This is a genomic window from Flavobacterium movens, assembly GCF_039581425.1.
Lineage (GTDB): Bacteria > Bacteroidota > Bacteroidia > Flavobacteriales > Flavobacteriaceae > Flavobacterium > Flavobacterium luteolum.
The window spans coordinates 346,027-403,697 of the sequence record NZ_JBCPXY010000004.1; the positions used below are offsets into that span (position 1 = coordinate 346,027).

60 protein-coding genes (2 of these 60 only partly in view) are annotated in these 57,671 nt (G+C 33.4%); 21 read left to right on the top strand and 39 right to left on the bottom strand.

What is annotated here, in order from left to right:
* A protein-coding gene (locus AAYQ05_RS10065; RefSeq protein ID WP_343543068.1) for a DUF2797 domain-containing protein crosses the window boundary here: on the bottom strand, window positions 1-157 show its beginning. It extends 638 nt beyond the left edge of the window; the window shows 157 of its 795 coding nt (coding positions 1-157); the start codon lies at window positions 155-157; its stop codon lies beyond the left edge, outside the window.
* A 241-nt stretch (window positions 158-398) separates the two neighbouring features.
* On the opposite strand from AAYQ05_RS10065, the gene AAYQ05_RS10070 reads away from it, so the two are divergent.
* Together AAYQ05_RS10070 and AAYQ05_RS10075 are read left to right on the top strand one after the other, a co-directional pair.
* Window positions 399-1,910, top strand: coding sequence for a GH3 auxin-responsive promoter family protein (locus AAYQ05_RS10070; protein WP_281631194.1), 1,512 nt, complete (start codon window positions 399-401; stop codon window positions 1,908-1,910).
* Window positions 1,911-1,925: 15 nt separating this feature from the next.
* Window positions 1,926-2,171, top strand: coding sequence for a redox-active disulfide protein 2 (locus AAYQ05_RS10075; protein WP_343543069.1), 246 nt, complete (start codon window positions 1,926-1,928; stop codon window positions 2,169-2,171).
* A 419-nt stretch (window positions 2,172-2,590) separates the two neighbouring features.
* On the opposite strand, the gene serB is transcribed toward AAYQ05_RS10075, so the two are convergent.
* The 6 genes from serB to AAYQ05_RS10105 form a co-directional block, all read right to left on the bottom strand.
* Window positions 2,591-3,820 (bottom strand): phosphoserine phosphatase SerB, encoded by a 1,230-nt coding sequence (gene serB, locus AAYQ05_RS10080; protein WP_343543071.1) that lies wholly within the window; start codon window positions 3,818-3,820, stop codon window positions 2,591-2,593.
* A gap of 156 nt (window positions 3,821-3,976) precedes the next feature.
* Window positions 3,977-4,414 (bottom strand): VOC family protein, encoded by a 438-nt coding sequence (locus AAYQ05_RS10085; protein ID WP_343543072.1) that lies wholly within the window; start codon window positions 4,412-4,414, stop codon window positions 3,977-3,979.
* Window positions 4,415-4,471: 57 nt separating this feature from the next.
* Window positions 4,472-4,912: an SRPBCC domain-containing protein gene (locus tag AAYQ05_RS10090; protein WP_343543073.1), complete on the bottom strand. Its 441-nt coding sequence runs from the start codon at window positions 4,910-4,912 to the stop codon at window positions 4,472-4,474.
* Window position 4,913: 1 nt separating this feature from the next.
* Window positions 4,914-5,324, bottom strand: a complete 411-nt coding sequence (locus tag AAYQ05_RS10095; RefSeq protein WP_177210886.1) for a VOC family protein — start codon at window positions 5,322-5,324, stop codon at window positions 4,914-4,916.
* Window positions 5,325-5,444: 120 nt separating this feature from the next.
* The gene (locus tag AAYQ05_RS10100) at window positions 5,445-5,849 is read right to left on the bottom strand and encodes an SRPBCC family protein (protein WP_343543075.1); all 405 of its coding nucleotides are present in this window, start codon (window positions 5,847-5,849) and stop codon (window positions 5,445-5,447) included.
* A 36-nt stretch (window positions 5,850-5,885) separates the two neighbouring features.
* On the bottom strand, window positions 5,886-6,296 hold the full coding sequence (locus AAYQ05_RS10105) for a VOC family protein (RefSeq protein ID WP_343543076.1): 411 nt from the start codon (window positions 6,294-6,296) through the stop codon (window positions 5,886-5,888).
* 141 nt (window positions 6,297-6,437) lie between these two features.
* Between AAYQ05_RS10105 and AAYQ05_RS10110 the strand changes: the two genes are divergently transcribed.
* The gene (locus AAYQ05_RS10110; protein WP_343543078.1) at window positions 6,438-7,403 is read left to right on the top strand and encodes a GlxA family transcriptional regulator; all 966 of its coding nucleotides are present in this window, start codon (window positions 6,438-6,440) and stop codon (window positions 7,401-7,403) included.
* 161 nt (window positions 7,404-7,564) lie between these two features.
* Here the strand turns inward: AAYQ05_RS10110 and AAYQ05_RS10115 are convergent, their stop codons facing one another.
* The 7 genes from AAYQ05_RS10115 to AAYQ05_RS10145 all read right to left on the bottom strand — a co-directional run bounded on the left by AAYQ05_RS10115 (window position 7,565) and on the right by AAYQ05_RS10145 (window position 14,087).
* On the bottom strand, window positions 7,565-8,215 hold the full coding sequence (locus AAYQ05_RS10115; protein ID WP_343543079.1) for a murein L,D-transpeptidase catalytic domain-containing protein: 651 nt from the start codon (window positions 8,213-8,215) through the stop codon (window positions 7,565-7,567).
* A gap of 134 nt (window positions 8,216-8,349) precedes the next feature.
* The gene (gene clpX / locus AAYQ05_RS10120) at window positions 8,350-9,582 is read right to left on the bottom strand and encodes an ATP-dependent Clp protease ATP-binding subunit ClpX (protein WP_343543080.1); all 1,233 of its coding nucleotides are present in this window, start codon (window positions 9,580-9,582) and stop codon (window positions 8,350-8,352) included.
* A 168-nt stretch (window positions 9,583-9,750) separates the two neighbouring features.
* The gene (gene clpP, locus AAYQ05_RS10125) at window positions 9,751-10,425 is read right to left on the bottom strand and encodes an ATP-dependent Clp endopeptidase proteolytic subunit ClpP (RefSeq protein ID WP_201998525.1); all 675 of its coding nucleotides are present in this window, start codon (window positions 10,423-10,425) and stop codon (window positions 9,751-9,753) included.
* 322 nt (window positions 10,426-10,747) lie between these two features.
* Entirely contained in the window at window positions 10,748-12,070 is a 1,323-nt protein-coding gene (locus tag AAYQ05_RS10130; RefSeq protein WP_343543083.1) for a trigger factor, read from the bottom strand.
* Between the two features lie 113 nt (window positions 12,071-12,183).
* A complete protein-coding gene (locus AAYQ05_RS10135) occupies window positions 12,184-12,528 on the bottom strand; it encodes a phage holin family protein (RefSeq protein WP_177210895.1) in 345 nt (114 codons plus the stop codon).
* A 54-nt stretch (window positions 12,529-12,582) separates the two neighbouring features.
* Window positions 12,583-13,347: an alpha/beta fold hydrolase gene (locus tag AAYQ05_RS10140; protein WP_343543084.1), complete on the bottom strand. Its 765-nt coding sequence runs from the start codon at window positions 13,345-13,347 to the stop codon at window positions 12,583-12,585.
* A gap of 26 nt (window positions 13,348-13,373) precedes the next feature.
* Window positions 13,374-14,087 carry a pyridoxine 5'-phosphate synthase gene (locus tag AAYQ05_RS10145; protein ID WP_343543086.1) on the bottom strand — a complete coding sequence of 238 codons (714 nt, stop codon included), beginning with the start codon at window positions 14,085-14,087 and terminating at the stop codon, window positions 13,374-13,376.
* Window positions 14,088-14,202: 115 nt separating this feature from the next.
* Here AAYQ05_RS10145 and AAYQ05_RS10150 point away from each other — a divergent pair, with 115 nt between their 5' ends.
* The 8 genes from AAYQ05_RS10150 to murI all read left to right on the top strand — a co-directional run bounded on the left by AAYQ05_RS10150 (window position 14,203) and on the right by murI (window position 22,657).
* On the top strand, window positions 14,203-14,862 hold the full coding sequence (locus tag AAYQ05_RS10150) for a CBS domain-containing protein (protein WP_281631183.1): 660 nt from the start codon (window positions 14,203-14,205) through the stop codon (window positions 14,860-14,862).
* 98 nt (window positions 14,863-14,960) lie between these two features.
* Complete coding sequence (locus AAYQ05_RS10155) at window positions 14,961-15,845, top strand: NAD kinase (RefSeq protein ID WP_281631182.1); 885 nt, start codon at window positions 14,961-14,963, stop codon at window positions 15,843-15,845.
* A 173-nt stretch (window positions 15,846-16,018) separates the two neighbouring features.
* Window positions 16,019-16,711: a type IX secretion system protein PorG gene (porG, locus tag AAYQ05_RS10160; RefSeq protein ID WP_343543090.1), complete on the top strand. Its 693-nt coding sequence runs from the start codon at window positions 16,019-16,021 to the stop codon at window positions 16,709-16,711.
* A 1-nt stretch (window position 16,712) separates the two neighbouring features.
* Entirely contained in the window at window positions 16,713-17,453 is a 741-nt protein-coding gene (gene uppS / locus AAYQ05_RS10165) for an undecaprenyl pyrophosphate synthase (protein WP_343543142.1), read from the top strand.
* Window positions 17,386-20,133 (top strand): BamA/OMP85 family outer membrane protein, encoded by a 2,748-nt coding sequence (locus tag AAYQ05_RS10170; RefSeq protein ID WP_343543091.1) that lies wholly within the window; start codon window positions 17,386-17,388, stop codon window positions 20,131-20,133. The genes uppS and AAYQ05_RS10170 overlap by 68 nt, the downstream gene beginning before the upstream one ends.
* A 42-nt stretch (window positions 20,134-20,175) precedes the next feature.
* Window positions 20,176-21,213 (top strand): OmpH/Skp family outer membrane protein, encoded by a 1,038-nt coding sequence (locus tag AAYQ05_RS10175; protein WP_343543092.1) that lies wholly within the window; start codon window positions 20,176-20,178, stop codon window positions 21,211-21,213.
* A 14-nt stretch (window positions 21,214-21,227) separates the two neighbouring features.
* Complete coding sequence (locus tag AAYQ05_RS10180; protein ID WP_170830271.1) at window positions 21,228-21,731, top strand: OmpH/Skp family outer membrane protein; 504 nt, start codon at window positions 21,228-21,230, stop codon at window positions 21,729-21,731.
* A gap of 149 nt (window positions 21,732-21,880) precedes the next feature.
* Window positions 21,881-22,657, top strand: coding sequence for a glutamate racemase (gene murI / locus AAYQ05_RS10185; RefSeq protein WP_177210904.1), 777 nt, complete (start codon window positions 21,881-21,883; stop codon window positions 22,655-22,657).
* Window positions 22,658-22,661: 4 nt separating this feature from the next.
* Here murI and bamG read toward each other — a convergent pair whose 3' ends face one another.
* Together bamG and AAYQ05_RS10195 are read right to left on the bottom strand one after the other, a co-directional pair.
* Window positions 22,662-23,897 carry a BamG family beta-barrel-assembly machinery protein gene (gene bamG / locus AAYQ05_RS10190; RefSeq protein ID WP_343543094.1) on the bottom strand — a complete coding sequence of 412 codons (1,236 nt, stop codon included), beginning with the start codon at window positions 23,895-23,897 and terminating at the stop codon, window positions 22,662-22,664.
* Window positions 23,898-25,223, bottom strand: coding sequence for a DUF4270 family protein (locus tag AAYQ05_RS10195; protein WP_343543096.1), 1,326 nt, complete (start codon window positions 25,221-25,223; stop codon window positions 23,898-23,900).
* 231 nt (window positions 25,224-25,454) lie between these two features.
* Here AAYQ05_RS10195 and AAYQ05_RS10200 point away from each other — a divergent pair, with 231 nt between their 5' ends.
* From AAYQ05_RS10200 to AAYQ05_RS10225, 6 genes are all read left to right on the top strand, one after another.
* Window positions 25,455-26,297, top strand: coding sequence for a DUF6268 family outer membrane beta-barrel protein (locus AAYQ05_RS10200; RefSeq protein ID WP_343543097.1), 843 nt, complete (start codon window positions 25,455-25,457; stop codon window positions 26,295-26,297).
* A 14-nt stretch (window positions 26,298-26,311) separates the two neighbouring features.
* The gene (locus AAYQ05_RS10205) at window positions 26,312-27,319 is read left to right on the top strand and encodes a Kelch repeat-containing protein (RefSeq protein WP_343543098.1); all 1,008 of its coding nucleotides are present in this window, start codon (window positions 26,312-26,314) and stop codon (window positions 27,317-27,319) included.
* Window positions 27,309-27,638: a DUF4907 domain-containing protein gene (locus AAYQ05_RS10210; protein ID WP_343543099.1), complete on the top strand. Its 330-nt coding sequence runs from the start codon at window positions 27,309-27,311 to the stop codon at window positions 27,636-27,638. The genes AAYQ05_RS10205 and AAYQ05_RS10210 overlap by 11 nt, the downstream gene beginning before the upstream one ends.
* A complete protein-coding gene (locus AAYQ05_RS10215) occupies window positions 27,639-28,754 on the top strand; it encodes a sensor histidine kinase (RefSeq protein ID WP_343543101.1) in 1,116 nt (371 codons plus the stop codon). It abuts the gene before it with no gap.
* A gap of 11 nt (window positions 28,755-28,765) precedes the next feature.
* Window positions 28,766-29,476 carry a dioxygenase family protein gene (locus tag AAYQ05_RS10220; RefSeq protein ID WP_343543103.1) on the top strand — a complete coding sequence of 237 codons (711 nt, stop codon included), beginning with the start codon at window positions 28,766-28,768 and terminating at the stop codon, window positions 29,474-29,476.
* A gap of 107 nt (window positions 29,477-29,583) precedes the next feature.
* Window positions 29,584-30,297 carry a LytR/AlgR family response regulator transcription factor gene (locus AAYQ05_RS10225; RefSeq protein WP_343543104.1) on the top strand — a complete coding sequence of 238 codons (714 nt, stop codon included), beginning with the start codon at window positions 29,584-29,586 and terminating at the stop codon, window positions 30,295-30,297.
* Between the two features lie 114 nt (window positions 30,298-30,411).
* On the opposite strand, the gene AAYQ05_RS10230 is transcribed toward AAYQ05_RS10225, so the two are convergent.
* A complete protein-coding gene (locus tag AAYQ05_RS10230; RefSeq protein ID WP_111422435.1) occupies window positions 30,412-30,930 on the bottom strand; it encodes a gamma carbonic anhydrase family protein in 519 nt (172 codons plus the stop codon).
* 11 nt (window positions 30,931-30,941) lie between these two features.
* A complete protein-coding gene (locus AAYQ05_RS10235; RefSeq protein WP_343543105.1) occupies window positions 30,942-31,931 on the bottom strand; it encodes a PorP/SprF family type IX secretion system membrane protein in 990 nt (329 codons plus the stop codon).
* A gap of 143 nt (window positions 31,932-32,074) precedes the next feature.
* Here AAYQ05_RS10235 and AAYQ05_RS10240 point away from each other — a divergent pair, with 143 nt between their 5' ends.
* From AAYQ05_RS10240 to AAYQ05_RS10250, 3 genes are all read left to right on the top strand, one after another.
* Window positions 32,075-32,974, top strand: a complete 900-nt coding sequence (locus AAYQ05_RS10240; protein WP_343543107.1) for a NifU family protein — start codon at window positions 32,075-32,077, stop codon at window positions 32,972-32,974.
* 144 nt (window positions 32,975-33,118) lie between these two features.
* Window positions 33,119-33,529: a YtxH domain-containing protein gene (locus AAYQ05_RS10245; protein ID WP_343543108.1), complete on the top strand. Its 411-nt coding sequence runs from the start codon at window positions 33,119-33,121 to the stop codon at window positions 33,527-33,529.
* An 87-nt stretch (window positions 33,530-33,616) separates the two neighbouring features.
* Window positions 33,617-34,429 (top strand): mechanosensitive ion channel family protein, encoded by an 813-nt coding sequence (locus AAYQ05_RS10250; RefSeq protein WP_343543110.1) that lies wholly within the window; start codon window positions 33,617-33,619, stop codon window positions 34,427-34,429.
* Window positions 34,430-34,435: 6 nt separating this feature from the next.
* On the opposite strand, the gene tsaB is transcribed toward AAYQ05_RS10250, so the two are convergent.
* The 8 genes from tsaB to AAYQ05_RS10290 form a co-directional block, all read right to left on the bottom strand.
* The gene (gene tsaB, locus AAYQ05_RS10255) at window positions 34,436-35,110 is read right to left on the bottom strand and encodes a tRNA (adenosine(37)-N6)-threonylcarbamoyltransferase complex dimerization subunit type 1 TsaB (protein WP_343543111.1); all 675 of its coding nucleotides are present in this window, start codon (window positions 35,108-35,110) and stop codon (window positions 34,436-34,438) included.
* A 22-nt stretch (window positions 35,111-35,132) separates the two neighbouring features.
* Complete coding sequence (locus AAYQ05_RS10260; protein ID WP_343543112.1) at window positions 35,133-35,402, bottom strand: hypothetical protein; 270 nt, start codon at window positions 35,400-35,402, stop codon at window positions 35,133-35,135.
* Between the two features lie 13 nt (window positions 35,403-35,415).
* Complete coding sequence (locus AAYQ05_RS10265) at window positions 35,416-36,708, bottom strand: efflux RND transporter periplasmic adaptor subunit (protein ID WP_343543113.1); 1,293 nt, start codon at window positions 36,706-36,708, stop codon at window positions 35,416-35,418.
* A 6-nt stretch (window positions 36,709-36,714) separates the two neighbouring features.
* Window positions 36,715-38,166 (bottom strand): TolC family protein, encoded by a 1,452-nt coding sequence (locus AAYQ05_RS10270; RefSeq protein WP_343543115.1) that lies wholly within the window; start codon window positions 38,164-38,166, stop codon window positions 36,715-36,717.
* 84 nt (window positions 38,167-38,250) lie between these two features.
* On the bottom strand, window positions 38,251-39,372 hold the full coding sequence (locus AAYQ05_RS10275) for an efflux RND transporter periplasmic adaptor subunit (RefSeq protein WP_343543117.1): 1,122 nt from the start codon (window positions 39,370-39,372) through the stop codon (window positions 38,251-38,253).
* A 37-nt stretch (window positions 39,373-39,409) separates the two neighbouring features.
* On the bottom strand, window positions 39,410-40,675 hold the full coding sequence (locus AAYQ05_RS10280; protein WP_177210925.1) for an ABC transporter permease: 1,266 nt from the start codon (window positions 40,673-40,675) through the stop codon (window positions 39,410-39,412).
* A gap of 2 nt (window positions 40,676-40,677) precedes the next feature.
* A complete protein-coding gene (locus AAYQ05_RS10285; RefSeq protein WP_281631164.1) occupies window positions 40,678-41,922 on the bottom strand; it encodes an ABC transporter permease in 1,245 nt (414 codons plus the stop codon).
* Window positions 41,915-42,616, bottom strand: coding sequence for an ABC transporter ATP-binding protein (locus AAYQ05_RS10290; RefSeq protein WP_177210927.1), 702 nt, complete (start codon window positions 42,614-42,616; stop codon window positions 41,915-41,917). The genes AAYQ05_RS10285 and AAYQ05_RS10290 overlap by 8 nt, the downstream gene beginning before the upstream one ends.
* A gap of 177 nt (window positions 42,617-42,793) precedes the next feature.
* On the opposite strand from AAYQ05_RS10290, the gene AAYQ05_RS10295 reads away from it, so the two are divergent.
* Window positions 42,794-44,200 carry a DUF4403 family protein gene (locus AAYQ05_RS10295; protein WP_343543119.1) on the top strand — a complete coding sequence of 469 codons (1,407 nt, stop codon included), beginning with the start codon at window positions 42,794-42,796 and terminating at the stop codon, window positions 44,198-44,200.
* A gap of 18 nt (window positions 44,201-44,218) precedes the next feature.
* On the opposite strand, the gene AAYQ05_RS10300 is transcribed toward AAYQ05_RS10295, so the two are convergent.
* The 13 genes from AAYQ05_RS10300 to sov all read right to left on the bottom strand — a co-directional run.
* A complete protein-coding gene (locus tag AAYQ05_RS10300) occupies window positions 44,219-44,482 on the bottom strand; it encodes a CAMCR motif-containing small membrane protein (RefSeq protein ID WP_343543120.1) in 264 nt (87 codons plus the stop codon).
* Entirely contained in the window at window positions 44,472-45,014 is a 543-nt protein-coding gene (locus AAYQ05_RS10305; protein ID WP_343543122.1) for a DUF420 domain-containing protein, read from the bottom strand. Before AAYQ05_RS10305 ends, AAYQ05_RS10300 begins: the two co-directional genes overlap by 11 nt.
* Window positions 45,015-45,016: 2 nt before the next feature.
* Window positions 45,017-45,703, bottom strand: coding sequence for an SCO family protein (locus tag AAYQ05_RS10310; protein WP_343543123.1), 687 nt, complete (start codon window positions 45,701-45,703; stop codon window positions 45,017-45,019).
* Window positions 45,704-45,714: 11 nt separating this feature from the next.
* Entirely contained in the window at window positions 45,715-46,356 is a 642-nt protein-coding gene (locus tag AAYQ05_RS10315; protein ID WP_281631160.1) for a hypothetical protein, read from the bottom strand.
* Between the two features lie 79 nt (window positions 46,357-46,435).
* Entirely contained in the window at window positions 46,436-46,786 is a 351-nt protein-coding gene (locus AAYQ05_RS10320) for a cytochrome C oxidase subunit IV family protein (protein WP_177210933.1), read from the bottom strand.
* A 19-nt stretch (window positions 46,787-46,805) separates the two neighbouring features.
* The gene (locus tag AAYQ05_RS10325) at window positions 46,806-47,789 is read right to left on the bottom strand and encodes a cytochrome c oxidase subunit 3 (protein ID WP_177210934.1); all 984 of its coding nucleotides are present in this window, start codon (window positions 47,787-47,789) and stop codon (window positions 46,806-46,808) included.
* A 42-nt stretch (window positions 47,790-47,831) separates the two neighbouring features.
* Window positions 47,832-48,419, bottom strand: a complete 588-nt coding sequence (locus AAYQ05_RS10330) for a cytochrome c oxidase subunit 3 (protein ID WP_177210935.1) — start codon at window positions 48,417-48,419, stop codon at window positions 47,832-47,834.
* A 2-nt stretch (window positions 48,420-48,421) separates the two neighbouring features.
* Window positions 48,422-49,324, bottom strand: coding sequence for a heme o synthase (gene cyoE, locus AAYQ05_RS10335; protein ID WP_281631159.1), 903 nt, complete (start codon window positions 49,322-49,324; stop codon window positions 48,422-48,424).
* A 158-nt stretch (window positions 49,325-49,482) separates the two neighbouring features.
* Complete coding sequence (remB, locus tag AAYQ05_RS10340; protein ID WP_343543126.1) at window positions 49,483-51,606, bottom strand: gliding motility outer membrane protein RemB; 2,124 nt, start codon at window positions 51,604-51,606, stop codon at window positions 49,483-49,485.
* Window positions 51,607-51,625: 19 nt separating this feature from the next.
* Window positions 51,626-52,369, bottom strand: a complete 744-nt coding sequence (deoC, locus tag AAYQ05_RS10345; protein WP_343543128.1) for a deoxyribose-phosphate aldolase — start codon at window positions 52,367-52,369, stop codon at window positions 51,626-51,628.
* Between the two features lie 114 nt (window positions 52,370-52,483).
* Window positions 52,484-52,867: a VanZ family protein gene (locus AAYQ05_RS10350; RefSeq protein ID WP_281631156.1), complete on the bottom strand. Its 384-nt coding sequence runs from the start codon at window positions 52,865-52,867 to the stop codon at window positions 52,484-52,486.
* Window positions 52,860-53,240 (bottom strand): glycine cleavage system protein GcvH, encoded by a 381-nt coding sequence (gene gcvH / locus AAYQ05_RS10355; protein WP_177210940.1) that lies wholly within the window; start codon window positions 53,238-53,240, stop codon window positions 52,860-52,862. The genes AAYQ05_RS10350 and gcvH overlap by 8 nt, the downstream gene beginning before the upstream one ends.
* Before the next feature lie 86 nt (window positions 53,241-53,326).
* On the bottom strand, window positions 53,327-57,671 hold the 3' portion of the coding sequence (gene sov / locus AAYQ05_RS10360) for a T9SS outer membrane translocon Sov/SprA (RefSeq protein WP_343543131.1). The gene runs 2,885 nt beyond the window's last position; the window shows 4,345 of its 7,230 coding nt (coding positions 2,886-7,230); its start codon lies beyond the right edge, outside the window; the stop codon is at window positions 53,327-53,329.

The window sequence follows — 57,671 nt, forward strand, 5'->3', positions numbered from 1 at the left end:
TACCGCAATTCAAACATTGGCAACCCACAAAATTGATTTCAATTTCTTTATCTAATAATTGATTCATGTTTAAGAAACTATCCTCGAAAACCAAATAATATTGAATTGGACTCCCAAGTTCGGTTTGCATTTTTGTCAGTACGCCTTGATATTGCATTTGAATTTTTTATTTATAATTGCTGATTTAAACTTCTCAAAAGATTTAAAGTTTTTTGTGTTAAATTCGACTTTTTTGGTAGAATCTTTACCGTAAATTGAATTGTTTATTACAAAAAAATATTATTTTTGATATGAAGACAAAGTTACTATTTGTCTATCGATATTCAAATTTTAAGTTTTTTGTTTTGCACAGATTGTAAGATTTAAAATCTAAAATTAGTTAACTAAAAAACAGATTCATGCCTTTATCTATTATCAATTCGTTTGCATCTTGGGTCCTCAAACAAAGGATTCACCAAATCGAGCTTTTTTTAAAATACCCAAATGAAGTTCAGGAAGAATTATTGCATAACTTATTGACGGCATCTGAAAATACGGTTATTGGAAAAAAATATGAATTTTCTACCATTAGTTCCTATCAAACCTTTGCTGAAAGAGTTCCGATTGCAACTTACGAGGAATTACAGCCACTTATTGAACGTACCCGTTTGGGAGAACAAAATGTTTTTTGGGAAAGCCCTATTAAATGGTTTGCCAAATCGAGCGGTACTACAAATGCAAAAAGTAAATTTATTCCTGTAAGTAATGAGGCTTTGGAGGATTGCCATTACAAAGGCAGTAAAGATCTTTTGTGTCTTTATCTAAATAATAATGAAGATTCTGAATTGTTTCTAGGAAAAAGCCTTCGTTTAGGAGGAAGTTCTCAGATTTACGAAAACAATAATACTTTCTTTGGAGATTTATCGGCTATTTTAATTGAAAACATGCCTATTTGGGCTGAATTCAGCAGTACGCCAAGCAGCAAAACTTCTCTAATGAGCGAATGGGAAACGAAAATTGCCGCTATTATCAATGAAACTAAAAACGAAAACGTAACCAGTTTTGCAGGAGTTCCTTCTTGGATGCTGGTTTTAATGAATAAAGTCCTTGAAAATACAGGAAAACAGAGTCTACTGGAACTTTGGCCAAATCTGGAAGTTTACTTTCACGGAGGCGTAAGTTTTTCTCCTTATAGAGAACAGTATAAAAAACTTTTGCCAAGCAAGGATTTTAGATATTACGAAATATACAATGCTTCTGAAGGCTTTTTTGCAATTCAGGATTTGAATAATTCAAGCGACTTATTATTAATGCTGGATTACGGAATTTTCTACGAATTTATTCCGATGGACACTTTTGGATCTCCAAACCAAAAAGTAGTTCGCTTGGCCGATGTTGAATTGAATAAAAATTACGCTATTGTTATCACTACAAATTCTGGTTTGTGGCGTTATTTAATTGGCGACACGGTTCGTTTTACTTCTTTAAATCCATACAGAATTAGAGTAACGGGAAGAACCAAACATCATATCAATGTTTTTGGCGAAGAATTAATGGTAGAAAATACCGATCAGGCTATTGCAAAAGCTTGTCAAGTAACACAAACTGAAGTTATCGATTATACGGTTGCTCCTATTTTTATGCATGATAAAGAAAAAGGTGCTCACGAATGGATGATTGAATTTAAGAAGCATCCCGCTGATGTTGGCCTTTTCCAAAAAGTGCTGGATGAAACTCTTCAAACTCTAAATTCAGATTACGAAGCTAAACGCTACAATAATATGACTTTAAATCCTTTGGTGATTAATGTTGCTCGAGAGAATTTATTTTATGATTGGCTGAAAGAAAGAGACAAATTAGGAGGCCAGCATAAGATTCCGAGGCTTTCGAATCAGAGAGATTATTTGGAGCAATTGAAAGAAATGTGCTAATAACAACTTATAAAAATGAAAGACACAAAATTTAGCGAAATGAGCAACGAAGAACTGATTAAAAATCAGAAGACATTAAAAACAGTGAATACTATTTTTTGCGTTGTTCTTTTTATGTTATTCATTCTTAACACATTCATTGTTTTTATGAAAGGATTTAGCGCTATGAATATTATTCCTGTTGCGTTATTGCCTATTCTTTTTCTAAATCTCAAAAATCTGAAAGAGATGAAGAAGGAGTTGGAATCTAGAAATCAGTAATTACAAAAATTCTTAGAAACATTATTCTTGAATTGCAACTAACTTTAGTTAGTGGTTAAATGAGTCTCTAAATATTTATTGGCTTTAGCCGAATTATCGTACCCGTTAATTTAGCTAAAGCCAATTTTAATCTTCATCCTTTATTCCTCCAGCTAAAGCTAGAGGCAATTCAAATGCAAATCTTACTTACAACTTCAAAACTAATGATTCCACTAAACCCGCATGAGGGATAGAAGTGGAAATCCTTTTGTGGTGGGGTTCACCACAAAAGATTGGAACGGATAGCCCGACCCGTAGGGACATGCCCATATAAAAAACCTCAACCTTTTATTTTAAAAGACTGAGGTTTGTTTTTTTTTATTTTGATTGTCGAATTTCTAGTGTGCTTTCTACCTATGATCGAAATGACAAACTAGACTTTACATCATATCAATATATCTATCGTGATATCCTAAAAGATACAAAACACCATCAAGACCTAAACTTGAAATTGAAGTTGAAGCACTTTCTTTAACTTTTGGTTTGGCATGGAAAGCAATCCCTAGACCAGCTAAGTTTAGCATTGGCAAATCGTTTGCTCCATCTCCCACCGCGATTGTCTGATTAATATGAATTCCTTCTTTTTCTGCAATTGCTTTTAATAATTCTGCTTTTTTCTGACCATCTACAATGTCACCTAAATATTTACCTGTCAGCTTACCATCTTTTATTTCTAATTGATTGGCGTGAACGTAGTCTATTCCTAATTCTTTTTGAAGATATTCTCCAAAATAAGTAAATCCTCCAGAAAGAATTGCGGTTTTATAGCCGTAGTATTTTAAGGCTTTCATCAAACGATGGGCTCCTTGTGTAATCGGCAAATTGATAGCAACATTTTGCAAAACTTCTTCACTTAAACCTTCTAGAAGAGCCATGCGCTTTTTGAAGCTTTCGTTGAAATCAATTTCACCGTTCATAGCCGATTCTGTAATAGCTCGCACTTGATCTCCAACTCCATTCAATTCAGCAAGCTCATCGATTACTTCGGTTTGAATTAAAGTCGAATCCATATCGAAGCAAACCAAACGGCGGTTTCTTCTATAAATATTATCTTCTTGGAAAGAGATATCAACGTTTAGCGTTCTGGAAATTTCCATAAAACTTGCCGTCATGATGATCTTGTTGACAATTTCGCCTGTAACAGATAATTGAATACAAGAACGCGGATATTCTTCCTTTTCTACAACAGAAGTTCTTCCTGTTAATCGGATAATAGAGTCAATATTTAAATTTTGATCTGACAATATTTGTGTAACTGCAGATAGTTGTGAAGCCGCCAGTGTCTCTCCCAAAATATTGATGATGTAACGCTGTTTTGATTGTGATTTTACCCAAGTTTCATAATCTTCGATAGAAATCGGAATAAATTTTACTTTAATTTCCAATTCATATGCTTTGAACAAAAGATCTTTTAAAACGGGTGCCGAAGAAGAACCTGCAGCAATTTCGAACAAAATTCCTAAAGAAAGCGTATCATGAATATCTGCCTGCCCGATATCTAAAATATTGGCGTCGTATGCTGCCAATACAGCTGTTAATCCTGCTGTAACTCCAATTTTATCGTGTCCAGAAACTTTTAATAAAATTATTTCTTTGTCTTCTGCTGCCATTTTTCTTTCTTGATTTTGAAGCGACAAAAATCGGCAATCTCTCGTTGATAAAAAAGAATAATCCTTGTTTTTTTAAAACGAAAAAGCACATTTTCATGTGCTTTTCAGAGTAATTTAACAATTATGCTCTACTATTAAAATAACGTAACTTTTACATTATTTCATTGGTTCATTTTTATCAAAACTCACCATCCAATTGATGCCGAATTTATCTTTAAACATTCCAAAGTAAGATCCCCAGAAAGTGTCATTCAATGGCATTTCTACTTTTCCTCCAGCTGAAAGTCCGTTAAAGATTTTATCTGCATCTTCTCTGCTTTCTGCATTAACAGAAACAGAAAAGTTATCTCCAAAACCGACATCTCCGTATCGTGGGTGGGTGTCGCTTCCCATTAAAATACTACTTCCGATTGGAAGAGATACATGCATGATTCGATTTAAAGCTTCTTCAGAAAGCACTTCGCCTTCTTCCGCTGGAGCATCTTTAAATTTTCCGATATACGGAAAATCTCCGCCAAAAACTGATTTGTAAAACAGAAATGCTGCTTCGCAAGTTCCGTTAAACATTAAATATGGATTTACTGCTGTTGCCATGATATTATTTTTTTAATTGTTAATTATAAATTATTAATTATCTGTTTTTCTTCTCATTTACTTTTCAGACAATTCTTTAATCAATTCCACCGCTTTAGGGAACGCATCTTTGAAATAATCAATATGTTTTTCAATTACATCTACTTCAACATGAAGATTTACAACATCTCCTTTTTGAGTTAATTTGTAAGTTTCCATTGCACCGCTCCATTTTTCAGTTTCCGCATTTGGTGGCACTTCTTTACGATCTTTGATTTCGCCAAGATGCTTAAAAGCCATATATTCATTCGGAATTTTAGTTTCAATCAAACTATTCATTCCATCTGCTCCGCCAGGTCCTAAAAAATAAATTTTGTCCCCTTCATTCCAAGTCGATTCGGCATAACTTCCTTCGGCAAAAACGCTTGTCCATTTTCTGTAGGTTTCATCGTCCCATAAGACTTTCCAAATCTTCTCTTTGGGAGCCCTTATCTCAATATTAAACACTAATTTTTCCATCTTAATCTGGTAATTTACTAAAATCCATAAATAAAACATTCCAACGATGACCGTCCAAATCGGTAAAACCGCAACCGTACATCCAGCCCTGACTTTCGGCAGGAGGAGCAAAAACGTTTCCGCCAGCTTCTTTGACTTTTTCAGCTAATTCATCAACTTCTTCTCTGCTTTCTGCGTCGATAGAAATCAAGACTTCAGAGCTTGAATTCGTATCTGTAACGCTGTTTTTAGAAAAACTTGAAAAAAGCATTTCTTCAAAAAGCATTATCACAAAATGTCCTTCACCTACAACCATGCACGTCGAACTTGGCGTATCATGCTGTTCATTAAACGAAAAACCTATTTTCCAGAAAAAGTCTTTCGCTTTTGCCACATCCTTTACAGGAAGATTCAACCATATTTGTTTTGTCATTTTTTGTTTTTTTTTGTTGGGTTAGATATTTATTTCTTTTTTAAACCATATAAGTGATGTAAGCTAATTTTAAGTTTGTAATCTTTGAACCTTTGTTACTTTGAGCCTATGAACCTAAAATTAATTAGCTTCAACGTAACTTTTAAAATTATCCAAAATCGCCTGCCAGCCAGCACGCTGCATTTCTTCTGGATTTTGTGTTTCTGGGTCAAAACTTTCAACAATTTCAACACCATCTGCCGTTTCTGTAAAAGTGATTTCAACCTTTCTTCCGTCTCCCAAAACATAAGATAACGCTTCGTTTGGCTTTACTAAAGTAAATTCACCTCCAAAATCAAAACTCATGCTTCCGTCTTTCGCAGCCATAGTCGATTTAAATTTTCCTCCTTCTCTCAAATCTGCTTCTGCATAAGGCGTGTGCCAATCAGGAGAGGCAAAGCTCCATTTTGTAATATGTTCTGGAGTATTCCAAAAATTCCAAACTTTATCAAGAGATGCATTAACGGTGTTCTTTATTGTTATCATTTTTTATTTTTTGTTTGATTTGTTCTTACTTAATTACTACATGTTCTCTGGAATCTGACTTTCATCCATAAAGAAAACTTCCCAGTGATGACCATCTACATCTAGAAAAGTTCTTTGATACATCCAACCATAATCATTTGTCTGATTATAATCTGTTCCACCCGATTTAATCGCTTTGTCCATCATTTCATCAACCTGCTCTCTAGTGTCTACAGAAATAGCAATAAGAGCTTCACTAGTTGTTGTTGAATCACAAATTTGTTTTTTGGTAAAGGTTTGATAAAACTCTTCTACCAAAATCATCACAAATATATTTTCATCAATAACCAAACAAGCTCCTTTTTCATTTGAGAATTTTGGATTGGTCGAAAAACCAAGTCCATTGTAAAAAGACACTGCCCTGTTTAAATCTTTTACAGCAAGATTTAAGAAGATTTTTGTTTTCATCTTTATAAAATTACGAATTAATTAAAACAAATTTAATTTTTTAAGATTACTTAAAAATACCAATAAAAGTCATTTTTAGGGGCATTTGAGACAATTTGCTTATTTTTGCATCTTACTGAAATTCCAAAAAACCAAAATATCATGAGCACGAAACTAGGATTAATCATACCTCACGATTATAAATTACTAAGCATCGCAGCCATATTAGAGGTATTCGAAACTGCTAATAAACTTACTCCTGAAACTGAAAAACCATTTGAAATCATGATTTTTCAATCGCAAGAACAAAACGATCAGGGAAATTTGTTTGGATATAAAAGCAACGCTATTGAAACTTCAGAAGTTATTCTAGACTTAATTTTAATTCCCGCTTTTACAACAGATAATATGAGCGAGATGATTAAAAAGAATAAAAGCTTTATTCCGTGGCTTCAAAAACAGCATAAGGCTGGAGCTGAATTAGCCAGTTTTTGCACAGGAGCTTTTTTGTTTGCCGCTTCTGGTTTATTGAACGAAAAGTTAGCCACAACACATGTTGACGCTTGCAGCGCCTTTACCAAAGCTTTTCCGATGGTAAAATTAAAACCTGAGGAAACTTTGACTGCTGACGGAAGTTTATATACCAGTGGAGGATCGACTTCAACCTTCCATCTATTGATTCTTTTGGTTCAGAAATTCTGCGGTAACGAAATGGCGGTCAAAATTGCTAAAATATTCTCAATCGATTTGAACCGATACAAACAAAGTTATTTCAGCACCTTCAGACCCAATCATTTACACAATGATTCTTTAGTTGCTCTATTGCAGCAAAAAATAGAAAATCAGTATCATTCTATTGAAAAACTGGAAGAGATCACAAAAGATATTCCAACAAGTGCCCGAAACATGACACGTCGTTTCAAACAAGTGACAGGAATTCCTCCTATAGAATATTTACAGAATATTAGAGTCGAAAGTTCGAAGAAATACCTAGAGCAAACGCAGCTTTCTATTTCAGAAATTATAGAAAAAACTGGCTACAACGACCCAAAAGCATTTAGAAAAGTGTTTTATAAAATGGTCGGCATGAAACCAATTGAATATCGAGAAAAATTTAGAGTGCAGTAATTTTTAGAAACAGATCAATTCATTTTCATCAGAACATTTTGTCCTTCTCTACACTGTATTCCCGATAAACAAAAACTACGGCTAAAAAGCCTTGTTTTTCTAAATCGGGAGATGCCGTTTCGATCAGGGCTAAAATAGAACTTTTGTTTTTCAGCATTACTTTAAGACTTAACAATCCAAAGGAGTACTTTTTTATTGGCTTTCAAAAGTTCATCGATTTCTCTCATGCTCTCGTTTGAAACTGCAGGACAACCCCAACCCTCTGGCGTTCCTTTTGGATAAACTTCATCATCTGACACCTCTTCCCAAGAATGCAAAACAATGGCACGTTTTCGTGCATTAAAATTGCTTTTTTCTTTTCCTTGCAAAACATAATTTACCTTTATTCCCCACTGACTTACGCCACGATCCAAAACAACATATTTTCCAACCGAAAAACAATGCGAATCAAATTCGTTACTTGTCTTTGCGTTATCTTTAGAATAAGTCCCTCCCCATTGATTATCTCCACAACCATGACTCACCATATATGATTTTGAAACTTCTTTCTTTTCAAAATCGTAAACAAAAAATCGTTTATAACCAGAATGTAATCCGAGGTCAATCAAAATAAATTTATCTTGATTTAAATTATTGACTTTACAATAGTATGCTGCTTCTTTATAATAATTGTTGTAATCAACTTCAACACGAGGTTTTTCTAATAAAGCCACTTCACTTTTATGCTTATTTTCAGAAACAACTATTCTATTGCTTTCTTTATTGCAAGAAAAAATAAAAGCCAAACAAATTATAAAAAGCATTTTCTTCATATCAAATATTTAATCAAAAGCACAAACGAAAATAAGGTTAAAAAAGTGTATAAAAAAACCTGCTCAAAAAAATGAGCAGGTTATATAATTGAACTTTATCAAAGTTTTAAATTTTGATAAAGCTATTTTTAAAGTTAAGAAGCAATCTCCATACGTTTCAATAAATTTTTACTTAACGTATGTTCTGCATATTCTTTGTCGATTGTCAAACTGATATCGTCAGATGTTGGCAGTTCGTACATGGCATCTGTTAAGATAGCTTCACATAAAGAACGTAATCCACGCGCACCCAATTTGTACTCTAACGCTTTATCCACAATAAAATCTAAAGCTTCATCGGTAATTGTAAACTCAACATCATCCATTAAGAATAATTTCTGATATTGTTTGATCAACGCATTTTTAGGCTGTGTCAAAATTGCACGAAGCGTTGCTTTATCCAAAGGATCCATGTGCGTTAAAACTGGTAAACGCCCAATAATCTCAGGAATCAAACCAAAGTCTTTAATGTCTTTTGGAATGATATATTGCAATAAATTATCTTTATCTATATTATCAACATTTTTAGAAGTTGAGTAACCAACTGCCTGACGGTTTAGACGTTTTGAAATAATACGCTCTACTCCATCAAAAGCACCTCCAGCAATAAATAAGATATTTTGAGTATTTACCTCAACAAATTTCTGATCCGGGTGTTTACGTCCACCTTTTGGCGGTACGTTTACCACTGTTCCTTCCAATAACTTCAATAATGCCTGCTGAACACCTTCTCCAGAAACGTCACGAGTAATTGATGGATTATCGCTCTTACGGGCAATTTTATCAATTTCATCAATAAATACGATTCCTCTTTCTGCTTTTGCTACATCATAATCTGCAGCCTGAAGCAAACGAGTTAAAATACTTTCAACGTCTTCTCCAACATATCCAGCTTCTGTTAATACTGTCGCGTCAACAATAGCCAACGGAACGTCTAACATTTTAGCAATAGTTTTTGCTACTAATGTTTTTCCTGTTCCTGTCTGACCAACCATGATGATGTTACTTTTTTCGATCTCTACTTCATCGTCTAATTGCTGTTGCATTAAACGCTTGTAGTGGTTGTAAACCGCAACCGACATTACTTTTTTTGTCTGGTCTTGACCAATAACATATTGATCTAGGAAAGCTCTAATTTCTTTTGGTTTCTTTAAAATTAAGTCACCAACTAGTTTCGCGCTTCCGTTAGATTTTAATTCTTCTAAAACAATTCCATGTGCCTGTTCAATACACTTATCACAAATATGTGCATTGATACCAGCTATTAATAAATTAGTTTCTGGCTTCTTTCTTCCACAAAACGAACATTCTAATACTACTTTTGCCATTCTTTATTTAAGTTACTAAGCTGCAAAGATACTAAGTTTCTAAGCTTTTCAATTAAAACTTTAAAACTTAACTCCTTACAGCTTAATATTTTTATTTTTTTATTTAAAATTTAAATCGCAAAGAACACTTAGAACCTTAGTGTCTTAGCAACTTAGAAGCTTAAAAGATTATCCTCTTCTTAATACTTCATCAATCATTCCGTACTCTTTTGCTTCGTCTGCTTTCATCCAGTAATCACGCTCACTGTCTTTGTGCACTTTGTCAAAAGTTTGTCCTGAATGTTGAGAAATGATGTTATATAATTCATCTTTTAATTTCAACATCTCGCGTAAGTTGATTTCCATATCTGTTGCAACTCCTTGTGCTCCTCCAGATGGCTGGTGAATCATTACTCTTGAGTGAGGCAATGCAGAGCGTTTTCCTGCAGCTCCTGCGCATAATAAAACTGCTCCCATAGAAGCCGCCATTCCTGTACAGATTGTTGCTACATCTGGTTTAATGTATTGCATAGTATCATAAATTCCTAAACCTGCATAAACACTTCCTCCTGGCGAGTTTAAGTAAATTTGAATATCTTTTGAAGCATCAGCGCTTTCTAAAAATAACAACTGAGCCTGAACGATATTAGCAATCTGATCGTCAATACCTGTTCCTAAAAAGATAATTCTGTCCATCATTAATCTTGAGAAAACGTCTAATTGAGAAATATTCAATTGGCGCTCTTCGATAATATATGGAGTCATGTTTGTTGGTGTCATCGCTGCTACGATTTTATCGTAATACATTGCGTTTACTCCTTGGTGCTTTGTAGCAAATTTTTTGAATTCTTTACCGTAGTTCATATTTTTAGTTTAAAGTTGAAAAGTCTAAAGTCAGCATGTGACTTAAACGAATTAAACAAAGTTCATACCTTTTTATAAGAGATGCCAATTTGTCTGAAACGTTTCTTTTGTTTCAAGTTTAAGGTTTCAAGTTAACTGAAGAAAACATGAAACCTGAAACCTTAAACTTGAAACAAAAAAAAGAACGTCAACAGAATCAAAAATTCCATTGACGTTCAAATATAATTATTTTTATCTTTCAGTTTCTGTAATAAAATCTTAATTTTTAAAAAGTATGTCTCTTAACTTTTGACTTTACAACTTTTAACTTTCAGACTAAAATTTATTCTCCGTAAGAAGCTGCAATAAATTCTTCGTAAGTAACCTCTTTTGTAGTTGGGTTAGCTTTTTCTTTGAAGATATCTAACATTTTAGCTGCTACAACTTGCTCAGAAAGTCTTTTTACTTCGTCTTGGTTAGATAAAACTCTAGCCACGATTCCTTGAACTTCTTCGTCAGTTGGGTTTGTTTGACCAAATTGAGCCATTTGCTGTCTGATTGCGTTTGATGTAAACTCTTTCAAGTCATCAAATGTAATTTGGATATTGCTTTGAGCTAAAGCTTTTCCTTCGATTAATTGGAAACGTAAACCTTTTTCAGATCTTGCGTATTCAACTTCAGCTTCTTCTGCAGTTAATTTTTTCTCTCCAACAGTTTGCAACCATTTTTTCAAGAATTCAGCTGGCAAATCGAATTTTGTGTTTTCGATCAAGAAATCCTGAACATCTAATAATAATTTTTGGTCCGCTTGCTGAGCGAATTGAGATTCAGCGTCTTCTTTAATTTTAGCTTTTAAATCTTCTAAAGAAGCTACTTTTCCTTCACCAAAAAGTTTATCGAATAATTCTTGGTTTAATTCAGCTGGCTCAGAACCATTGATAGCGCTGATAGTAAAGTCTACTTCAACATCTAAACCGTGAACACCTTCGTGACCTACTTTTAAGTAATCCATTAATTGGTGATCGTCTTCAAATAAACCTTTTGTGCTTACTGTAACAACATCTCCAACTTTTTTACCTGTGAATTGTTTTTGAGCTTTTTTGCTGAATGCATCTACAGAAATTGTAGTTGTATTGTTGATTCCGTTTGCTTCGTTTGAGAAAGTTCCAGTTAAATCAGATTTAGCATCAGAAACTTCTTGAGGAACTGCTTTTCCAAATTGTTTTTGGATACGCTCAACTTGTCCATCGATTAATTTATCGTCAGCAGTAACAATATATTTTACGATATTATTTTTAGCTTCAAGATCAATTTCAAAATTTGGCACTAAACCAATTTCGTATTCGAAAGTTAATTCTTCAGCATCCCAGTTAAAATCTTCGTTTACTTTAGCAAGAGGAGTTCCTAAAAGATTTAATCTTTCAGATTGAATATAACGCTCTAAAGCCAAATCAACTACTTTTTTGATCTCTTCTTGCTTAATAGCTTTTCCGTATTGTTTTTCAACAAGATCTTTAGGCACTGCCCCTTTTCTAAATCCTTTTACTTGCGCTAAAGGCATTTTTTCGTTAATTCTTTTTGCTACTTGACCTTTATAATCCATATGAACAACGTTCATAACGATTGTCTCGTTTACAGCGTCTATTGCTACTCTTTTAATATCCATCTTCTTCTTTAATTTACATAATAAAATTGGGTTGCAAAATTATAAAATTTTTGCAACCCAACCAAGTTTTTAATCTATTGTATTTGAAGCAGTTTTAATCTGCTACATTTGTTTTATTTATCATCTCCAAGTATTTTATAAGTAATAGATTGAAGTATAGACAAAATAATACTAAATAGTAATGCTGTCCAAAATGAATTTACTGCAAAACCGCCCACAATATTAGTGCACAGTAAAATAATTATCGCGTTGATTACCAGTAAAAACAAACCTAAAGTAACAAAAGTAACCGGCAAGGTTAAAATCACTAAAATTGGTTTTATAAAAACGTTCAGCAATCCTAAAACTACTGCAACAATTACAGCCGTACCAAAACTAGCAACATGAACCCCAGTCAAAATATTAGATAATAATAAAACCAAGGCAGCAGTAACAAGGAGTCTAAGTAATAATTTCATAGTTATTCTGGTTTAAAATTTATTTAAAAGTACTAATTTTTTAATCAAAAATAACTACTCTTTTAAAAAGGTAGCAGTCAATTCAAAAAACATTTTCGGATTTTCTGCATGAAGCCAGTGCCCTGCATTTGGAATGGTTTCTAATTTTAGATTTGGAAAATGCTTGCGAATTCCATCAAGATCAGCATCTTGAATATAGCCAGAATTTCCGCCTCTAATAAATAATGTCGGATTATTAAAAACTAAATGATCTTCCAAAGGTTTTCCAATAGCATCGAGATTATTATTAAATGCTTCAAGATTAAATCTAAAGGCCAATTGTCCTGGCTCTTTCCAATATAGATTTTTCAATAGGAATTGTCTTGTTCCAAAATCCGGAACATATTGAGACACTATTTCCTCTACATCATTTCGGCTTGGTTTTACCGAAAAATCGACAGCATTTAATCCTGCCAAAATCTCCTGATGATGTTGTTTGTAGAATCTTGGACCAATATCTGCCACAATTAATTTATCTACAATCTCTGGATGTGTGGTTGCAAAAAGCATTGCTACTTTCCCCCCCATTGAATGTCCGAGAATATCAATTCGTGTTAGATTATTTGCCTGACAATATTCATAAACATCTTGAACCATGGCTTCATAACTCCATTCATTTGAATGAAAACTGCGTCCATGATTTCTTAAATCTAAAATATGAACCTGAAATCCTGCTTCTACATATTGCCCTGCCAAAGTTTTCCAATTGTCAGACATTCCAAGAAATCCGTGCATGATGACAAGCGGTTTTCCTTCGCCTTCTATTTTTGAGTATAACATTTACTTTTTAGTTTTACTTTGAAAAATTATTTCAATTTATTCAGATACATGTTTACCGTATTATCTAACCCAAGGTAAAGTGCCTCTGAAATCAAGGCATGACCAATAGAAACTTCCAGTAAACCAGGAATATTTTGCTTGAAAAATTTAATATTATCTAAACTTAAATCATGTCCGGCATTGATTCCTAGACCTAATTCGTTTGCCAATTCTGCAGCTTTAGTGTACGGATCAATTCCTTTTTCGTTTCCTAAACTATATTGGTGCGCAAAAGATTCCGTATACAATTCGATTCTATCTGTTCCTGTTTTTTTTGCTCCTTCAATCATTTCTAAAATTGGATCAACAAAAATTGATGTTCTGATTCCGTTTTTTTGGAACTCTTGGATAACCTCAGTTAAATATTCTTGATTTTTAATCGTATCCCAACCTGCAGAAGAAGTTATTGCTCCAATTGCATCTGGAACTAAGGTTACCTGATCTGGTTTGCATTCTAAAACCAAATCAATAAAATTATGCTGCGGATTTCCTTCAATATTATATTCTGTGGTAACAACTGCTTTCAAATCGCGCGCATCCTGATAACGAATATGACGCTCGTCTGGACGTGGATGAATAGTAATTCCCTGCCCTCCAAATCGCTGAATATCTGCAGCTACTTTTAATAAATCTGGAACATTTCCGCCACGGGCATTTCGAAGCGTTGCTATTTTATTGATATTTACACTTAATTTTGTCATATAAATAGATATTAATTCTAGTAACATTATATTTGTTACGACAAAAATACAAAGTAAAACAGAGCGGTTTTCGGTATTTTTTGATTATTTTGCATCAAATATCTTCAATTGATTTATGACAGAAATTACAAACTATATCACAAACGATTTCAGAGCGATTGACAGTCAGGAAACGATAGCCTCGATTCAGGACTTTTTTATCGATGTAAATTTTTCTCATTTTCCGATTTTGGAAGACGGTGTTTTTATTGGAAACATCTCTTCTGACGATGTTGAAACATTTGACACTGAAAAAAAAGCAGTTGATTATAAATATACTTTAGAACGTTTTTTCGCCAGAAAATCGATGATCTGGCTAGATGTTCTAGAAGTTTTCGCAAAAAACCACACCAATCTTCTCCCAATTCTTGATGAGAATAATAATTACGTAGGTTATTATGAAATGGAAGACATCATGAAATTTTTTCAAGAAACTCCATTTTTAAAAGAACCTGGTGCTATTATTATTGTGCAAAAAGGTCTTTTGGATTATTCTATGAGCGAGGTGACCCAAATTGTAGAAAGTAATAATGGAAAAGTTTTAGGATGTTTTGTCTCTGAAGCTGATACAGAAAATGTTCAAATTACTGTAAAAATTGGTTTAGGAGCAATCAATGAAATCATTCAGACTTATAGAAGATATGGATATGAAATTATTTCAGAACATCAGGAAGACAACTATATTAACAGTCTAAAAGAGCGATCAGATTATTTAGACAAATATCTCAACATATAAATTATGAATGTGCCAATGGGAGAATTAGTTAATTAGATAATTTTCGCATTTCCAAATTATCTAATTTACACATTGACAAATTATCTAATTTACAACGAATGAAAATAGCCATTTACGGACAATATTATCAGAACAGTACCGAACCTATTATAAAAGACATATTCAATTTCTTCAATGCCAACAACGTCGAAATGGTAATTGAAGAAAACTTCTTGAACATGCTTTATGAAAAACAGCTTGTAAAAAAAGAATACAAAACTTTTTCACCGAGTACTGCTTTAGACAATAGTTTCGAAATGCTGATAAGTATTGGAGGTGACGGTACGATTCTTAGAGCCGCTGCATTTGTTCGAAATTCCGGCGTTCCTTTATTAGGAATTAATGCTGGAAGATTAGGTTTCTTGGCTAAAGTTCAGAAAGAAAACATTGACATTTTACTTCAATATGTTATTAGCCAAAATTATACAACTTCTGAAAGAACCTTATTAGGCTTAACTTGCGAACCTTATAACAAAGCTTTTGAAGAACTTAATTTTGCAATGAACGAAGTTACTGTGAGTAGAAAAGATACCACTTCGATGATTACTGTCGAAACATATTTAAATAATGAATATCTAAATTCTTATTGGGCTGATGGTTTAATCATTTCAACACCAACAGGTTCTACAGGATATTCTTTAAGTTGCGGTGGACCAATTTTAACACCAGATGTCAAAAGTTTAGTTATTACACCAATTGCACCACATAATTTAACCGCCAGACCTCTAGTTATTCCAGACGACACAGAAATTACATTGCGCGTATCAGGAAGAGAAGACCAGTATTTGGTTTCTTTAGACTCAAGAATTTCTTCTGTGAAAAACGAGTCTATTTTAAAAATTAAAAAAACAGATTACAAAATTAAAATGGTCGAAATACCAGGCGAAACTTTCTTAAAGACGTTAAGAAACAAACTGCTATGGGGAGAAGATAAAAGAAATTAAACTCTTTTCTGATTCTTCACTATACGATAATACCACATTTTCTCGTTCTGCATGTAGTGAATCATCATTAAATGGCTCAAAATCATAACGTAAATTGAAAAAAAAGCACATTTAACTAAAGGAACTTTGATTCGTATTGATAATTATTATATTTGCACGCAATTTTGAATTAAATGAAGAAAATTTTTAATTTATTGTTATGTTTTTTCCCCCTTATTACACTAAATGCTCAAATCAATGAGATTGGTGTCTTTTTTGGCGGAAGTAACTTTGTAGGCGATGTTGGAAAAACAACTTACATCTCCCCAGAAAAACCAGCTTTTGGTGTTCTTTACAAGTGGAATAGAAGCCCAAGACATGCTTGGAGATTTTCTTACATGCAATCAAACATTAGCGGAAATGATTTTAAATCAGATGAAACAGGAAGAAATCAGAGAGGCTATCGCTTTGACAATGATATTAAAGAATTTTCTGCTGGACTAGAATTCAATTTTTTCGATTTTAATCTGCATGATTACCATACTAAGATAACTCCTTATGTCTTTACCGGTTTAAATTACTTTATTTTTGACAACTTGTACAGATATACTTCAAACCCAAACGTAATATACGCTCAAAAAAACCGTAGTTCTGCAGCAATACCAATTATATTAGGTATAAAATCTAATATCTCGCCTCGTTTTGTTTTAGGAGCCGAAGTCGGAGCACGTTATACCTTTACAGACAACATTGACGGAAGTAATCCTAATACAAGCAATACACAAATCCTAAAATTTGGAAATTTAAATAATAATGACTGGTATGTTTTCTCAGGTCTTACTTTAACGTATACCTTTGGACAAAAACCTTGCTATTGCCCAGAATAAAATGAATTTAATAGAATCAATAGATCACAAAAACTTACCTAAACACCTTGCCATTATCATGGACGGCAACGGACGCTGGGCAAAACAACAAGGCTTCCTGCGTGCATTTGGCCATGAAAATGGAACAAAATCTGTAAAAGAAATAATCAAAACCTCGGCTAAACTTGGAATTGAGTATTTAACTTTATACGCTTTTTCTACAGAAAACTGGAATCGTCCTAAACTGGAGGTGCAGGCATTAATGAAAATATTGATTAATTCATTAAAAAAAGAACTTGTAACCCTTGAAGAAAACAATATCAGACTTAATGCAATTGGAAATCTTGATAAATTACCAAAAACAGCCCAAAAAGAACTTTTGGATGTTATGGAAAAAACCAAAAACAATACTCGTTTAACTCTTACCCTCGCTTTAAGTTATGGCTCCAGAGAGGAACTGGTAAATGCTGTAAAGTCAATTAGTGATAAAGTTAAAAATAATATAATTTCAATAGACACTATTGACGATTCAATTATAAATGAGCATCTTTACACGCAAAATTTACCAGACGTAGATTTATTAATACGAACAAGTGGAGAACATAGAATAAGTAATTTTTTGCTGTGGCAGATTGCCTATGCAGAATTGTATTTTACTAATGTCTTGTGGCCAGACTTTAAAGACCAAGATTTATATGAGGCTATTATTAGTTATCAAAAAAGAGAACGTAGATTTGGAAAAACCAGTGAACAAATTAAATAATTTTTTAGTGTTGCAAAAAAAAATACAAATAGTCCTTACCCTTTTACTTTTGGGTAGTTTTTCACAAATTAAAGCACAAGAAAGAGTTCCTTTTGATCAAGGGAAAAAATATATTCTAGCTAAAGTTTCTGTTGTTGGTAAAATAAGCTTCAATGAACAAACGGTTGTAACCTTTTCAGGACTTCAGAAAGGACAAGAGATAACTGTACCTGGAGAAGAAATCAGTAGCGCAATTAAAAAATTAGGAAAACTGGGGCTTTTTGATGAAATCGCTTTCTATGTTAATAAAGTAGAAAATGACAGTATCTATTTAGACCTAGATATCGTCGAACTTCCTAAATTAAACGAGGTTAAAATTGTTGGTGTTAAGAAAAGCAAAGTTGAAGCCTTAATTAAGGATAACAACTTGACAAAGAATAAAATTGTCAACGAAAACTTAATTACTACGACTAAGAATTACATCGAAAATAAATACAAAAAAGAAGGTTTTTATAACACTAAAGTTACAATCACCAATACTCCTGATACTATAAACGGGCATCAAGTTAATATGCTTGTCAGGATAGACAAGGGAGACAAAGTAAAAATCAGTAGCATTGACTTCACTGGAAACAAACAACTCACAGACACTCAGTTGCGAGGTGCAATGAAAGACACAAAACAGAAAAACTTCATTCGCGTATTTAAAGCATCGAAATTTATTCCAGAAAAATATAAAACTGACTTAGAAAAAGTAATCGCAGCCTATAAAGAAAAAGGGTATCGCGATGCTCGTATTATTTATGATTCTGTACAATATAATAAGAAGAAAAATACACTTGCTATTAAAATTGATGTAGAAGAAGGAAACAAATATTACTTCGGAAACATTAAATTCTTAGGTAATACAGTTTACTCAGATCAGCTTTTAAGCCGTTATTTGGGAATCAAAAAAGGAGAAACTTATAACGGAGTTTTACTTGAAAAAAGAATTGCCGATAAGTCTAAACCAGACGCAGAAGATATTACCAACTTATACCAAAACAACGGTTATTTGTTCTCAAACATTAATGCTGTAGAGGTAAAAACAGTTAATGACACTATCGATTTTGAGATTAGAGTTACAGAAGGTCCTATCGCTTATTTCAACAAAATTACGGTTGTTGGAAACGATAAAACAAACGACCATGTTATTTACCGAGAGTTAAGAACAAAACCAGGCGAAAAATATAGCAAAGAACAATTAGTTAGAACGATTCGTGAGATTGGACAATTAGGTTTCTTTGATCCTGAGGCAATCGATCCTAAATTTAAAAATGTTGATGCTGGAGCAGGAACAGTTGATATTGAATACAATGTAGTAGAAAAAGGATCTAGCCAGGTTGAGCTTCAAGGAGGTTACGGAGGTGGTGGTTTCATTGGAACATTGGGACTTTCGTTTAACAACTTCTCAGCGCGTAAAATATTTGATAAAGAAGCTTATAAGCCTTTACCAATGGGAGACGGACAAAAAGTCTCGCTTCGTTTGCAAGGAAGTACATATTTCCAAACCTATAGTTTATCTTTCTCAGAGCCATGGTTTGGAGGAAAGAAACCCGTACAGTTTAGTTCATCTATTTCATACAGTAAGCAATTTCTTAACAATTACATCACGAGAACTGTTGATAAAAGCAAAAGTTTTAATATTTTTACAATCCAAGTTGGTTTAGCAAAAAGACTAACCGTGCCAGATGACTACTTCGTATTATCACAGTCTGTAAGTTATCAGCACTACGACTTGAACAATTATAATACAGGTTTGTTTACTTTTGGTGATGGGGCATCAAGAAACCTAGCTTATACAATCGGTCTTTCAAGAAGCAATAAAGGGGTAAACCCAATATTCCCGACGTATGGTTCTGAATTTAGTATTTCGGCAAAAGTTACACCTCCATATTCATTATTTAATGGAATTGATTATGGTGATTTACATAACCAAAAAGATTATAAAACACAATACACAGGAACATCTGGAAGTGGTGTAGATGGAAAACCACTTAACAATGGTGACTATGTAAAAACAGAGACCGTAAATGGGCAAACTGGTTATGTAAGTGTTGGATCTGATTATTCAAGCGCTGATACAGATGTAGCAAAAGTCGATCAGAAAAAATACAACTGGTTAGAATACTATAAAATTAAATTTAAAGGAGATTGGTATACTAAAGTTTATGGAAAATTAGTATTAAGAACACTTACCGAATTTGGTTTCTTAGGGGCTTATAACCAAGAAAGAGGTGTAATTCCGTTTGAGCGTTTTTACTTAGGAGGTGATGGTATGGCACAATACTCAATGGATGGTAGAGAGACAATTCAGTTGAGAGGTTATCCAAACAACTCTTTGACTCCTGTAAATGCAAATGGTGATGCAATTGGAGCAACAATTTACAACAAATTCTCTATGGAATTACGTTACCCAATTACATTAAAAGCATCGGCTTCTATTTTTGCCTTAACGTTCTTAGAAGCAGGTTCATCTTATCCAACGTTCAAAGATTACAACCCATTTGATTTAAATCGTTCTGCTGGAGCTGGTTTACGTGTATTCATGCCTGCATTTGGATTATTGGGTATTGACTTTGGTTACGGATTTGATGCTCTTCCAGGGCAAACAAAAGCTAATGGATGGGAAACACACTTTATTATTGGACAACAATTTTAGTGAAATAACGTTTGGTTAAAAATCATCAAATAAAGTTATGTTATGAGAAAACAATTTTTATTTATATTTTTAGCCTTGATTGTAGCAAATACAAGTCAGGCGCAAGGTAAGACTACTCGAATTGGCTACATCGACATGGAATATATTTTAGAAAATGTTTCCGACTATAAAGAAGCTAAATCACAATTAGAGCAAAAAGCTCAAAAGTGGAAACAAGAAGTTGAGGCCAAAAAATTAAATATAAATAATTTGAAAGAAAGCTTAAAAACAGAAAAAGCTTTACTTACAAAAGAATTAATAGAAGAAAGAGAAACAGAAATTAAGTTTCTTGAACAAGAAATGATGGATTATCAGCAGAAACAATTTGGTTCTGATGGAAATCTAATGAGACAGAAAGCAGCTTTGGCAAAACCTATACAAGACCAGGTTTTTACAGCTGTGCAAGATATCGCAGAAGCAAAAAATTATGATTTTGTTTTTGATAAATCATCAGATCTTACCATGCTTTTCAGCAATAAAAGATTTGATATCAGCGATCAGGTTTTAAGAATTTTAAACCGTACTGAAAAACGTGAGCAGTTAAGTAAAAAACAACTGAAAGAACAGGAAGCTAAAGAAAACATTGAGAACGCAATTGATGAAAATCCAGCAATGGCCGATCGACAAAAAGCACTAGATGAAAAAAGAGCTGCTAGAGAAAAACTGATCCAAGACCGAAAGCTAGAGCAAGATGCTAAGAGGAAAGAATATGAAGACAGAAGAAAAGCTCTACAAGAAGAAAGAGATGCTAAAAAAAATGGCACGGTTTCTGGAACAGCCTCACCAGCAACAGTAGCTCCTGCTGCTGCAACGGATGCTGCTAAAACTAGCTCGACTGCTAAAACTACAGCGCCAACATCAACTGGAGAAACTCCAGCTACTGAGCAGCCGGCAATGACGAAAGCAGAGGAAAGACAATTACTTTACGAACAGCGTAAAAAAGAATTGGAAGAAAGAAGAAAGAAGATTTTAGAAGAAAGAGAAGCGGCTAAAAAAGCAAAAGAAGCCGAAACACAAAAAACAAATACGACCAATAATTAATTAATATTTTAAAAATGATGAAACAAATCAAAACTTTACTAATTGCTGCAATTCTTATTTTAGGAGCAAGTAACACAATGAACGCGCAAGCGAAGGTAGCTCATGTTGATGTAAGCGAGATCATGTCTAAAATGCCTGCTATGCTAGATGCTCAAAATCAACTGCAAAAATTAAGTGGTACATATGATGCTGAATACAAAAAAATGGTTGACGAATATCAAGTAAAAATTAAAAAGTACGAAGCTGAAGCTGCAACTGTAACAGATGCTGTAAACGGTGAGCGTTCTAAAGAAGTTCAAGATATGCAAAAGAGAATTGTTGATTACAGAGACAATGCTCAAAAAGAATTGCAACAAAAAGAAACAGATATCGTAAAACCATTAATGGAAAAAGTTAGAGCTTCTATCCAAAAAGTTGGAAAAGCTAAAGGTTTCCAATACGTTTTAGACGGTTCTACTTTATTATTAGCTGATGGTCCAAACATCACTGCTGATGTTAAAAAAGATTTAGGATTCTAAGAAATTAAATCTCATAATTTAAACTGCTCAATTTATATAATTTGAGCAGTTTTTTTTTACAAAAAATTAAAGCTAATCTTTGGTATTATTTCAAGATTTCACTTAACTTAGAATATCGAATTTTTATTAAAAAATAGTAAATTTGCTTTATGACAAACAATAATCCTATAGGCGTTTTTGATTCTGGTATTGGCGGAACTTCCATTTGGAGCGCCATTCATGACCTTCTTCCAAATGAAAAAACCATTTATCTGGCTGACAGTAAAAATGCGCCATATGGTCAAAGAAGTAAAGATGAAATTGTTGCATTAAGCAAAAAAAATGTAGAGTTTTTACTAGAGAATAACTGCAAACTAATTGTTGTTGCCTGTAATACAGCTACAACAAATGCTATAGTAGAACTACGTGCAGATTATGATATTCCGTTTGTTGGAATTGAACCTGCCATTAAGCCTGCCGCAAACAATTCTCAAACTCAGGTTATTGGAATTCTAGCTACAAAGGGAACGCTAAACAGTGAGTTGTTTAATAAAACTGCCGAGATGTTTCATAACACAAAAATCATAGAGCAGGTTGGACACGGACTTGTACAGCTGATTGAAGATGGCAATTTGCACTCACCAGAAATGACACAATTGTTAGAGTCATACCTTCAGCCAATGATTGAAGCTAATATTGACTACTTGGTATTAGGATGCAGCCACTACCCTTATCTAATTCCTCAGATAAAAAAAATTCTCCCAGATCATATTAAAATAATAGACTCAGGAGAAGCTGTTGCGCGCCAAACTAAAAATCTACTTAAAGACAAAGTTGGCTTTTCTGAAAGTACAGATATTGACCCAGTATTTTATGTCAATTCTGACCCAAAAGTTTTAGAGTCAATTTTAGAGTATAAATATCCGGTAATCAAAAAAGACTTTTAAAGCATTATTCAAACTTTCGCTTGACGAACCAAATTCCGTCCAACGATAGATTAAGTGATATTTTGTGGTAGTTTTCTTTTATTAGATCATTTGCAATTCTGCCTTTCTGTCCGTAAGAATAAGAAATATTAAGTGATGAAAATGTATTTTCTATTGGAAGATTTAGTCCAAAAGAAATAGATGCGCTATTGACACGCTGTTTGTCAATTTCCAGATAGCCATTATCAAAGTTTATACCTGCAGCATAACCTACCCTATCCCAATATTTCCTAACATTCTTTTTAGTGCTATAGGTAACTCCTAATGCAAAACGATCTTGATTTACAAATTCACCATAAAGATCGGATTGGTTTGTATTACTCCAGAAGCTTTTTTCATAATCTAAAGTTACACTCAAATTATTTTTAAATCGTTTACTTGCTCCAAAACCAATTTCTAGCGGCATATAATAATCGTCTGTATCTGAAGCTTTATTGGTTTCAATAGAAGATTCTACTTCATCTGCAATACTTGTTACAGATTGTACTTTGGAAGCATTTATTCTTGTTGGAACTTTAAACGTTGTTCCAATTGTAAATGTAGAATCTATTTTAAACTGGGCTCCTAATGTTGCACGAACGCCTCTATAATCTGTTTGCTTATGAACAGTGGTAATAGCATTTGAAATCAAGAAAGCACGATCATCAACGGTGTTTCCAAAAAGTACCGTTCCAGTTGCTCCTACTGTTAATTTTTTTCCAAATCGATATCCGTATGAAAAATCTAGATTGTTTAAACCTCCAGATCCTTGTGCCGTAACGTAATAATATTCCTGACTATCGGCAATTGGAAGTTTTAAATTTGAGATTTTAAATACCGAACTTGAATATGGGCGAAGCGCCAAACTAAAGCCAGAGTTTTTTGTGACTGGAAAAGCAAAAGCCAAATGAGAAAACTGAAAATTATTTCGCTTTTCTGTACGATTACTGCTCTGATATGTTGTCGCAATTGCTTTTCCTCCAATATCAAAAAGAAAATGATTTTGATACATAAATCCTAAAGAAGCTGGATTTAAATTATTGATAAAAGTATCTGAAGGTAAAGCAATTCCAGAGCCACCAATTGAAGGCAAATAGCCAAAATCTGAGTCATACAGACTTCCTAAACCATAAAGCGAATATGGAGAACTTGAAATACTTTGAGAAAACGAAGTCAGCGACATTAAAAGGAAGCAGCTCCATAAAACAATTTTATTTTTCATTTAATAAGAGATGTAATAAATTTTCAGCTGAATTTTATTGTTGAAATGTTTTTGATCACCCAGAACGATTCTGTTTACAGATTGTGCAATTCCAGGCAGTGTCAAAATAAGCGATGATCTTGAATCAGATTGTTTTAGCATTTCCTTTTGAAGAAAGGCTCCGACCGAAATTGAATATGCTACATTTTCGTTAAATTCATCACTGCTTTTACTCAGCCTTCCATAAACCGAAGCGCCAGCAGCATTGACAAGAGTTCCGCTTATTCTATTTAAATTATCTCCCACATAAACAGTTAGCGAATCAGCCAAAGGATATTTTTCTGAATAAGTATTATTAACTGGTTTAAGAACTAATTCTGCATCGACAATAGCGCCGTTTGCCGAAATATTCTTAAACTGTTTTATATTTGGAAAATCGACCCGACAAGCAACACCTGTTCCAGATTGTATAAATCCTTGGTTGTTGACTAGTGTACTTGGTAATGTACCGGTAGATACGGGGAGATTTTGCAGGATCGTTCCTGTTTTGTCGAGCGAAATAGAATTAAACTGTTTAGAAGTGTCTAAAATCGAAAAATCGATTATATATGGCGTTTCATTATCTGTCTGATACTTCGAGTAATACAACCGAACCTTACTTTCCGAAACACTAAATCCGATAACATTGGACGAACTTGAATTTTCGGGAACCAATACAAATCCTTTGAGATATTCTGTAAAACTATCAAAATCTGTAACTTCTCTTTTCTTTATTTTTTGAAAAAGAGCTTCTCCAAATTCTTTACTCATTTGAATATTGATAGAATCTTTTTCCTTTGGCCTTGGTTTAAATGATATTGAACCCAAATTTTCCGAGCTGTAAGTCAGCGTCGAATTATTATAGAAATTATTATCCTCTTTATTTGGCTTAACTTTTTGAGTTAATCTGTGAATATTAAACGTCTGAACTTTTGTCGTATCTCCATAAAAGTACCTATCATACTTAAGAATCATAGAAATAGAATCAAAAACATAATTTGTAGATTCGGTATCTGATCCAACACTGTTTAATGCATAAATATCTGTAGAAACCTGAAAATAGCTATCCGATTTTACTTTTCCGAAAATGGGATCATCATAATTTCCTATCAGGATTCTACCTCGGCTAGAAGTTGCCAATGAATCAAAATTAATCGTTGACATATTGACTGTCATCGTATCAATCAAAATCACTTTATTACTCAAAGCCAAATAATCAGACCCAACAGTAAATTCTCCAGTATCTGTATCTGTACCACATGAAAATAAGGTTAGTACAAAAAGTAGCATCAATATAAACTTGCGCATAATTTAATTTTTGGGCAAATATAAATTGTGCTCCTTGGCAACACACTATAACATATACTACCGCGCTTTTTTAAGCTACAGACTGTACAAAACAATCTATAATCTAAGTTCTATTCTAAAATCTTAATTCGACCTTAAAAACAACGATTTTGTCTATCAAAACACGTCATATATATATCTTCTTTTTTTTAAGAGCGTCATCCGTCTAATTTTGAGCCAATAAAATAAATAATGAAAGTAAGGTTTTTAGTTTGTTCTCTTTTTTTGATTTCATTTTTAGGTTTAAAAGCTCAGGAGAATTTTAGCGCTGCTATAAATTTTAAAACCGAGCCGACAGAAAAGATAAATTTTAATGAAACAAACATTGCTATTTTTTATCAGAAAAAATTAGGCGCAAAAAGCAAAATAGCAAACACGCTAGAATATTCTAATTTGAAGGTGAATTACGAATTAAATCCCTATAATTTTTATTCAGATGAGGATAAGTTCAACCAAGTTCAAAACAAATTTGAGTATTCATCTGAAATAGAAGAAAAAACAAAATGGAGGTTTTCTATAATTCCAACAGCGAATTTTCAGAGCAAACTAGATTTTTCTGTTATTACTGTTTTAGGAAATTTAGAAATAAGCCAGCGGCTAAGTTCAAAAGTAAATGTAATAATTGGAGCGGGACGTACCTCTATTTTCGGAGCTCCGAAAATTACACCGATTGCAGCTTTTGATTATAAAATGAATGAGAGAATCGATTTTAGAATCGGATTCCCAAATTCGAGAATTTCTTATTCTAATAATGATCGAAACAAATTTAGTCTGACGAATAATTTTAATGGAAACTTTTATCACCTAGACAAAACGGTTGATGCAGATAACAAAGCTGCAAAAGTAGTTTTATCGCAAATGACTTCGGCATTAGAATATGAAAGAAATGTTGCAGGCAATTGGTTTTTAAATTTTAAAGCAGGTTACGATTTCAACAAAAAATACAAATTACTAGACAGCGATGACCATAAAATATACGACTATAATACCGGAAATGGTTACGTTTTAGGAATAGGGATAAAATACAAACAATAAATATTAAATACACTATGATTAATCTAAAAAAAGGAATTTTATTCACAGCGCTTTTTTCGAGCCTCTTTTTTATAAGCTGCAGCAATGATAATGATGACGATGATTTGGTAGGAAACTGGATTAAAAAATCAGCCTTTGATGGCCCTGCAAGATCTAGTGCTACAAGTTTCGTTATCGGGGATTATGCTTATGTAGTCGGCGGTTATACTGGCGATGTTTATTTGAAAGATTTGTGGGTTTACAATTCAACTGGAGATTATTGGGAACAGAAAGCTGATTTTGGCGGTGTTGGAAGAAGTTCTGCTTCTAGTTTCGCATTAAACGACAAAGGATATGTAGGTCTTGGTTATGACGGAACAAACAAACTGAAAGATTTTTATCAATATGACCCGTCTGCAAATAGCTGGACACAAAAAACAGATTTTGCTGGAACAGCGCGTTATGCTGCCGTAGGTTTTCAGGTTGGCGGTAAAGCCTATTTTGGAACAGGTTATGACGGAAATTATTTGAAAGATTTTTATCAGTATGATGACCAAGCAAATACTTGGACTCTAGTAAATGGTTTCAGTGGAAATAAAAGACGTAACGCGACTGTTTTTACAATTGCAGACAAGGCTTACTTGGTGACTGGTGTAAACAATGGCGTATATCAGGAAGATTTCTGGGAATTTGATCCAACAACAGATGTTTGGACAAGAAAACGTGATATTGACAAAGACACAGACGACGATTACAGCTACAACGACGATTATGCTATTGTACGTTCTAATGCATCAAGCTTTTCTATGAATGGTTTAGGATATGTTGTAGGAGGCGAAAACGTAAAAACAGTTTGGGAATACAACCCAACAACCGACTTATGGACAGAAAGAACTCCAATGGAAGGAGCTACAAGAACCGATGCAGTTGGTTTTGCCATCAATAATCGCGGATTCTATATGTTAGGCCGAATTGGCTCTACTTACTTTGACGATGCATGGGAATTTAAACCATTAGACGAACAAAGTGACGATGATAACTAATATTAAAAAAGTCTTCTGGAGCACTATCCAGAAGATTTTAATCGTTTTTGCACTTATTTTACTTTTTACTGCTTGCACAAAAAAAGAAGCTTTAACAACAGCCTCTTTTAAAACAAATTCAGGATGGGGCTACACAGTAGCCTACAAAGAAAAAATTTTAATTAAACAGTCTATCATTCCCGTAATAAGCGATACTAAAAGCTTTAAAACAGAAAACGATGCTCTAAAAGTTGCTGATCTTGTAAAGCAGAAACTCAAAGAAAACTTATCTCCTACGGTAACCAAAAATGAATTAATTTTATTAAAAATAAAATTGTAAATGCAAATCGATACCATTAAAAATACAGGCTACAACAAAATACTATTTCATTTTATGATATGGATTTTCTTTATTTTGACTTCTCTAATTCAATTTTACGAAAGCCCATTTAAACTCGACAACGATTTTTATGCCCAATGGCTTTCTGGAATTTTATTGTTTTATCTTAACTATTTTTATTTGGTTCCAAATTATCTACTGCAAAAAAAATATTGGGTCTATGGCACATTTGCTATTGGTCTGATAGTCCTATTTATGGCAATAAGGCTAAACTATTTTATTCCTGAATTTAGACATTTAAGGCCCGAAAAAATGATGCATTCTGAAACCATTATTCGTGACCCCCATTTTTTCCCAAAAGGCGACAGAATGCATCACAGAATAGAAATGAGACAGCCGTTTTTTTTTAAAATTGCCCCTTCATTTTTCTATATCCTAATTATTACGGTTTCTGCAATTATTAGAACATTAACTGAATTTTATAACAATCAGCAAAACAAACTGATTGCCGAAACACACCGAACAAATACCGAATTGATCTATTTGCGCAAACAAACCAACCCGCATTTTTTATTTAATTCTTTAAACAGTATTTATTCGCTGGCACACAAAAAATCTGATTTGGTCCCTGATGCCATCGTAACCTTGTCTGAGCTTATGCGCTATATGCTCTACGAGACAGACAATAAAACGGTGGCTTTAGAAAAAGAGGTCAATTATATCCAGAATTATATTGAATTGCAAAAACTGCGATTAAACAATATTGAAGACATTATAATCAATGTTCACGGTGATACTAAAAACAAGTTTATTGAACCTTTGCTGTTGATTTCTTTTGTTGAAAATGCCTTTAAATATGGAACTGATTATAAAGGCGCCGCTCACGTAAAGATCAAGATTCTTATTACAGATCATAATCTTGACTTTTGGATCGAAAATACGATTGAAAACTATGTAAAAGACCCTGAAAACTCAGGAATTGGATTGGTAAACATTCAAAGCCGCCTTGACCTTCTTTATCCAAACGCACACGAACTGACCATTACTCAGGATAATGAATATTACCGAGTTCATTTAAATTTAAAGTTAGACGAAATTAAAACCGCAATACATTAAAAAAACCGATTATGGACAGAAAAAAATTCATCCGAAATGGTATTTTGGGCATTGCATCATTGGCAACTGCTTCAAAATTTTTAGAATCTTGTTCTAAAAGCGATAATGACGAAACTGATACAAGCAATTCTGGAGACGGAAGCTGTACTGTTTCTCCATCTGAAACAAAAGGTCCGTTCCCGATTAAAACGCCAAGTCAGCTGGTTTTAGAAAACATCAAGTCTGACCGTATTGGAATTGCGCTATTGATTAATTTAAAAATTGAAAATAAAAAGAATAATTGCGAACCTCTTTCGGGAGTTTTAGTAGACATCTGGCATTGTGACAAAGACGGAAATTATTCTGAATATGGAGGCACGCAAATGCAGCAGACCGATTATACCTCTGTTCATTTCCTGAGAGGTAGACAGACTTCAAACGCAAACGGAGAAGTTTCTTTTATCTCCATTTATCCAGGCTGGTACCAAGGAAGAGCCCCGCATGTGCATGTTGAAGTTTTATCGAGTGCAGGAACTTCTTTACTTGTAACTCAGATCGCATTCCCAGAAACTATTTCGAGTCAGGTTTACTCCAGCACCAATTATGTGGCACACGGACAAGCAGATACTGCAAATGCAAAAGACAATGTATTTGCCGACAGCTTATCTGAGGAACTTGCTACGCTTACAGGAAACTTAACGGATGGTTATACGCTTACAAAAACAATAACCGTTAACGCATAATGTTGATTTGTAAAAACCAGTATTTTATGAAAATTTTAAAACTTAATTTACTGGTTTCAAACTACTTTTGACTGCAAAATAAATTTTCAAAAACTAATTTAGAAAAGATGAAATGTGTAATTATTGATGACGAACCTTTGGCTGTAGAACTTTTACAGGATTTTGTCAAAAAAGTAGACACTCTTGAATTAATAAACACTTTCAATAATGCTATTGATGCCGTTTCGTTTATCAATCAGAATAATGTCGATTTGATTTTTCTTGATATTCAAATGCCTCATTTTTCAGGAATTGATTTTTTAAATACCATAGAAAAAAAGCCCCTAGTAATTTTTACAACGGCTTATTCTGATTATGCTGTAGAAGGATTTAATCTTGGTGCAGTAGATTATTTAGTGAAACCAATTCCGTTTCATCGATTTCTAAAAGCAGTTGTTAGAGCACAGCAGGTTTTACAGCCTGTTACAACTCAAACACTTGCTGAAAACAACAATGCTCCAGAAATCGACCAAGATTTTATGTTTGTTCGAGCTGAATATGAAAATGTGAAATTAAATTTTGCTGATATTCTTTTTATTGAAGGCCTTAAAGATTATGTCAAAATTTACACTACAGACAATAAATTTACGCTGACGTTAATCAGTTTAATCAAACTTGAAAATTTACTTTCGAGCAAAGGTTTTGCTAGAATTCACAGATCGTATATTATCAATATCAAACACGTTAAATCAATTCAGAAAAACAAGGTATTAATAAGCGATAAAAGAGTTCCAATCAGCGAAAGCTATAAAAATACTTTCTTCGAAAAAATCAACCTTTAGTTTATGAAATTCCAATAATAAAAAATTCCAAATTCCAAGACTTAACCTTTGGAATTTGGACCCGAGCGATAGCGAACGGGCGAAGCAATTTTCTGTTTTGGAATTTTTATATTTTTATTTTTCTTCTTTGAACCAACTAGAGTACATCACGTAATTATTTGAAATACGCCCAATTTCGCCAGCAAAATCAGATTGATCAATATCTTTCACCTTTTTTGCCGGAACACCAGCATAAATGCTTCCTGAAGTCACAACCGTATTTTGAGTTACCACAGCACCCGCAGCAATTATGGCATTGCTTTCTACTACGCAATTATCCATTACAATTGCTCCCATTCCGATTAAAACGTTATCATGAATTGTGCATCCGTGCACAATTGCATTATGACCTATTGAAACGTTATTTCCTATAATCGTAGGGTGTTTTTGGTACGTACAATGAATTACTGCACCATCCTGAATGTTTACTTTATTTCCGATTTTAATAAAATGAACATCTCCCCTCACAACAGCATTAAACCAAACACTGCAAGATTCTCCAAAAGTAACATCTCCAACAATAGTAGCATTTTCGGCCACATAACAATCCTCTGGAATAAGAGGCGATTTTCCATTTACAGATTTAATCAGCATAAAAATAAATTTTAATTAATTGCAGGACAATTACAATCGTAACGTTCTTTTTTACAGAACAGGTTAATTCCTAATGTAATTTGATGGTAACCACCTGTATCAAACTTTACATCGCCTACTACTTGAGTATAAGTATAAGCAAACATAAAGTTCTTGAAATTAACTCCTACAATAGGAGTAAAATACTGTAGTTTTTGAGAAGAAACACTAGTTCCCGATAAATAATCTGTGCCCTCAAAACCTCTTCGATAAGACAAAGCTGCCCAAAGGCTTCCAAAATCCATGTTTTTATAAGCTTTCATGTTCAGATCGATTGTTTTTTCTTTGGTCTGATCAAAAAACTGAAAAAGGATAGAAGGCTCCCATGTCCAATTATCATTCTTGCCAAACACATAACCCGCGCTAAATAAAAACTTTCTTAAATTGTTATTTTCATAATCTGAATAAAGATCTCTCCTAGTTTGTATTAGACCCTGAACAGTAGCATGAGCATAAAAATCCATAAAATTATATGAAGCTCCAACATCCATTGTAAAATAAGTATCGTTAAGCACTGAATTAGTAATTAAAGGATCAAATGTAGGACCAAATTTAGTCTCATCCAACTGATTCTGCATCACGCCTCCGCTTATACCAAAAGACAACTGATTTAAATCTATCTCATCTCTCGAAAACATAATATGATGCGCATAGGTTGCTTTTAACCCTTTTTGAGAATGATATCCATTTTTATCGTTAAAAAGAATAACACCAGCTCCCGAGCGTTCGCCTATTCTTCCGTTAAAACTTAGTGTTTGCAAAGATGGCGCATCGTCTTGGCCAAACCATTGTTTTCGGGCAGTTAATCTAATTTTGGCACAGTTTGCCGCACCAGCCATCGAAGGGTGAATAAGATAATAATTATCAGACAAATAATCTGAATAAACAGGAATTCCCTCTTGGGAATAGGAATGAAAAGCAGTAATGAGAAAAATTAATAAAACCTTGATTTTTAATTTCATAAAGACAATATTGTTTCTATATAATTTTCACTCTTGCAATTTAACACGATTTATTTGAAAAGAGTCTTAATTATTTTATTAAAAAATCAAATATAGCTATTAGTAGAAAATAACTTTAGTAAATTTGCGAAAAATATATTACCATGACTAAAATCACTATAAAAGAAACCCAAAATCCAACTATTTTAAAGTTTGAATTTGAGGATTTCATTACTCAAAACCAGAACTTTGAGTTTAAAAATATTGACGAAGCACAAGCTTCTCCTCTAGCTCAGCAATTATTCTATTTACCGTTTGTTAAAACAGTTTATATTTCAGGAAACTTTATTGCTATCGAAAGATACAGCATTGTAGATTGGGATGAAGTAAAAGATGCTGTTGCTGAACAAATCAGTGCTTTTGTTGATAAAGGTGGCGTTATCATTAAAATTGATGAAACAAAGCCAAAAAAACAGCCTATAACAGTTTATGGAGAAACTACTCCAAATCCTTCTGCATTAAAATTTGTTGTGAGCAGAATGCTTACTCGTAATGCCGTAGAATACAAAAATATTGACCAGACAGCTTCTTCTCCATTAGCTCAGGAATTATTCAAATTCCCTTATGTGAAAGAAATTTTTATTGATGAAAACTATATTTCGGTTACAAAATATGAGATCAATAACTGGGATGAAATCACTTTAGAATTAAGAACTTTCATTAAACAATTTATTGAAAACGGAGGAACTGTTTTAGATGAAAGCTTAATTGAAACTAAAGCCAAAACTGAAGCTACAAAAGATGAGGCTTTTGACAAACTAGATGTTACATCACAGCAAATTATTAACATCTTAGAAGAATACGTAAAACCAGCAGTAGCTGCCGATGGTGGAAACATTGCTTTTGAATCTTACAATGAAGATGATAAAACGGTAAAAGTATTATTGCAAGGTGCTTGCAGCGGATGCCCTTCTTCTACATTTACTTTAAAGAGCGGTATTGAAAATATGTTGAAAAGCATGCTAAACGATGACGCTATAAAAGTAGAAGCTTCTAATGCTTAATCTGGCAAAACTATTATATAAAGCGTCTCATTGAGGCGCTTTTTTTTATTATTAATTACTAGCTTTCAATTATTTACCATTAAAAAAACGAGTAATTCTATAAAATTAATTAATATTGTATCCTTAACCAATTAATTAAAAACCATGGGATTATCTTCATTTTTTAAAAATTTGTTCGGCTCAACCAAAGAGTCTGTAACTGAATTGGCAAATAATGCCGAAGAGACTTTTGAACAAGCAAAGGAAGCTGCAGCACCTTATATCGAGAAAGCAGAAGCTTTTGCAGAAGAAACAATTGAAAAAGTAAAAGAAGTTTCGGAACCAATTATTGACAACGCAGCCGATTATGCTGAAAAAGCAAAAGATACGGTAAGCGAATATGCTGATAAAGCAGCTAAAGTAGTAAATGATGTAGTAGGTTCTGTTAAAGAAAAAACAGCTTCATTAGCAACCAGCGACACGCCAGAAACCATTTCTGAAACTGTTGTTGACGAAAGCGAGAAAACAGTAGCAGAAGTAGAAGAAATAGCTGATGACGCTGCTGAGAAAGCATAAACACACTTTTCGAATAATGTAAATATTTTTATATTTGCACTACTAATATACCTTCTCTTAATGAGAAGGTTTTTTTATTTTTAAATCATGAATCTTAGTCCAGAACAAGTCAGCAAATACATAAGCCGTTTTATTGACATTTTAGTTGATTATTCACCAAAACTGATTTCTGCTTTTTTAATCCTATTTGTTGGTTTATACGCCATCAGATTGATTAACCGAATCATTAGAAAAGTAATGATTCAGCGAAATTTAGATCCTACATTGACAAAATTCTTATCCGATATTTTATTGTGGGCGCTGCGAATATTATTATTCGTAACCTTTATTTCTAAATTAGGAATTGAAACTTCATCATTCGTTGCCATTTTAGGAGCAATGGGTCTTGCTGTTGGTTTATCATTGCAAGGATCACTTTCTAATTTTGCCGGCGGAATGCTTATTATTGTTTTTAAGCCATTTAAAGTTGGAGATACGATAGAAGCACAAGGCGTTGTTGCAACAGTTCTCGAAATCCAGATTTTTGTAACCAAAATGCTTACGGCAAATAACCAGACTGTATTTGTTCCTAATGGTTCTTTGTCTAATGGAAATATCATTAATTACTCTATGCAAGGAGAAAGAAGAGCCGATCTAACTTTTGCCATTTCTTACGACTCAGACATTAAAAAAGCAAAAGAAATTCTTTTAGATGTTTTGAATAAAAACCCTAAAGTATTGAAGAGGCCCGCTCCAGAGGTTTTTGTGAAAAATCTATCTGCAAGTTCTATTGATTTTGCTGTTCGTCCTTGGGCTAAAAATGCCAATTACGGAGCTGTATTTTCTGAAACTTTAGAGAATTGCAAAATAGCATTGGATGAGGCTGGAATTGCAATTCAGCCATACACAATACAGAAATAAAAAGCATTATTCCTTTTTTGAAGGAGCTGTAATTATAAAATCTTTTAAATAATAAGGTTCAAAATAAGCGACATCTACAGTGTCGCTTTTTTGATACTTATCAAAACTGATTTTGCTCATTGCTTGTGCAGAAGGATATTTAATATTTTCCACAAACACAAAATTGTCTTTAGTCAAAACAGGTTTGCATTTATCAGCACAATCGCCAACAAAGTAAAGCTTGTCGGTATATTCCTGAAATGAATTTTCATCAATAATTTCAGCTTTTATAGTTCTTTCCAGCGTCAAATCTGAATTAAAAACAGCGCTGTACACTTCCATACGACGTGCATCTAACATAGGTACAATTTTTCCGTCAGCAATTCCTGCTTGCGATGCTAAAGTCTGCATCGTATCAACAGCAATCAGCGGAATATTTAAAGCATAACACAAGCCTTTTGCTGCCGAAACACCAATTCTTAAACCTGTATATGATCCAGGCCCTTGACTAACAGCAACAGCCGTTAATTCATGCACCGAAATTCCCGCTTTTGCGATTACTTCTTCAATAAAAACATGCAGTTTTTCGGCGTGTGAATATCCTTCATCAGCCAATTCACTGCAAACAATGGTCTTACCATCTTTTGCTATAGATACAGAACAATTTTTAGTAGCTGTTTCGATGTTGAGAATAAAAGACAATGTTTATAATTTTATAATGTTATTAAAATTTTCTAATAAAATAGTTTGAGATTCCACCAATTAAAAGTGTAGAAACAAAAAACAAAAAGTACGCTACAATAAGATTAACAGTGATAAACCCCAAATAAAGAGCAATTTTTTTACCTGATGAAAAATATACATATTCTTCATTATAGTATGAACTCTGATAGATTCTAAAGTGTATAACTATAAGAAAGAAAACTGCAACAATAAATCCTCCTCCTAATCCATAAAGCATTTCTTCAGAAAAACCACCATGCAATGCAATCATATAGCATCAATTTTTATTTTTTTGGAGCTTCAGCTTTTTTAAGTTTTACCTTATCTCCAGAATTAAGATCTTTAGAAACTGTTGTATATGGCCCCGTAATAACTACATCGCCCGATTTTAGACCAGACATCACTTCAATATTAGTATCGTCCTGAATTCCAGTTTTAATGACTCTAATTTTAGCTTTATCTCCAACTTTCACAAAAACACATTCGAATTTTTTATCACTTTTAGGAGACGCTTTTTTATCTTCATTTGGATCTTCAACCTTAAAATCTTTTACAGCAGTAGTATCCGATTTTACTACGACAGAACTAATTGGCACGGCCAAAACATTTGTTTTTGTTGTTGTAATTATATCAACTGTAGCCGTCATTCCCGGTCTAAAAGGAGAATATGTACTTGGTTTTCCTTCTAACAAATCTTGATAAGAATCTTTCAGAATACGAACTTTAACTTTAAAATTCGTTACCTGATCTGAAGTCAAAGTTGTACTTGCTGAGTTTGAAATACTCGTTACTACTCCCTTAAATTTCTTTTTTAAGTAGGCGTCAACTTCAACATTTGCTTCGTCACCAATTTTAATTTTTACAATGTCATTTTCGTTTACATCAACTTCAACTTCCATATTGTTTAAATTGGCTACGCGCAAAAGCTCAGTTCCAGCCATTTGTTGCGTTCCTAAAACTCTTTCTCCCAATTCTACATTTAATACAGAAATAGTTCCATCTGCTGGAGAATAAATCGTTGTACGGCCTAAGTTGTCTCGAGCTTCGGTAACAGACGCCGAAGCACTTTGAACATTATAATAGGCACTTTGTTTTGTTGCTTTGGCAACTTCATAAGTAGAAATGGCTTTATCCCAATCTGATTTTGAGATTACACCCTTATCATATAATATTTTATTACGCTCATAATTTGCTTTTGCTTCTTTAAAACTAGCGTCAGATTGAGTAAAACTTGCTTTTGTTCCGGCCAAATTTGCAACAGATCTATCTAATCCAGAGGTATATAAATCGGGATTTATCTTGACTAATAAATCACCTTTTTTTACTACCTGTCCTTCTTTTACATTTAATGAAATTATCTCGCCCGAAACCATCGACGCAATTTTAACCTCAATTTCGGGCTGAATTTTACCTGTTGCAGATACTGTTTCAACAATTGTTGAAGCCATCACTTTTGCAGTTTCTACTTCTTTTCCTTCGTCCTTATTTCCTATTACTCCAGCCTTAGAAAGACCAACCAAAGCTGCAATTAGAACTATTGCACCACCTAATAAGAAATAAACTGTTTTTTTTGACATAATAAATTATTTTGTAATAATTGGAACAATTGGAATTCCGAAATAAAACTCTAATATTTTAATTTTGAACATGTAATCGTATTTTGTTCTGATAACATCAGACTGCGCATTGGTCAATAATGTTTGAGCTTGTGTGAAATCAAATGAGTTCATTAAACCAACATCGTATTTTTCTTTTGCATAATTGTAAGCCTGCTGTCTTGCTTCTAAAGTTACAGTAGAAGATTCGTATGTATTCAGAGCTCCTCTTGCATCAGTAAACGCAGTATAAACGTTACGCTGCAAATCTAAACTTTTTTGCTCTAAATCTATTTTAGATTTTTCTAAACTTACTTTATTACGTTCTACATTATTTCTAACTGAGAATCCATTAAAAATAGGAACGGAAAGCTGAAATCCAAAAGATTGTCCTTTGTTATCACTAAACTGGTCCATTATTGGATCTGCTTTACCCAAAACTGGCGTATAATTATCCTGAAGAACTGGCTGATTGGTACCCTGAACATATCCAATCTGTGAAGTTGGGTTTGCTAGATTTGGTGTAGTACCTCTTATAACATCACTGTAACTTGCTCTAGTATTAAAGTTATAGAAAGCACTTAAAGTTGGCTGAAAGGCTCCTTTTGCGATAGCAACATTTTTCTCAGCAATTTCAAGATTGGTCTGCGCTAATTTTAACTCTGTTCTAGTTTCTTTAGCTTTATTGTAAATTTCAATTGGACTCTGAGCTAGAATATTGTTTTCATCCATTGCATTGGTATCATCAACAACATCAAAATCTGCAAATTCTTTTAATTGTAAAAGCTGTGCCAAACTCAATTTAGAGATCAATAAATTATTTTCAGAAACGGCGATATTTTGTTTGTCTGTTGCCACAGTTGCTTTCAAATCGAACAAATCCCCACGAGGAATAGTCCCCGCATTTACCATTTCTTCGGAACGCGCATATCTCTTCTCGTCGATTGTTAACTGTTCTTTTTTTACTTTCAAATCTTCTTTGTTAGATAAAATCTGCAAAAATGCGCTTGCCACATTCAGAGAAATATCTTCTTGCATTTTTAACAGCTGATATTGCGAAGAAATAATTGTTAACTTCGCTTTTCTCATCGTATTTTGATTCTGCAGACCTTTGTAAATATCTACACCAGCACTCAAACCAACAGAAGAATATTGTGTAGTTTGATTACGTAAAATACCCGTTGTTACATCCTGGTTCAAACCGATATTCCAAGAATGAGAAGCATTTCCGTTTACAGATGGAAGATAATTTCCTAATGCAGCTTTTTTATCAATATCTGCATTTTTTAAATCCAGTTCCGATTGCTTAATCGTGATATTGTTTTCGAGTGCGTATCTCACACACTCTTCTAAAGTCCATTTCTTAGTTTGTGCCTGTCCAGTTAATCCGAATCCGAATAACACTGCAAAAATCAGACTATTATATTTATTTATTTTCATATACTTTTAATGAAGGCGCAGTAAATCGAACTACGCAAATTTAACATTTTTAAAACCAAAAGATCCCTAACCTTTCAAATTAGCTTATTTTTTTTCTTTGTCTCCTTCGTTAATCAAACCCTGGTTCCAGATTTTAATTTTGTCTGTATCATTTACACCACTTTTAACTTGAACATAGATTCCGTCACTAACTCCAAGAACCAAATCTCTTCTTTGAAATTTTTGTGGAGCAGTTTCAACTTCTACATAAGGCTTTTGTGTTTTTTTGTCAAATTGAACCAAAGATTCTTTTATTGCTAGAACTTTCTCTGCTTTTTCTAAAATAATAGAAGCGTTTGCGCTTAAACCAGCTCTAATAAAAGTATCGTCTCTGTTAACCATTTGTGCTTTAATCTCAAATTGGATTGCTCCATTTTCTGTAACTCCTTTTGGAGCAATATAATTTAAAACTGCATCAAACTTTTTATTCTCAATGGCACCGATTGTAATCTCAATTGGCATTTTTTCTTTGATCTTTCCAACCTCAGATTCATCGATTTTTCCAATAAAGATCATTCTTCCAACATCGGCAACACTTGCAATTGTAGTTCCTTCATTGAAGTTATTACTTTCGATAACTTGGTTACCAACTTTTACGGGAACATCTAATACCATTCCGTTCACCGTAGAGCGAATTAAGGTATTGGCATAGCTGCCTAAAGAAGAAGTTGTCCCTGTTTTAACGATATCCAAACCTTGTTTTGCCGCTAAATAGTTTTGTTTTGCTTGATTATAAGCAAGTAAAGCTGCATCATAATCATTTGCAGAAATAACATCTTTTTCAAATAATGTTTTCTGTCTTTTGTAAATTTTTTCCTGATTATCTAATGTTATTTTAGCCGTCTGCACCTGATTCTGAGAATTGCTTACGTTCGAAACATTCGCTACAACTCTAATCTTAGCAATCATATCACCAGCTTTGATTTTTTCACCAGCTTTGATGTACACTTCTTCAATGATACCTGAAATATTTGGTTTGATTAGAACCTCTTCATCAGGCTGAATATTACCTGTCGCAATAGTATTTTTTACGATGGTTTTTATTTCTGCTTTTTCCGTTTTAAATACAATCGGCGATTCTTGGTTTTTAGCATACAAATAATAAAGTGCGCCAAAAAAAACAATTGCAATAAATATTAAAATGGTTACCGTTACTCCTTTTTTCATTTGTTTTTGGTTTAATCGATTTAGTTTGATTGATAATTTATTCTGTTCTTAATGCATCTACAGGTTTCACATTGATTGCGGTTTGTGCTGGGATAAATCCAGCAAGCAAACCAGATCCTACTAATATAATTAATGCTACAAATACAACTCCTAAATCTACAGTTGGATTGGCAAACATAGTATTTTGATCAGGAGGCATCGAATCTAGCACCATATTTAAAAGTGCTATAACTCCTGTAGCAACAGCAATTCCGAGCATACCTGAAATAATGGTTAAAAATATTGACTCAGATAATATCTGCCCTCTAATTGCTCCAGGAGTCGCTCCTAAAGCTCTTCTAATTCCGATTTCTTTTGTACGTTCTTTAACCACAATCAGCATAATATTCGAAATTCCGATTACACCCGAAATCAAAACTAATGTTCCTACGAAATACGCAATTACTTTTAAAATATTAAATAAGCTTTGCACTTTATTAAATTGCTCGTACAAATCAAAATTTCCAACCGCTCTCTCATCTGTCGGATTTATAGAATGCAATGCTTTTATAATCTCTAAAATTTTAGGTTTTAAATCGGTTATAGAAGTTTCGTCTTTTGCTGTAAGTGCCATCCATCCCACTTTATCCCCATAATTAAAGGCCTGCTGAAAAGTTGTAAAAGGAATGAAAATATTCTTCTGTTCTTGTTCTGCATTTCCTCCCTGTTGTTTTGATTTATAAACCCCAACAACCATAAAATTGATACTGTTAATTTTGATATAGGTTCCAACGGCTTCTTCTTCTTTACCATAAAGTTCGCTGATAACGCCTTTACCAATTACACAGACTTTTCTTCTTTGCTCAATATCCTGCTGGTTTACAAATCTTCCTTTAATGATATCCATTGGCTGTTGTTTAATAAGCTCTGGATAATCTCCGTAAATTGTAAATGCAGAAGTTTTTGTACCTCTTACTACGTTATTTGTTCCATTAAAATCACCTAACTGATTTCTTGGCGAAACATATAATAAATCTGGCAACGCAGCTTTTAAAGCAGTTACATCGCTATTTCTAAAATCATAACGTCTTGTTTTTGGCAAACCTTTATAAGCCTTAGAGGTGGTCTGACTCCACATAAACATGGTATTGGTCGCGATTCCATCAAAACCTTTTTTGATACCATTTTCCAAACCATTACCTGCAGCAAGTAAAATTACCAAGATAAAAATTCCCCAAAAAACACCAAAAGCTGTCAGGATAGTCCTGAAAGGATTGGCGGTTAAGGCCTGTAAAATCTCGTCCCAATTATCTTTTTTAAACATAATTATTCGTCTCTAAGTGCTACAATAGGTTTAATTTTGGCTGCTCTGTAGGCTGGAAAAAATCCTGCCATTGCCCCTGCAAAAACAAGTAATACCAAAGTAGTTAAAGCAACACTAAAATCTACTTCAGGATTTCTAAAATATTCGCTCTGAACCATCGGCCCTACAAATTCCAATAGTGCAAGACTAGCCAATAATCCAACAAAACCTGCAATCGTCGTAATAAAAATTGACTCATGAAGAATCATCGTTATAATAGAAAAAGGCGACGCTCCCAGCGCTTTTCTAATTCCGATTTCTTTTGTGCGTTCTTTTACAATGATCAGCATGATATTACTTACTCCAACTACACCAGCGATAATCGTACAGATACCAACCCACCAGAAAAAGAGTCTGATATATAAGTTTAAATCATAAAATTGTTTAGCATCTTTAACCGAATTATAAACTCCAACACCACCGTCATCCTCAGGAGCTACAACATTTTTACTCTTTAATAAATCTTTTAAATCTTGTGTAAATTTTTCAGACTGAGCCAATGCTTCATCATAATCGTTTGTCTTTTTAAGGGTAAAAAATAGGTTGCTAATTTTATCGCCACCGCCAAATGTTTTCTGAACCGTAGTCAAAGGTAAATAAGCACGAGTTTCTTCTCTCTCTCCTCCTGGATCTGTAAAAACTCCGACCACTTTGAAGTTGATGTTGTTAATTAGGATTTCTTCCCCAATTGCCTCTTTATCTTTAAGCAAATCAGTTTTCAATTTCATCCCGATTACAGCCACTTTTGCGTTACTTTCTAAATCCTTTGCATTGATATAACGGCCTTGAACAATGGTCAAATTTTCTATTCCTCCATAATCTGGATCTACACCTCTAAACTGATAACTTCCCGATTCTTTACCATAAGCAAAAGCCTGCCCCCAGTAATTATTTGTTGAAGCTCTCAAATCTAATTTATCTTCAAATTTTTGTACCGATTGATTATAATCGCTATTGCGAAATTGAATCTGTCTTCCTGGATTTAGCCCTTTGTATTCTTTGGTAGTTGTTCCAGACCAAACCTCGATAATTCCAGCTGCGTCACGTTCGAATTGTTTTTCAATTCCGTTCTGTAGACCTTTACCTGCACCAAGTAGGATTACCAAAATAAAAATTCCAGAAGCCACAGAAACCCCTGTTAAGAATGTTCTTAAGCGGTTTTTCGAAATGGCTTCAAATATTTCCTGCCAGCGTTCAATATTAAACATAAGACGAAGCTCTAACTTGTTCTACTTTTTTATCATCGATAATTAATCCATCTTTCAGGACAACATTTCTTTTGCACATTGCAGCAATATCAGGTTCGTGTGTAACAATCAAAATCGTTTTTCCTTCGTCGTTAATCCCTTGAATAAGTTCCATCACTTCATAAGAAGTTTTTGTATCCAAAGCTCCTGTCGGCTCATCGGCAAGCAAAACCTTCGGATTTGAAGCCAATGCTCTTGCAATAGCCACACGTTGTTTCTGACCTCCAGAAAGTTCATTTGGCAAGTGGTGAACGTGAGAACCTAAACCAACTTTTTCCAAATACTTCATTGCTATATCGTAACGTTCCTTTCTTTTAACACCTTGATAATACAAAGGCATCGCAACATTATCTAATGCTGTTTTGTAATTGATTAAGTTAAAAGACTGAAAAACAAAACCTAAAAACTTATTACGGTATTTTGAGGCAATTGTTTCGTTTAATTTTTTTATAGGCGTTTTATCTAAAATATAACTTCCAGAATCAGCTTCATCTAGAATTCCCAAAATGTTAAGAAGTGTAGATTTACCTGACCCAGATGATCCCATGATTGCAACTAATTCACCTTCTTCAATATTAAAATTAATACCTTTTAATACATGCAATTCTGAACTTCCCATCTTATAGGATTTATGTAAATCTTTTATTTCAATCATGGTATTGTTAATTTTTTTAGACAATAATAACATTTTTATTAAGTAATTTATGATAATAAAAAGTTAATAATTTTGTTACCTATTTTGTATAAGACTGCATAATTTAGTTATTGTTACACTTTTTTAATAAAATATGATTGTTTTCGTAATTTTACTTCGTAATAAAAATCATCTTAAATGAAGCTTAGTTCTATTATTTCAATGTTTACAGCACTTGCGGTGCTATCAAGCTGTTCATCGGCTCAAAAATTAGAAACATTAAAACCCGAACCAGACGATGCTAGTCCGCTGATTTATGACAGCAGTCCCTCCTTTATAAACCTCCCTATTACCATCAAATTAAGCGATATTGAAAATCAGACCAACTCTTTGCTTAACGGTTTAATTTATGAAGACAACAATATCGAAGATGATGATATTGAAATGAAAATCTGGAAACAAGCTCCAATTAAAATTCAAAATGATCCATCGAATCTTGATAAAAGAATTAGAACAATTTTACCCCTTAAAGCGACGATCAAATATCGAATTGGAACAAAAAAGCTTGGAGTTGAATTGTATGACGTAAGAGAATTTAACTTAAACGGAGTTATCACGCTTTCAAGCGAAACTGCCCTAACCAACTGGAAGCTTTCCACAAAAACAGAATTTAAATCACTAAACTGGAACGAAAGTCCAACCATGTCAATATTTGGCAAAAACATGCCAATTACATATTTGATAAATCCTGCTATTTCTATTTTCAAAAGCAAACTGGAAAAGGAAATTGATGGAGCAATTGAAAAATCAATGGATTTTAAGCCGAATGTTCTTCAAGCTGTCGAAAAAATCTGCACTCCTTTTCAAATGAGTGACACTTATGAAAGCTGGCTTCGAATTGTTCCCATTGAAATTTATTCTACAAATGCTAAACTTAAAAACGATTCATTTTTGCTTGACATGGGCATGAAATGTAATATGGAAACAATTGTTGGCAAACAGCCAGACTCAAAATACAATGCAAGCAAAATCGCGCTAAAACCAGTTGCTAAAATCCCAAATCAGATTTCTGCTAATATCGCAGCCATTTCAAGTTATGTTGATGCCTCAAAAATTATGACCAAGAATTTTGCCGGTCAGGAATTTGGTTCTGGCAGCAAAAAAGTAACGGTAAAAAATGTATCAATCTGGCATAAAGATGGAAAAATGATTATTGCATTAGATGTTTTAGGATATATAAATGGAACACTTTATTTAAATGGTTTTCCGTCATACAATGTGCAGACAAAAGAAATTTACTTTGAAAAACTAGATTACGTTTTAGACACCAAAAGCAAATTGATGCGAACAGCAAACTGGCTAGCGCAAGGATATATTCTTAAAAAGATGGAAGAAAGCTGCCGCTATTCAATTCAGCCCAATCTTGAAGAAGGCAAAAAAAGCATGGCAGGATACCTAAAGAATTACTCACCAATGCCAGGTGTATTTGTCAATGGAAAAATGGAAGATATTCAGTTTGACAAAATACAGTTAACCAATCAGGCGATTATAGCATTCATCAAAATAAACGGTACGGTAAATGTCTCCGTTAACGGACTTAAATAATAAAAAAAAGCAGTGTAGTTACACTGCTTTTTTCTTTTTAGAATACATTCGATATATCAAATATCCTATTATTAATACTAGTAAATACGGAATGACCATTAAATAAACAATTCCATCATTTACTGCTTCAGCTTTTTTAGTATTAGAATCTCCCGATAGTGCTGCACGGCACATAGCACATTGAGCGTTTGCAGAAACTCCAATTAAAAAAATACAAATTCCAAATAATAGAGATTGGAATTTGGATTTTAAAATTTGAACATTATTTTTTTTAGTGCACATAATACGGAGATATCATTAAATAAACTATCACTCCTGTTACTGCAACATATAACCAAAGCGGAAAAGTGATTTTAGCAATTTTTCTATGTCTATCAAAACGTTTTGCAAGCGCTCTAACATAGGTGATTAAAACAAGTGGAATAATTGCAATTGACAATAAAATATGCGTTATAAGAATAAAGAAATACACATAACGCAATGCTCCCTCTCCTCCATATTTTGTAGAATCTGAAGTCATATGATATGCTACATACATAACCAAAAACGCAACTGACAATGCAATAGCAAAAGTCATTAATCTTTCATGTAATTTTTGGTTTCCTTTTTTAATTGCCAAAACAGCCCAAACCAAAACAATTGCTGTAATACCATTTGTAGTTGCATAAATTGGCGGTAAAAACGATAAAGGCTCTACATTAAAACCAAAATCTTTCAATTTAACTCCAAACAAAATTGCCACAACTACTGGAATTACAATTGAAACTGCAATAATGAACTTGCTGTATTTTTTCTCTAAAGTATTATCTTCCATTTTTATTCTTCTAATAAAATTTTAATGTCTTCCTGAATATCACGAACTCCTTTTTTATCTAAACCGTCGTAATAAATATTCGGATTTCCATATTCATCTTTTCTGCAACGAATATTTCCATCTTTGTCTATTAAAGCAAACAAACCAGAATGCTCAAATCCACCACTTACTTTATCATTCTCACCAGCATAAAGATTAAACCCTTTATTAGACAAATCCATGATTACGTTTCTGTCTCCTGTTAAGAAATTCCAGTTTGAAGATTTTACACCTAACAATTTAGCGTGATCTTTTAAAACCTGTGGTGTGTCATGTTTAGGGTCGATTGTAATAGAAACAATTCCAAAGTTCGGATTTCCGAAAAAGGTATTTTCTATCTCTAGCATACTCATATTCATCTTTGGACAAATAGACGGACAGGTTGTAAAGAAGAATTCCAAAACATATACTTTTCCCTTATACGTTTCATTAGAAACTTTAATATTGTCCTGATTCGTCAACTCGAATTTTGGAGCTGGGCCAATTGTTAAAAGTTTAGCTTCCTTTGAAGATTTAACTCCAACATTATCCAAACGATTTCCTTTTACAACGTCACCGTTTTTAACTCGATCAACAATTTTAGGAATGGCGTAAATCCCAAAAATCAAAATGACAAAAGAGATTCCGATATATGATTTGTTCTTAAACATTATAAATGATTTTAAAGTTGCTTTGTAGCGTTATGATTTTTCTTTAAAGCTGCGCGGTATTCGTAAAGAATAATCTTGAAATCATCAAGCATCTCATTGCTTAATTCAGATGGATGAAAAGTATCATAACCCTCTTTATATTCCTCTTTATCTTTTCTACCTCTTAGATTACGTTCTTTATCGATAATATAAACATTAGAAGTTCCAAGGTTTTCATTCAGCTTTTCTTTTAAATGCAATCCGTCATAAAACTTCTGGATTTCTTCTTTTGAAGCAAAAACAAAATTCCAATTCTTAACATCTGTAAAAGGAGATAAAGCATCAACAATTTTTTGAGCTTCTTTTTCAGTTCCTGTTGGACACAACACTACAAACTGAAGATCTTCAAAACCGTTATAACGTTTATAGATCTTTTCATTTAGATTAAAATAATTACCTCTATTTTCTAAAATATTTGTACCCGCAAAGCCTAGTACAGTAATCTTCTTATCAAGGGAGATTTTTTTTCCGTTTAATGAATTCCAGTTTCCAAAGTCGGCCACTTTTGGTGTTATTACAGGAAGTGTTGTAAAACTATTTACACCAGAAGCGAAAAATAAATACGCTACAATTGGCAATACAAAAAGTACAAAGAGAACTATATTTTTTTTCATTGTATTAACGGGGAATTATTGAGGTACAAAAATAAAAAAAGCTCCGTAAATCGGAGCTTCTTTTCGAATTAATATCATGTTAAAAATTCCATTTAATAGTAGAATCTTTAAAAACCCCATAAATATAATGTCCTTCTGTTAACAGAATAAACAATAAATATAAAACTAGGAAGATAACAGGAGAAACTACAGACCATCTAAGGTTGCTTTTTTCACCTTCCATGTGCATAAATGCCCATACAATATAATATGCTTTGAAAATTGTTAAGATATAAAAAATCCAGTTTAATAGATTCAATCCAACAAAATGATTAAATTCCAATACTCCAGGTTTGTAGATACCTAAAATAACCTCTACTGTAGTTACTACTGAAAGTAATCCGAAAACAAACCAGATTCTTTTTGTATTTGATACGTGCTCGTGTGACATAATAATTAAATTCTAAAAATTAAACTAGGTAGAAAACTGTAAATACAAATACCCAAACTAAATCTACGAAGTGCCAGTATAAACCAACTTTCTCTACCATTTCGTAGCTTCTTCTTTTCTCGTAAGTACCTAACAATACATTAAAGAAAATAATGATGTTGATGATAACTCCAGAGAATACGTGGAATCCGTGGAAACCTGTAATGAAGAAGAAGAAATCAGCAAATAATTTATTACCGTACTCGTTTCTGATCAAGTTAGCACCTTCTACCACATATTTAGCACTAGCCAAATGTTTTTCAGATTCTTCTCTTGACAAAACTGTCTTTTGCTTTTTATCTGTAAGTTTTTCTGTTCTGATTAAGATTTCTGGATGTGCTTTAAATCCAGCTTGTACTTCAGCAACTGTATAAGTTGGAAGAGACTGAGCGTCTTCCATAAACCAAGTTGAGTGGCTTCTTGTTAAAGCTTCTCTTTGTTCTGGCAATTTAACAGCAAAATCAGCCAAAGCTACTCTTTTACCATCTTTATCCACGAATTGAAGTAAACTTCCTCCAACTGTTTCAACTGCACCATATTCTCCTTTAATGAAGTTTTTCCATTCCCAAGCTTGAGAACCAACGAAAATTAAACCTCCAATAATAGTTAAGAACATATAGATTGCAACTTTTGTCTTTTTCAATTGGTGTCCTGCATCAACAGCTAATACCATTGTTACAGAAGAAAAGATCAAAATAAAAGTCATTAATGCTACATAATACATTGGAGCCGCAACACCATGCATAAATGGGAAGTGAGTGAACACTTCATCAGCCAAAGGCCAAGTTTCAATAAATTTAAATCTAGAAAAACCATAAGCTCCTAGAAATCCAGAGAATGTTAAGGCATCTGATACGATAAAAAACCACATCATCATTTTACCATAACTTGCTCCTAAAGGCTCATTGTGACCGCCTCCCCAAGTTTTTTCGTCGTTGTTTGCAGTAGTAACTGTCGCTCCCATAAAAGATATTCGTTAAAAAGTTCCCAAATTTACGTTTTTTTCTTATTTAAAGAAATATAAAAATAAAAATAAATATACCCATAATAAATCCAAAAAGTGCCAATACATCGCACCTAGCTCTATCCCAAGAGTTTGAGTCGAATTGTATTTTTGTTTAAAATGATTATAAATTATAATTAAAAGTGAAATTAATCCGCCAGCTAAGTGCAACAGGTGTGTAACTGTTACCACATAAAGAAAAGTTGTAGTAATTGAACTACCTTCTCCAGTAAAGTAATACCCTTCAGCAACGATTTGTCCAAATCCTTTGAATTGTAATACCACAAATAAAATTCCTAAAGCCAAAGTTCCAAGAAGCAATCCTGTAACTGCACTTCTATTGTCTTTTTGAATGGCTTTTTTTGCCAGGTGAAAAGTAACACTACATGCAATGATTACAGCTGTACTCCAATAGAACGCCGAAGGAAGTTCAAAATTCTTCAACCAGTCTGCTCTTGATTTACTTACTACAAATGCACTTGTCAGACCAGCAAACATCATGGTCATACTAACCATTGCGAAAAGCAAAATCAGTTTTGCTGATTTTGATTTCCTTACTTGTTCTTCATTTGTTTTTAATGTCATTTCCATAACTATCTTAAAAATTTATCTATTATAAATACAATTTGCAACAGCGAAATATAAGAAACGCTTACTAGCATTAATGTTCTCGCTGCTTTCGCAGTTCTTAATCGATACAAACGAACTGCATAGAAAAGCATCCAAATCCCTAATAGAAAGACTAAAACCGCTGCAATTGGAGAAATAAACAATTGCCCTGTAAAACCTAACACAGGTAATAACGATGCTATTATAAGCCAAATTGTATACAATATTATTTGTAATGCAGTTCCTTTATCTTTTTTACCCGTCGGAAGCATAAAAATTCCCGCTTTCTCATAGTCTTCATACAAAAACCACCCAATAGACCAGAAATGAGGAAACTGCCAAAAAAATTGAATTAAAAATAAAGTTCCTGCTTCGATACCAAATTCGCCAGTTGCCGCTACCCAACCCAGCATAAACGGAATTGCTCCAGGAAATGCTCCAACAAAAACAGACAACGAAGTTACTGTTTTTAATGGTGTATAAACACTTGTATAAAGAAATATAGAAATTGCAGCAAACATTGCTGACTTTGCGTTTATAGTATAAAGAAGTGCGATTCCTAAAATTGTCAAAAGACTTGCTACCAGAAGAGCTACTTTTGGAGACATACGCCCTGATGGAACTGGACGATTTTTAGTACGATCCATCAAAGAATCGATATCTTTTTCGATTACTTGATTAAAAGCGTTTGAAGCTCCTACCATACAATAACCTCCAACTGCCAAAACAGCCAAAACACTCCATTTGAAAGGATGCTCAGAATCTACTCCTAATAAATATCCAGCGATAGAAGAGAATAATACACTAATAGCTAAACCAGCTTTAGTAATCTCTTTAAAATCTAGAAATATTGATTTGATTGATAATGTATTTTTTGCAGCGTTCAATACCGTTGTTTTTGTGTATTTTTTTTGAGTGGTGCAAATGTACAAATTAGATTGTAGAATTTAAGCCTATAAAAATAGATTTTTTTCAATAAAACCTTTGCAAATTAAGATCTCAGCATTCTTTAACACTATTATTTCGAAAAATCTTATTAAAAATACTAGTAATCAAAATACCAATTAAAAATATCTGAACGTAAACCAATGCTAAACCAAGTGGTACTTTGTTTAAAAGTTGTTGCCGTTTCTTGAGTCGGATCAAAATTTCTATAGATCAAACTTCCAAACAGTTTCAAATTGGTCATCGGATTAATCAAATAACCACCTTGAATATCTGCAATAAAAACATTCGTTTTATTTCCCTGTCCAATTTTTACGCCTGTATCATACGGACGTTTCTCATCATAACTTTTATAAATATTTCCTCCATAGTTATAAGAGTCTTCCGCAGTATCGAAATCCAAACCTCTTTTTCCAACTGTCAATTTTGCATCGGCAAACCAACGGCCTTTATGATATCTAGCAATTGCAACAAGTTCTTTAAAATTTCCTCCCCATTGGTGTCCAACACTCTGGTTATTGTGTCCATAATTTGTAATAACAGCACTATGCGAGTAAACATAAGGACGTACTCTATTAAATTCCACCTGCACTAGCAAATCTTTTACATTAAAGGCATTGAAATATTTTGCTCCAAGTTGAAATCCGAATTTGTTTTTCCAACTTTGATTTCCCGCTCCAACATCAGAAACAGAAAATTCATCGATCAAGAATTGCGAATACAGATTTACACTATTATTCCATTTGTATTTTCCAGTAATTCCTAAAAGCGCATTTCCGCTTTTAGATGAAGAACCAAATTCTACTGCACGGTAAAAAATAATCGGGTTAACAAAATTAGCATCAAAACCTCTGTTGTTTGAATTCGTCCAAACTACAGATTCAAAAAAACCTAAATTCACTCTATTAGAAACATTCCAACTCAAATAGTGATTTGCCATAAATTTAGTCGCATACGTTTTCTCAGCTGTTACTTCTGGACGAACGTCTTTCATCCACATATACGTATTAGTGTATTTGATTTTCCAAAATTTAGTATTCAATTTAAAATATGGGTACGGACTTGCTCCATCGCTCTCTAATAAAGAACGATAACCATCACCTATAAAATTGCGACCGTAACCTAATTGAAAATCAAATATCTTACCTGGTGCAAAAGTAATATTCGCTTCTGCTAAAGGAAAATCGTAAGCATCTGTCTTGAATCTTTTTGCAATTCCAACTCCTGGGATAATTGCTGGATTTCCTCCTGAAGGCTTAATCGATTCTGCATAATCGTTAAAATATCCTGCAAATCTTCCCTGGCTCTCAAAAAATGTAGTTGTAAAGTTGATTTGTTTCCCTAAGCCACCTCTAAAGTTAAGCGCTCTCGTGTTCACGTAAGTGTCAGACGCATCAAGATCTGAAGCTTTACCCATTTGTAAATCCACAATTGGATTTAAGGCAAACCAATAATCTTCTCCCTGAATCTGCACTAAATTTTCATTCCACCATTTTCTTCCCAGCCAAGTTGATGTTTTTTTCTGTAACGATTCATTTACCGCTCTCAAATTATAATATTTTGAAACCTCAGCATAAGTATAAGGCTTAGATGCCGTATGATTATTGCTTCCAACCTGATTCATTGCAGCATCAAACTGCGCATAATAACTGTGCGAAAAAGGAATATTTAAATGGCTATCGAATTCTGGATTATTGTATTTTTTATAGACAATACTATCCAACTCTGTCATTGGTTTTTCGGCTGGTTTTAAAATTTCTGCTGCCGCTTGAGCTTCTGCGGCAAGCTGTGCTGCACTTTTTAGCGGTATATCAATAGAAATCGTATATTTAGAATACGTCGGCTTTCCGTTATAAGTCGAAGGTTTTATTTTTGGAAATGTACCAAAAACTCTCTTTGCCTCTTCAGACAATTCTTCCGTTTCTGAAGAAACATAAATCACTTTAAATTCTCCTTCTGCATTTACTTCAAAAAGCAATTTTACTGCTCCTTTATAATTGTTTTGTTTTAATTTTTGAGGAACTTGAAAATTGTTAAATACAAAATCCTGCACTTCTTTATAAAAACAGGTTTCTAATTTTTTAGCCTCCAAATTTTCGCAGTTAGGAAAAACCGGAAACATTTCTGCAGTGAAACCCGACTGAATTGAAGAATTACCATTTTGCTGAGCGGAAAGAATAAAAAAAGAAAAAATTAAAACAAGGGACAAAAAAAACTTATTCACTTAAAATCTGGGTATTTATTTAATATTGGTTTGGGGAAATTTCCCCATTAGCAATTGCTTTTGCAGCCGAAGTTCCAATTCGTTTTACTCCTAAACGAATCATTTCTGCCGCTTCTTCAAATGAACGGACTCCACCTGCTGCTTTTATTGAAAGTGGCGAAGCATTTTCAAGCATCATAATTATAGTTGGGACTGTCGCCCCATTTGGAGCACCATCGTCTGTTTTGTAAAAACCAGTAGAAGATTTTACAAAAACAGATTCAAAATCGTCTTCTTTAAAATTAGATACTACAACATGTTTTATTAAAGACGATAGCTGAATAATTTCTTTATCTGTTAAGGCAGCAACTTCAATAATCCACTTTACGGTTTTATCGTTTGCTAAACCTATCTGTGTTCCGATTAAGATTTCTTTTTTCACTAAATCGAGATCACCATTTTTAAATGCTTCGTAGTTGCATACAAAATCTAAATCGTCAGCTCCATTAGCAATAGCCTCATTAGCTTCTTTAATTTTGTCTTCAAGACTTGATTTCCCTTCTGGAAAATCAATTACGGTTCCGACTAATAGAACAGAATTGGCTTCGATAATCATTTTTTTTGCCAGAGCAACATATTCTGGGCGAATCATAATTAGTTTGAAACCTTCATGAATTGCTTCGGCAATTGCATTTTTGACCACAATAGTATTTTCTGCTTCCGAAAGACCAGCTTGCGATGCAGTTTTTAAATACGTGGAGTCCAAATATTGCTTTACATTCATTTTGATAGAAGTTGCACAAAACCAGCACAAAAGTACATTTTATATTGAAAAAACATAGCTTTTAAGTGCTTGATTTTCTTGTAATAAAAAACCCACCGAAGTGGGTTTCTAAAATTATATTTTATCGATTTGCCTTTTAAAAGCTATTGCTGAAAAAACTGCCACAACAGCTCCTAGCGCATTTGCTAATATATCTGTAACATCTGATGATCTTGTTACCGTAAGAGCACTTTGAAGAATTTCGATTGTGATTCCAAAAAAGACAGAAAATATGAAAGAAATCAAATATGCTTTATAGTCATCTGCATCTTTTCCTTTTAATTCTTTTTTGAAAAATAAAATCCACGAAATCGTAAATCCAAAATGGAAACAGAAGTGAACAATTTTATCAATACTCGGAAAATTAACCGCTGGTATATTACTTGAATCTGTCAAACAAAAATAAGTAATGATTCCTGAGCAGATAATTGCCCAAATTAATAAGAGTTGTTTAGGCACCGATTAAATCTTTATAAGCTTGATCAGATAATAGAGAGTCAATTTCTGATGCATCAGCAATTTTAATTTTAATCATCCATCCAGCTCCATAAGGATCTGAATTTACTGTTTCAGGAGCACTTTCTAATTCTTCATTAAAAGCAATGATTTCACCTGTTAATGGTAAAAATAAATCAGAAACTGTTTTTACAGCTTCAACTGTTCCAAAAACCTCATCTTTATCTAGTGTCTGGTCTAAAGTTTCTACTTCAACATACACGATATCTCCTAACTCCTTTTGTGCAAAATGAGTAATTCCTACTGTCGCAACATCTCCTTCAATGCTAACCCATTCGTGATCTTTTGTGTACTTTAAATTTGCTGGTATGCTCATAATAGTTGTGTTTGAAAATTGATTGTTTAAAATTTAAGCCACAAATGTAATAATCTTCTAATAAAATCTAGTTTAGAAACTCAAATTTAATTTCCGAAATTATAACGAAGTGTGAAACCTGATCTGATATTCGTTAAAGGGAAAGAAGTTGAAATAACTGCTTTCGAGAACGAATGGTCATAATAGAATATTGCCGTTAAGTTTTTACTGAAAGCATAATCTGCCGTCAATTTCAACGTCCATATATTCTGTCCTGCTGCCAGCTGATTATTATCGTAATCTAAATAGCGAACTAGAGTTTCGTTATTTCTATATGAGAAATCAGCTTTTATATTGATATCACTTTTAATAATTCCCGTCGGATTATCTGCCAATCTAGACGAAATAATTACATCTTTAAAACGATATCCTACTCCTACTACATACTCTACTCCTCTAACCTCTGTCAATAAATTATTATCGAAACTCATAGACAAAGCGCGATCTTTTTTAACCTCTGTCAATAAACGGAATGAATTTTTCAATTCAAAATCAATTCTCATCAACGGACTAAACTGCTCTACTAAGTTAACATTAGACATAATCGTTTTATTAAAGAAGTTAGTATTTACATCCTGTCCTGTTGGATTCTCTAAATAATCAAAGTTAGATCTAAACTGGCTAATTGTATATGATGCTCTATAATTATGCTGCAATGAAAAACGTCTAAAATGATCTTTGAAATATTTATATCTCATTAAACCATTATACTTCACATTCCAATTCGGAATAGGGAAACTTCTAAAAATACCTGTCGAACTCTTCGAAGCATCTGCTCCTGTATAAGCCGCCATAAACGAAGGCAACAAAACAGCTTGATTACTTTTTGAGAAACCAATTGGATATCCTTCATTAGCAACATATATTTTATAATTAGGATCTGTTTCAGCCGGAATTGGATTATTAGCATCTCCATATCTTGGAATTACTCCTCCACCATAGTGTTCCTCTGCCAAACGATTTGCAATAACCAAACGATTGCTTCTAAAATCATCAAATGCAGACGACACAGTTTCTGTACTTGTAGAAAAGGACGTTTTAATTAATACCGTTGAAATAGAAAACATTCCATAAGTATATGGTGATAATGGCTTATAATATAATCCTCCAATAGAATCTCTAACCGTATATTGTTCTGATGAATTCTCAGAATAAGCGCGATCCATTGCTAAATCAATTTTCAAATCAGGCAACAAATCTACGTTTGCTGTTACTTTCAACAGCTTGTTGCTTACCTGCGTGAAGTTCTGATTGAAATTCTGATAACTTGTCAGCCAACCATTTTTTGCAGCTTCAAAACGCACATCATCCTGACTACCAAATACGAATCCTAATGAAGGTTTAGAGGTTCCAAAGAAACCTACACCTGGAATATATCCTGGTAAAACTGTTCCGCTATTTTTTGTGTAGTTAATCTGAACGTTTTTAATACTCGTTAAAACCCCGATTAAACCATCATAAAAAGGATTACTGCTTGTAACTGGTTTAGCCGTGTTTACAATCTTCTCTCCTGGTTTTGGTGGCGCAGCTGGTTTTGTAGTTTTTGCTGGTTTTGAGCCTGGCGTTAAACCCAAATATTTATACAATGTATTCATATTTAATGTCGTCGAAAAAGTATTTGAATTCGCATTTTGAATCGTATTTCCTAAATTCCAAGACATTCCACTGTCATCAACATATTGAGACATTGCTGTTGAAGAACGCTGCCAGTTGTAATCAGCAGTATAAGAATAAGTGGCTTTTACAAAACTAAATATTGGAATTTTATTAATTGGAATATCATAATTCAGAACCAACTGCTGTAAGTGCTGATTTGGTATACCAATATCAAAATAATCATCCCAAATATTAAAATCTTCTTTTGGTGTATTATCGTCATTTAAGAAGTTTCTAACAATATTATTAGAAGCTGCTGTATAATTTAATTTTAATGATTTTGTCAAATTAAATCCAAAACCATATTGATAATTAAACGCAAAATTTCTTCTATAAAGCGGGTCAAGTCCAATACCCTCCACGTTTTCTACCTGTCTGTACTGCTGACGGTTACTTTGTCTCAAAATATTGGTATTAAACGAAATATTTGAAGGAAGATAATTAAAATTAAAATCACTTAGCATTTTCCAATAATCGCTTTTTTTCATGAATTGGGTCTGCTTAAATGGCACTACCTCTTTTGGCTGGAATGTATAAGCATAATTTACTGCAGTATTCGATTGTTCGTCGTTGTAATTTTCAACCTCATAATCGTGTCTTTCTACCTGATTGTACGATTGAGAAAAAGTAAAGTTTTCTACATCATAAACATGTGGTTTCTGTTCTGGCGCTCTATCTTTTCTTACCCCAATAAAGTTAATACTCTTACGTTTAGTGTAATCAACTGCACGTGTTCTAATATTTTCTTTTTCTACTGGATCTGTAGTCTCTGCGATCAATTGATCTAACTTAATATCCTGATTAAACGGATCGTATTCTGGCGTAATAACTTCCTCTCCGATTGCATAATTGAATGGAAGATTAATGCCCCATTTTGGAGGCAACAGTTTTCCTAAATTTATATTGGTTACAATGTTGTACTGCTGAATATCTTCACGATCTCTTTCGTTTGCTCCCTGCTCAAGAGAACCAAAACCAATTGTACTCTTTTTACCAGAAGCAGACAATGTCATCAAATCGGCCATATTGGTATCTACATTCAGTAATGCAGCCATACCTCCTTTGTTTTCTAAATCAGACATACGAAGTTCGTTAAACCAAACTTCTCCCATAATATCTTTATGGTTTGCTGCACTTTTTACTCCGACCATTAAATTTCGAACCAATCCAAAATTAGGATTTCCTTTAATCCCCAAAGTTAACTTAGCGTCTTGGTCACCACCCTGTACATCTGGATCTCGGTCTGGATAATAAATACCATTTATATCTCTCTTTGGCGAATTAATATCTATATTCATTCCCAAAATCTTCATTCTTGTCAATAGAGATAGAACCAAATCAATATTATTCTCTTCAAGCCAAACTTGATCTGGACTAATAGTACAAGATCCGCCCGTTCTCGTTACTTTTAATGGAATTTCAACTTGGTAAAAGTTCTGTGTAAAATCGTTACCAAAACGGATAAATCCGATCATCTCATCGTCTAAAAGCTGATTTTCATTTGGAAGCGATTCAGCATGAAGGAACATTTTCAATTTTTTGTACTGACGCATGTCAACGCTTACATTTTTGAAAACTGCTCTAGAATCTTGATATTCTAATCCTGTACCTGCAATTCGAACTGCTAAAGACTGTTCATTTTGATTGATAATCGTATTATTATTATACAATTGCTCTCTTTGAACTCCTGGTGGAATAACATAGTTAACTGGACATTTGGTACCGTTTTCTTGAATGTTTACTGCCGCAACATCAAACTGGGTTCCGTCATCATCAGGATTTGTATCATTTGCATCTAGTGTTCCTGTATACTTTCTCCACTCTCCACGAACTAAATCTAAAGCTCCAAAACGAACTGTCATTTGATCATTAAATCCAGTCATGAACATACGTATGAAACGAATCGATCTAAAGTCGGTAATATTCCCAATAGTATTTTGAGGTTTTGAAACAGGAATTTTAAATTGAATCCATCTTGCATTGGTTGAACCTCCATTTGGAAGTTCTACGTTTTGAACCTCTCTAATATCTGTGATATAATTTTCACCAACCTGCATGCCTGGCTTTACATCAATACTATACTCATAATAAGCATTGATTGTACTCATGGTATTATCACGATTGATATCTTCAACATCTGGAAGAGTTGTAGAACCACGGTTTGGATCATCAACGCTTACAGCAGAATTCCCTTCTGTTCCGTTGTATCTTTTATAACGCTGTAAAACGCCTCCTTCTTCATTTAAGAAGTATTTATAGTTATCGGCAGCGGGATCTGGTTCTCCTGCATAATTGGTGTAAATTGATCCTTCTTTTACATCTGGCAGACCATCTAAACCAACATCCTGATTTTTACGATTGTCTGGATTAGTATCAAATGCGTAAATCAATGATTGAGATGCTGGAACGTCTCCCCAAATAGGTTGCGGGTTCACCATAATCTGATCTGGCCCCAAACCATTCTCATACTGTTTTCTTCCGTCTTTTAGAACGTCTTCAGAAACCTCACCTAAATTGAAATAGATTTTTCCGTTATTAGTTGACTGAGCTTGTCCTGTACCAACATAAGGATCCAATACCCAAAACTGAATGTACTCGACATTTCCTTGCTCAAAGTTAGTAGAGTTAAGCGAACGCATAATTCCTCCAAAATTGCCAGCCGGATTGCTTGAAGCAAAATTTGGGTTATTATTATATGGTCCTCTGTCAGAAGGATAATACGTTAAATCGAGCGTA

Coding starts and splice junctions, on each gene's coding strand:
- AAYQ05_RS10070 (WP_281631194.1), top strand. CDS start 399: ATGCCTTTATCTATTATCAATTCGTTTGCATCTTGGGTCCTCAAACAA.
- AAYQ05_RS10075 (WP_343543069.1), top strand. CDS start 1,926: ATGAAAGACACAAAATTTAGCGAAATGAGCAACGAAGAACTGATTAAA.
- serB (WP_343543071.1), bottom strand. CDS start 3,820: ATGGCAGCAGAAGACAAAGAAATAATTTTATTAAAAGTTTCTGGACAC.
- AAYQ05_RS10085 (WP_343543072.1), bottom strand. CDS start 4,414: ATGGCAACAGCAGTAAATCCATATTTAATGTTTAACGGAACTTGCGAA.
- AAYQ05_RS10090 (WP_343543073.1), bottom strand. CDS start 4,912: ATGGAAAAATTAGTGTTTAATATTGAGATAAGGGCTCCCAAAGAGAAG.
- AAYQ05_RS10095 (WP_177210886.1), bottom strand. CDS start 5,324: ATGACAAAACAAATATGGTTGAATCTTCCTGTAAAGGATGTGGCAAAA.
- AAYQ05_RS10100 (WP_343543075.1), bottom strand. CDS start 5,849: ATGATAACAATAAAGAACACCGTTAATGCATCTCTTGATAAAGTTTGG.
- AAYQ05_RS10105 (WP_343543076.1), bottom strand. CDS start 6,296: ATGAAAACAAAAATCTTCTTAAATCTTGCTGTAAAAGATTTAAACAGG.
- AAYQ05_RS10110 (WP_343543078.1), top strand. CDS start 6,438: ATGAGCACGAAACTAGGATTAATCATACCTCACGATTATAAATTACTA.
- AAYQ05_RS10115 (WP_343543079.1), bottom strand. CDS start 8,215: ATGAAGAAAATGCTTTTTATAATTTGTTTGGCTTTTATTTTTTCTTGC.
- clpX (WP_343543080.1), bottom strand. CDS start 9,582: ATGGCAAAAGTAGTATTAGAATGTTCGTTTTGTGGAAGAAAGAAGCCA.
- clpP (WP_201998525.1), bottom strand. CDS start 10,425: ATGAACTACGGTAAAGAATTCAAAAAATTTGCTACAAAGCACCAAGGA.
- AAYQ05_RS10130 (WP_343543083.1), bottom strand. CDS start 12,070: ATGGATATTAAAAGAGTAGCAATAGACGCTGTAAACGAGACAATCGTT.
- AAYQ05_RS10135 (WP_177210895.1), bottom strand. CDS start 12,528: ATGAAATTATTACTTAGACTCCTTGTTACTGCTGCCTTGGTTTTATTA.
- AAYQ05_RS10140 (WP_343543084.1), bottom strand. CDS start 13,347: ATGTTATACTCAAAAATAGAAGGCGAAGGAAAACCGCTTGTCATCATG.
- AAYQ05_RS10145 (WP_343543086.1), bottom strand. CDS start 14,087: ATGACAAAATTAAGTGTAAATATCAATAAAATAGCAACGCTTCGAAAT.
- AAYQ05_RS10150 (WP_281631183.1), top strand. CDS start 14,203: ATGACAGAAATTACAAACTATATCACAAACGATTTCAGAGCGATTGAC.
- AAYQ05_RS10155 (WP_281631182.1), top strand. CDS start 14,961: ATGAAAATAGCCATTTACGGACAATATTATCAGAACAGTACCGAACCT.
- porG (WP_343543090.1), top strand. CDS start 16,019: ATGAAGAAAATTTTTAATTTATTGTTATGTTTTTTCCCCCTTATTACA.
- uppS (WP_343543142.1), top strand. CDS start 16,713: ATGAATTTAATAGAATCAATAGATCACAAAAACTTACCTAAACACCTT.
- AAYQ05_RS10170 (WP_343543091.1), top strand. CDS start 17,386: ATGAGGCTATTATTAGTTATCAAAAAAGAGAACGTAGATTTGGAAAAA.
- AAYQ05_RS10175 (WP_343543092.1), top strand. CDS start 20,176: ATGAGAAAACAATTTTTATTTATATTTTTAGCCTTGATTGTAGCAAAT.
- AAYQ05_RS10180 (WP_170830271.1), top strand. CDS start 21,228: ATGATGAAACAAATCAAAACTTTACTAATTGCTGCAATTCTTATTTTA.
- murI (WP_177210904.1), top strand. CDS start 21,881: ATGACAAACAATAATCCTATAGGCGTTTTTGATTCTGGTATTGGCGGA.
- bamG (WP_343543094.1), bottom strand. CDS start 23,897: ATGAAAAATAAAATTGTTTTATGGAGCTGCTTCCTTTTAATGTCGCTG.
- AAYQ05_RS10195 (WP_343543096.1), bottom strand. CDS start 25,223: ATGCGCAAGTTTATATTGATGCTACTTTTTGTACTAACCTTATTTTCA.
- AAYQ05_RS10200 (WP_343543097.1), top strand. CDS start 25,455: ATGAAAGTAAGGTTTTTAGTTTGTTCTCTTTTTTTGATTTCATTTTTA.
- AAYQ05_RS10205 (WP_343543098.1), top strand. CDS start 26,312: ATGATTAATCTAAAAAAAGGAATTTTATTCACAGCGCTTTTTTCGAGC.
- AAYQ05_RS10210 (WP_343543099.1), top strand. CDS start 27,309: ATGATAACTAATATTAAAAAAGTCTTCTGGAGCACTATCCAGAAGATT.
- AAYQ05_RS10215 (WP_343543101.1), top strand. CDS start 27,639: ATGCAAATCGATACCATTAAAAATACAGGCTACAACAAAATACTATTT.
- AAYQ05_RS10220 (WP_343543103.1), top strand. CDS start 28,766: ATGGACAGAAAAAAATTCATCCGAAATGGTATTTTGGGCATTGCATCA.
- AAYQ05_RS10225 (WP_343543104.1), top strand. CDS start 29,584: ATGAAATGTGTAATTATTGATGACGAACCTTTGGCTGTAGAACTTTTA.
- AAYQ05_RS10230 (WP_111422435.1), bottom strand. CDS start 30,930: ATGCTGATTAAATCTGTAAATGGAAAATCGCCTCTTATTCCAGAGGAT.
- AAYQ05_RS10235 (WP_343543105.1), bottom strand. CDS start 31,931: ATGAAATTAAAAATCAAGGTTTTATTAATTTTTCTCATTACTGCTTTT.
- AAYQ05_RS10240 (WP_343543107.1), top strand. CDS start 32,075: ATGACTAAAATCACTATAAAAGAAACCCAAAATCCAACTATTTTAAAG.
- AAYQ05_RS10245 (WP_343543108.1), top strand. CDS start 33,119: ATGGGATTATCTTCATTTTTTAAAAATTTGTTCGGCTCAACCAAAGAG.
- AAYQ05_RS10250 (WP_343543110.1), top strand. CDS start 33,617: ATGAATCTTAGTCCAGAACAAGTCAGCAAATACATAAGCCGTTTTATT.
- AAYQ05_RS10260 (WP_343543112.1), bottom strand. CDS start 35,402: ATGATTGCATTGCATGGTGGTTTTTCTGAAGAAATGCTTTATGGATTA.
- AAYQ05_RS10265 (WP_343543113.1), bottom strand. CDS start 36,708: ATGTCAAAAAAAACAGTTTATTTCTTATTAGGTGGTGCAATAGTTCTA.
- AAYQ05_RS10270 (WP_343543115.1), bottom strand. CDS start 38,166: ATGAAAATAAATAAATATAATAGTCTGATTTTTGCAGTGTTATTCGGA.
- AAYQ05_RS10275 (WP_343543117.1), bottom strand. CDS start 39,372: ATGAAAAAAGGAGTAACGGTAACCATTTTAATATTTATTGCAATTGTT.
- AAYQ05_RS10280 (WP_177210925.1), bottom strand. CDS start 40,675: ATGTTTAAAAAAGATAATTGGGACGAGATTTTACAGGCCTTAACCGCC.
- AAYQ05_RS10285 (WP_281631164.1), bottom strand. CDS start 41,922: ATGTTTAATATTGAACGCTGGCAGGAAATATTTGAAGCCATTTCGAAA.
- AAYQ05_RS10290 (WP_177210927.1), bottom strand. CDS start 42,616: ATGATTGAAATAAAAGATTTACATAAATCCTATAAGATGGGAAGTTCA.
- AAYQ05_RS10295 (WP_343543119.1), top strand. CDS start 42,794: ATGAAGCTTAGTTCTATTATTTCAATGTTTACAGCACTTGCGGTGCTA.
- AAYQ05_RS10300 (WP_343543120.1), bottom strand. CDS start 44,482: ATGTGCACTAAAAAAAATAATGTTCAAATTTTAAAATCCAAATTCCAA.
- AAYQ05_RS10305 (WP_343543122.1), bottom strand. CDS start 45,014: ATGGAAGATAATACTTTAGAGAAAAAATACAGCAAGTTCATTATTGCA.
- AAYQ05_RS10310 (WP_343543123.1), bottom strand. CDS start 45,703: ATGTTTAAGAACAAATCATATATCGGAATCTCTTTTGTCATTTTGATT.
- AAYQ05_RS10315 (WP_281631160.1), bottom strand. CDS start 46,356: ATGAAAAAAAATATAGTTCTCTTTGTACTTTTTGTATTGCCAATTGTA.
- AAYQ05_RS10320 (WP_177210933.1), bottom strand. CDS start 46,786: ATGTCACACGAGCACGTATCAAATACAAAAAGAATCTGGTTTGTTTTC.
- AAYQ05_RS10325 (WP_177210934.1), bottom strand. CDS start 47,789: ATGGGAGCGACAGTTACTACTGCAAACAACGACGAAAAAACTTGGGGA.
- AAYQ05_RS10330 (WP_177210935.1), bottom strand. CDS start 48,419: ATGGAAATGACATTAAAAACAAATGAAGAACAAGTAAGGAAATCAAAA.
- deoC (WP_343543128.1), bottom strand. CDS start 52,369: ATGAATGTAAAGCAATATTTGGACTCCACGTATTTAAAAACTGCATCG.
- gcvH (WP_177210940.1), bottom strand. CDS start 53,240: ATGAGCATACCAGCAAATTTAAAGTACACAAAAGATCACGAATGGGTT.